Source organism: Skermanella stibiiresistens SB22 (assembly GCF_000576635.1).
In the GTDB taxonomy this organism is placed as follows: Bacteria; Pseudomonadota; Alphaproteobacteria; order Azospirillales; family Azospirillaceae; genus Skermanella; species Skermanella stibiiresistens.
This window is the reverse complement of the sequence record NZ_AVFL01000014.1, coordinates 1-57,671: the sequence shown is the minus strand read 5'-3', so window position 1 is coordinate 57,671 and position 57,671 is coordinate 1. Positions and strand designations below refer to the sequence as shown.

The following is a 57,671-nucleotide window of genomic DNA, read 5'->3' as shown; positions in this document are numbered from 1 at the left end:
TCGGTATTGGCCGAACGGCTTCAGAGATCGTTAACCAAGGATAGCGCAAACTTCCCTGGCGATAAATCTCTGTAAATGCCCTAGTATCGGTGATACCAGCATGTTCGATGTTGAATTCCTCTCCCCGGCCGACCGGGAGTTCGAGGCGCTGCCGGAAAACGCTCGCAACGAAATCCTGGCCGCTGTCCGAAGGCTGGCGGCGGAGGGTCCGACGACGGCCACCGATGCCGGTTTCGCGGTCGCGCGGGCGGCGGGGCAGGTCGCGGTCTGTCAGACCGATACTTATCTCGAAGGTATACAGGTTTTGTTGCTAGTTGACGAAAAGTTGTGGGACGAGGGCGCCAAGGCCGCGCCGGGCACGGAAGAGGCGGCGGTGAACCGCGTCGTGTGGCCCTCCGATCCGGCTTCCGTCCGCGATGCCCGGTTGAATGGCGCCGAAATCTCGGGGCTGGAGCAAACGATCGCGCGCGAACTGTTGGACATGGGCATGGCCGAGGTCGCGGCGCTGGCTGTCGGTTTCGGCGGCTGGGTCGCCATCTGCGACCTGGACGCCAACGGCACCGCCTCGGTGCTCCGGCTGCTGCCGTTGACGGACTACACGGCGCTGGTGGACGACGAGGAATCGGACATGTTCATGGGCCTGCCAACGGCGGTCCTGGATGGGATTTCCCCGACCAAGCATTGACCCGGTTAGGTTCCCGTAAGTGGGGAGACTGCCCCGCCTGCGGAAATAGCATATCAGGTTGACCGGACATTGATGTTACCCACTGCCGGAACAATCCGTAGCCGTGGGTCCAATTCCGATGAACAGGTTGGCAGCGGAGGAGCGTAAGCCGACTCTGGCGGACGATCTTCTGATCGACGCCGAGGATTCCCCCTCGGCCACGCCGGCCGCCGCGCGTTCTCATCCCCTGTTGCTGGGCGCCGCGCTGATGCTGGTGGCCTTGAACCTGCGCCCGATGCTGGCCAGCCTGGGGCCCATCCTGCCGGAGGTGATCCGCGACACCGGCATCTCGGCGGCGGGTGCCAGCATCCTGACGACGGCGCCGGTCCTGTGCCTCGGGCTTTCGGGCTTCCTGGCTCCGCGTCTGGCCCGCCGTTTCGGCACCGAGCGCACGATCGTGCTGTTCCTGCTGATCATGGCGGCGGGAACGGCGGCGCGGGGCGTGTTCGGCTTCCCGGGCTTGCTGGTGGGCTCGATCGTGGCCGGGATCGGCGTCGGCATCATCGGCGTCCTGCTGCCCGGTCTGGTCAAGCGCGACTTTCCCGGACGCGCCAGCCTGATGACCGGCATCTACACCATGGCGCTGTGCGCGGGCGCCTCGATGGCCGCCGGGGTCACCGTCCCGCTCCAGGGCTTGTTCGGCGGCAGTTGGCCCGCGGCCCTGGCGTTCTGGGCCGTGCCGGCCGTCATGGCGGCGCTGGTCTGGCTGCCGCTGTCCGGAAAAGGACGGCGGGAAGGTCCCGTCACCCAGGTGCGGCGGGTGACGGGGCTGTGGCGCGATCCCCTGGCGTGGCAGGTCACGCTCTACATGGGCCTGCAATCGAGCGTCGCCTACATGCTGTTCGGCTGGCTGGCGCCTCTGTTGCGCGATCGCGGCCTGGATCCCGTCATGGCCGGTCTGGTGGTCTCAAGCTCAGTCATCATCCAGATCCCGGCGGCGCTCCTGGCTCCGCTGCTGGCGACGCGCCGAGCCAGCCAAAGCTTCGCGGCGGTCTTCCTGATGGGCTGCACGATCGTGGGCCTGCTGGGAATCTTCCACGCGCCGCTGGAAACCGTCTGGCTTTGGACGGTTCCGCTGGGAATAGGGCAGGGTGGCAACTTCGCCCTGGCGCTGACCCTGATCGTGCTCCGCTCGGCGGACAGCCATGTCGCGGCCTATCTGTCCGGCATGGCGCAAAGCGTCGGCTACACCCTGGCGGCGGCGGGACCGCTGGCGGTCGGGCTGCTGCATGACTGGTCCGGAGACTGGCAAGCGGTCGGCGTGCTATTCATCGCCATCTGCCTCGTGGCGTCCGTCGCCGGTGCCGCCGCCGGACGCGACCGCCATGTCGGGGCGGTGGTGACCGGTCCTTCATCCTCGTCGTAACGCCCTTCCTGAAATCACCGTTTCATGCCCTTTCTCCTGATCCTCGGCTTGGCCGGTTTCGCCAGCGCCTTGTCCCTGCGGGTGACCGATCCGCTGTTGCCTGTCCTGGCGGTGGACCTCGGTATCACCCTGCGGGAAGCGGCTCTGCTCGCCTCAGCCTACACGCTGCCCTACGCGATCATGCAGCTGGTGCTGGGGCCGGTCGGCGACGCGGTCGGCAAGATCAGGCTGATCCGACTATCCCTGGCGGTGCTGACGGTCGGACTGGCGCTGTCAGCCGTAGCGCCCAGCTATGGAACGGTGCTGGCCGCCAGAGCCTTGGCCGGCGCCTTCGCGGGTGGCATCATCCCGGCATCGATGGCCCTGATCGGCGATCGGGTCGCCTACGCGGAGCGCCAGTTCTCGATCAGCCGCTTCCTGATCGCCGTGATCTTCGGCCAGCTCTCCGGCTCCGCCATCTCGGGCGCCTTGGCCGAAGTGACGGGTTGGCGTGTGGTGTTCGGACTGTGCTCCGCCGTGGCGGGCATGGCGTTCATCCTCGCCATGATCTTCCTGAAGGGCGACACGGCGCGCGGCGAGTTGTCGCTCCAGGGTTCCATCGAGAGGTACCGCACCGTCCTGCTCAACCCGACGTCGATCTTCGTCTTCGCGACGGTGGCGGGCGAAGGCATCCTGATCTTCGGCGTCTTTCCCTTCGTCGCCCCCATGCTGGTTCCGCACGGCGCCGTCGGGTCGATGGAGGCCGGCATCGCGATCTCCGCCTTCGCCGTGGGTGGCATCGTCTACAGCGTCGTCGTCAGGCGTCTGGTTGCGAGCCTGGGCCAGTGGGGCATGATGAGGGTCGGCGGACTGGTCGCCGGCCTGTGCTACATCCTGGTCGCGACGCCGCTGCACTGGACGGCGATCTCCGTGCTGTTCCTGGTGGCGGGCTTCGGTTTCTACATGCTGCACAACACCATGCAAACCCAGGCGACCGAGCTGGCGCCAACAGCGCGCGGCTCCGCGCTGGCGCTGTTCGCGTCGGCGTTCTTCATGGGCCAGGGGATCGGACCGATCCTGGGCGGCGCGATCTCGCACTCATATGGTTTCGGCACGCTGTTCCTCGTGGCGGGAGCGTTGACCGTCGGCCTGGGGTTCGGCGCGGCTTGGCTGATCCAGTCGCGATCCAAACCGGTTTGAGCGGTTTGAGGCGGCGGCTTCGTGATATCCGGAGCCGCGGAGACCCGGACGACGGGTTTTGCGTCGTCCTAATCGTTATATCCCGTCTGCTATTTCCATAAGATTGATTATGCATTTTGAGAGTGGGTTGGAAAGGATGTCGGTTTTGATCCATTTGCCGGATCACCCCTGCCCCGCCACCCGTGTCAAAAAGAAAGGCCGGTCCCTTTCGGAACCGGCCCCAAGTGTCCCACACGGATGGGATTGGTTGGCGTCATTCGGCGAGCGTTGTCACCGGACGCGATGTCGGAATGGAGGTCTCGGCGGCGTTGGCTTCCATGACCCGGGCCCGCATGGGCTTCAGGACGAACAGCGCCAGGACCGCCGCGATGGCGTTGACGGCGGAGGCGAGGACGAAGACCATGTCCCAACTGCCGGTCGCGGTCGCGATCACGCTGCTGATCGGAACCAGGAGCGCCGCGGTACCCTTGGCGGTGTAGAGCAGGCCGGCGTTCGAGGCGGCGTATTTGGAGCCGAAGGTGTCGCCGCAGGTCGCGGGGAACAGGCTGAAGATCTCGCCCCATGCGAAGAAGACGAGGCCGGTCAGGAAGACGAAGGCCATCGGGTCGTGGCCCCACTTGGCGAGCGCCAGAATGCCGACCGCCTCCAGGGCGAAGGCGATGAACATCGTGTTCTCGCGGCCGATATGGTCCGAAACCCAGCCGAAGAAGGGGCGCGTCACGCCGTTCAGCACCCGGTCGATCGCCAGGGCGAAGGTCAGCGCCGGCAGGGTCAGGCCCAACAAGGTGATCGGGGTTTGGGCCAGACCGTAGTCCTTGGCGATCGGACCGATCTGCGCGGTCGCCATCAGGCCGCCAGCGGCGACGATGGTGAACATCAGGTACATGATCCAGAAGACCGGAGTTTTGGCCATCTCGACCGGCGTGTAGTCGCGGCGGCTTTGGCCGACCTTGACTTGGCTGACGCTTGGCAGTTCCTCCGCCTTGGGAGCCCGCAGCAGGAAGGCCAGGACGAGGACGGTGCCGCCCTGGATCAGGCCGAACACCATGAAGGTGTGCTCATAGCCCGACGATGCGATCATGTTGGCGATCGGAATGATGGTGATCGCCGAGCCCGCGCCGAAACCGGCGGCGGTGACGCCGGCGGCGAAACCGCGGCGGTCGGGGAACCACTTCAAGGCGTTGCCAACGCAGGTGCCGTACACGGCGCCCGCTCCCATGCCGCCGACGGCGGCGGCGAAATAGAGCATCGCCAGGGATTCGGCGACGGAATTCAGCATCCAGGCGATGCCGCACAACACGCCACCGGCGACGGTCACGATCTTGGGACCGTAACGGTCGACGAACCAACCTTCGATCGGCACCAGCCAGGTTTCGGTCACGATGAAGATCGAGAACGCGACCTGGATGCCCGTTAGTCCCCAACCATGCTTCGCATCCATTGGAGTGACGAAGAGCGTCCAGCCATATTGAAGATTGGCCACCATGGCCATACAGATCACGCCCACGATCAGTTGTAACCAACGACCGCCGGGTGGAGCGCTCGCAGCTGTTCTCTGGTTATTGAGCATTTCGACTCCCTTGTCCTATACCGACATTTGTCTGTCGTCTTGTCTGGGCGTCGAATTCAGGGGTCGCGACGCGCGGGGACCTGAACTCGACTGGTATACGGTATTCAGAACTACAGATACCAAATACCCTCCCAGGCCCAAGCGCAAGGGGTTCACATCTCACCTTGTGAAAAAGCACTCCGCATATTGGAAACAATCCTGGAGTGGATTGAAAAATCACTCCGGCAATCGCGACCGTTTGACCACTTACGGACCCTGGCGGTTTCTGGTAGTTGGTATTTCGTATGCCAGCGCCAAAACAAACGGAGGAAACGATGAAAGCCGGCGATATCATGACCCGCAATGTCATCACGATCGACGCGGACAGCACGGTCGCGGAAGCGGCGAAGCGCATGCTCGATCACCGTATCAGCGGCATGCCCGTGGTCGATCCCCAAGGCCGCGTCATCGGCGTGATCAGCGAGGGAGACTTGCTGCGCCGGGCGGAAACCGGTACCGAGCGGCGCGCCTCGTGGTGGCTCGGCCTGTTCGCCGGAGCCTCCAGCCAAGCGGAGCACTTCACCAAGGCGCATGGCCGGACCGTCCGCGACGTGATGAGCGCCAAGCTGATCAGCGTCGATGAGAACGCGCCCCTCAACGAGGTCGTGCATCTGATGGAAAGCCGTCGGATCAAGCGGGTGCCGGTCCTGCGTGACCATGATGTCGTCGGCATCATCAGCAGGGCGAACCTGATGAGGGTTCTGGCGACGCTGGAACCGGGAGCGGTGACGGGCTCGGTAGATGACAAGACGATCCGCGAGCGGGTGCTCGCGGCCTACGCAGAACAACCCTGGGCTCCCGATTTCGGCGAGAATGTCGTGGTCAAGGACGGTGTGGTCCATCTTTGGGGATCCGTCCGCACCGAGTCACAGCGCAACGCCTTGGTTGTCGGCGCCCGCAACGTCGAGGGCGTCAAGGATGTCGTCGACCACATCGACGTCGTGAGCCCGGTCGCCGAGGGCTTCGTCGGCTGGTGACGCGCGACGCCCGCTGACGGTTGACGAGGGTTTTCCAACCGCCGCCACGGTCGAAACCCATGGCGGCGGTTCGGAGCGGGACACGGCCGCAACGAGGAAGGACGCCGAATGACCGGCTTGAGGGAAGCGGCGACACTGATCCTGCTGCGGGACACTCGCCACGGTTTCGAGACCTTGATGATCGAGCGCCATGGCGCGGCCAGTTTCGCCGCCGGCGCCCTGGTCTTTCCCGGGGGATGCGTCGATGCCGGGGATCGTCAGGCCGGGGATGACGACGTGTCGGCGGCGAGATCGGCGGCGATACGGGAGACCTTCGAGGAATGCGGCATCCTGCTGGTCCGGGAATCCGATGGCGCCCCGCCCTCCTCCCAACGCCAGGATGAACTGATCACCCGGTACCGCCGGGCCATCCTGGACGGGGAAATCGGGTTCGGCCGGATGCTGGAACTGGAGAACCTCACCCCCGCCCCTGACCTGCTGACCCAGTTCGGGCACTGGGTCACGCCGGTCGTCCGGCCCAAGCGCTTCGACACGAGATTCTTCGTCGCCAAGGCTCCACCGGATCAGCGGACCGCGCCCGACGGATCGGAGATCGTGAGCTATCGATGGGTATCACCGGCGTCCATCCTGCGGGCCGCCGACGCGGGCGAGGTGCGGCTGATCTTCGCGACTCGGATGACCCTGGCACGCCTGAGCGACAGCGGGGGCGTGGCCGAAGCCATCGACCAGGCGTCGCGGCGGCCCGTGCCGCGCATCGTCCCGGAATGGGTGGAGACGGCGGAGGGCGCTCGGCTCCGGATACCGGAGGATGCCGGCTATCATCCCACCGTGGCGCCAGCGGTTTCAAGCGATCTGGGCTGATCCGGTCCCACGCCTCAGAAGCGGGTTCCGCCAGTCGAGAAACGAGGTGGTCACCTCGTCGAGCCGATTGCGTTTGGCTCCGGCCGCGTTGATGATGATTTCCATAAAAAAAGAATGGGAGGAATCGTGCACATCAACCGGACAAATCGCCGCAGTCCGCCCGACGGGCAGCCCGGCTCCGGAACACCCGATCCGGCGATGCCCCCGACGAGCACGGTCCGCCGGAAGGTTATCCTGACGACGCTTGGATTCGGGATGCTGAGTGGCGCATGCCATGCCGCCGTCATCCTGATCAGCGACATACCAGGACTGAACCTTTCCGACATGGTCTGGACGAGCTTCTGATCTAACTCCCGGTTTCGTCAAGTAAAGCCCGATCCAACGCGCCGGCCTCGCAGCATAGCGGGGCTGGCTTTCGTGCGTCCGCAAATATACGTCAGGTACGCTTACCCATAATTGGGTTAGTTTCTCTTTCAACTTATTCGGTGATGATTATGATATTTCCGTTCCACATCGTGGAAAACTTACAAAACTGATTGCATCAGTGTTGGTGTTTGGAATTCAATATACCAGACACCAGAGGGCGTCACGTTGCCACAACCCGGAACCCAAGGAGCCGAGGATGTCGTCGCGGGATGAAATCCCTTCGGAAGGACAAAAAACACCGGACCAATGGCTGTCCATCCACACGGAGGAAATGTCCGATGCATACATCGGTTGATCAACAAGGAAAAGGGCTGGCGCCGGACGCCGCCCGGGTTCGCTGGCTACAGTTGGTCGTCGGCGTCATCTGTATGGTCGCGACGGCGAACATCCAATACGCCTGGACACTGTTCGTGCCGGAGATCCAAGCGACCTACGGATGGACACGCGCTTCGATTCAGGCGGCCTTCACGATCTTCGTCGTGGTCCAGACCTGGCTGACGCCGCTGGAAGGCTATTTCATCGACAAATACGGCCCCAAGGTGATGGTCGCCGTCGGCGGCGTGTTGACCGGCCTGGCCTGGGTCGTCAACTCCTATGCCACGACGCTGACGGGCTTCTACATCGGCGCCGCGATCGGCGGCATGGGCGTCGGCTGCGTCTACGCCACCTGCATCAACAACGCCTTGAAGTGGTTCCCGGATCGCCGCGGCTTGGCCGTCGGCCTGACCGCCGGTGGCTACGGCGCGGGTTCGGCGCTGACCATCCTGCCGATCGCCAGCATGATCGCGAGCACCGGTTTCCAGAGCGCCTTCTTCTTCTTCGGCGTGGTCCAGGGCACGATCATCTTCATCGCCGCCTGGTTCCTGAAGTCGCCCCGCGAAGGCGAGGTCAAGTACTCGAACAAGGTCGCCCAGTCCCGCCGCGACTACACGCTCGGCGAGGCGCTGCGCACCCCCGTGTTCTACGTCATGCTGGCCATGTTCGTCCTGACCGTGACCGGCGGCCTGATGGCGGTGGCGCAGCTCGGCTTGATCGCCCATGACCTTGGGGTCAAGGAATTCCCGGTCAACTTGTACTTCTTCACCATGGCCGCCCTGCCCTTCGCCCTGATGCTCGACCGGGTCATGAACGGCTTGTCGCGTCCCATCTTCGGCTGGATCTCCGACCACATCGGTCGTGAGAAGACCATGTTCATCGCCTTCACGATGGAAGGTATCGGCATCGTCGCGCTCGGCTACTTCGGCCACAACCCGTACGCCTTCCTCATCCTGAGCGGCGTCGTGTTCCTGGCCTGGGGCGAAGTCTACAGCTTGTTCAGCGCCACCGCCGGTGACGCCTTCGGCACCAAGCACGTCGGCAAGATCTATGGCGTCCTGTACTGCGCCAAGGGTGTCGCGGCTTTGCTGGTCCCCTTGGGGAACCTGCTGATGGAGGCCACCGGAACGTGGTCCAGCGTCCTCTACACGGTCGCCATCATGGATCTTTGCTCCGCCGCCTGCGCCCTGATCGTGCTGAGGCCCATGCTGGCCCGCCACCACGCCCGGAACGAGCAGGAATACAGGATCGCCAACAACATCGGCCAGACCCCAGCGGTCGGTCCGGCCACCACCTGATCCCCCCTCGACCCCGGGGCATCGTCCCGGGATCGAAAACTCCGCCGCCGCCGAAAGGCGGCGGCGTTTTTCGTTGTGGCGGGGGCCCCTCGCGAAGCGGCGCTCAGACGCCGATGGCGGCCTTGACCCGGTCGCTGGTCAAGGGCAGTTCGCGCAGGCGCGCGCCGGTGGCGTCGGCCACGGCGTTCGCGATCGCGCCGGCCGTCGGTCCCTGCGCCGCCTCGCCGGTTCCCAGAAAGGGCGAACCGGGACGGTCGATGACATGGACGTCGACGCTTTCCGGCACCTGGTCGAACCGCAGGATCGGATACCCGCTCCAGTCCAGGCTGGTGACGCGCGTCCGGTCGAACCTCGCCCGTTCCATCAAGGTCCAACTGGCGGATTGGATGATGCCGCCCTCCGTCTGGTTGCGGATGCCGTCGGGGTTCACCGCCTGCCCGCTGTCGATCGCCGCCACCGCGCGCAGCAACCGGGTGGCGCCGGTTTCCCGCGCGACCATGACCTCGACGGCGACGGCGCAATAGGCGGCGAGGTTCTTGTAGCGGGCGAATCCGAAGCCCCGGCCGTGCCCGGAGGGCAACCTCGCGGCGGACCAACCGAACCGCTCGGCAGCCAGGGTGACGACATCCCGCGCCCGCGGGTCGTCCAGATGCCGCAGGCGGAACTCGACGGGGTCGGTCCCGGCCTCCCGCGCCAGCTCATCCATGAAACTCTCCAGGGAGAAGACGTTCATGTAGGCGCCGAGACCCCGCAGGGCCGACACCCGGAGCGGCATCTCCGGCAGGAAGTGGTGGACTATGCGGGCATTGGGGATGGCGTAGAGCGGAATGGCGTTGCGGTCGCCGCCCCCCGCCGGCTGGGGGATGGGTTTCGGCGGATCCGGTTCGAACGGTTGGGCCAGATGCCAAGCTGGCATCAGCGCGCCGGCGCCACCGGGCCGGGTGGAATGGGCGTTGCTCCAGACCTCGTAGGTCAGGTCGGCGATCCCGCCGTCCCGACCCACCGATCCCGACGCCCGCGACACCATGGCGGGACCGAAGGGCTCCCAGGCGTGCTCGTCCTCCCGCATCCATTGCACGCGCACCGGCCGCCCGGGAAACGCCCGCGCCAGCAAGGCCGCGTCGGCGCCGGCGTCGTCGGCCCCGTTGTGGCCATAGCAGCCGGAGCCCTCGACATGGATGCAGCGGACCCGATCCTCCGGCAGCCCCAGCATCTCGACCAAGGCGGCGCGCAAGGGAAACATGCCCTGGGCATGCGACCAAACCGTCATCCCGCCATCCTCGAACAATCCAACGGCGCAGGACGGACCGATCGAGCCATGGATCTGGTATCCGCGCCGGAACTCGGCCGAGAGTCTCCGGCCACCACCGGCGGCACCCGTCCCAGCCAATCGCCTGTCATGGATCACCGTGTCCTCGGATCGAAGACCGAGCAAGGTGTCGAAGATGTCGTTCTCGTCCGGCAGGCTGGGGCGCTCGTCCCAAACGGCGGCGCTGGCGAGCGCGCGGCTCGCGGTGATCGCCTGCCACTCCCGCTCGGCGACGACGGCGAGATAATCGCCGTCGCGGTGGACGCCGACGACGCCCGGCATCCGCTCGACCTCTCCGGTGTCGACCCCGCGCAGGCGGGCGCTTGGACTTGGCGGGCGAACAACGCGGGCGTGGACCATCCCAGGCAAGCGGAGATCCTGAACATAGGCGGGTCCTCCGGTCACCTTGGCGGGGATGTCGATCCGCCGCACACCCTGGCCGATCACCGTGTAGTCGGCCACCGGCTTGAGGGCCGTGCCCGGCCGCGCCGTCGCCTCCCTCAGCCCCCCATCGGCCACCAGCTCGCCAAAGCCCAGCGAACCGCCGCCCGGTGCCGTGACGGCGGCATTCGCGATGGTCAGCCGTTCGGCGGGCAAGCCCAGCCGCTCGGCCGCCAAACCCAGCAGGATGGCGCGGACTTGCGCCGCCGCGTGGAGGATCGCGGTGCCGCTTTCCTGCATCGACTGGCTGCCGGCGGTGAAACTCTCGTTCGGGGTCCTGCCGGTATCGGCGGTGACCAGGGTGATGTCGGCGGGCGTGACCGACAGCTCCTCCGCCGCCACCTGGATCAGGGCGGTCCGGATTCCCTGCCCCAGTTCCGCCTTGCCGGTGAAGACCGTGATGGCCCCGTCGGCGTCGATCCTGATCCAGGACTCCAGCGCCGGATCGGCGCCCAGCGCCTTCGGCAGCCCGACATCGCCGCCACCTTTGGCTTCCCGCGGTGCCTGGGCCAACAGGCGGCCCGGCATCAGCGTGAAACCGACCAACAGCGCGCCGCCTCCCAGGAAAGCGCGACGCGACAGCTCGGGCGGGGATCCTTTGGAGTGCTTCACTGCCCGCCCTCCCCGCCCGGATTCGCCGCAACGGAGGTCCGCATCGCGTCGGCGGCCCGCCGCACGGCCCGGAGAATTCGGATATGGGTGCCGCACCGGCATAGGTTGGGCTTCAGTGCGGTTCGGATCTCGGCATCGGATGGCGAAGGCGTCCGCTCCAGCAGCGCCTGGGCGCTGATGATGAAGCCGGGGATGCAATAGCCGCACTGGGCCGCCTGTTCATCGATGAAGGCGCGCTGAACCGGGCCGGGATCATCGGCGCCGCCCAAGCCTTCGACGGTGCGGATCCGCCTTCCCTCCAGAGCCACGACCGGGGTGACGCAGGACACCACCGGCAATCCGTCCGCCAGCACCATGCAAGAGCCGCATTGCCCCAGGCCACAGCCGAACTTCGCCGCGTTCAGGTGAAGATCGTCGCGCAGGACGTAGAGCAGCGGCGTCGCGGGATCCGCGTCGATCTGGTGGTCCCGGCCATTGACCGACAGTGTGATCATGGACTCGTCTCCTGTTCCGGCACGCTTATTCAGATGAGTCGCCAGTTCGCGCGCGCCCGACTTCCGCCTCGAGGTCGTCCCAGACCGGTTGCCCGGTGAACCGGGTGCGGAGATACGCGGCCAGATCGGCGACTTGGGCGTTCGTCAGCGCGTTCGCGAATCCCGGCATCAAGGGTGCCGCCTTGGCGTCGGGCGTCTCCACACCATGCAGGATGACCTGGATCGCGTTGCGGGGATCCGGCTGGGCCAGCGAGGTCGCCCGGTCCAGGCCAACCGGTGAGGCGAACTGGAGGGGACCATTGGCGTCGTGGCAGGTGGCGCAGGCTCCCCGATAGATCGTCGCGGCGCGGCCCTCCGGCTGGCGCGGCGCCTCCGCGGCTGGCGTGGGCGGGTCCGCTGGGGCTTCCCTGGCGCCCATCCGGTCGGCGACATAGGTCGCGATGGCCTGGACATCGGTGTCGGGAACGCGGGAGAGGTTCCTCACGACCGGCGCCATCGGTCCGGAGGCGACGGCATGGTCCGCGCTGACTCCTGTCCGGAGATAGGAGTAGAGGCTGTCCTTGGTCCAGGGGACTGGCGCGGTCGACGCTTGGTTCAACGCCGGCGCGTGCCAGCCGTCGGACTCGCCGCCACCGAAGGATTTATCCTTTTCCTCGGCACCGAGCGCATTGCGGGGCGTGTGGCAAGCCCCGCAATGGGACAAACCCTCGACCAGATAAGCGCCCCGGTTCCAATCCTCCGGCTTGGACGGATCGGGACGGAACTCGCCCGTCTCCAGGAATAGCAGTTTCCACCCGGCCAGCAGGGGACGGAAAGTCAGGGGCCATGGCAGCTGATTGGGCGGGGCGTCGGCCGCAACCGGCTCACGCGTCATCAGGAACGCGTAGAGCGCCCTGTTGTCCCGTTCGGTCACCTTGGTGAAGTGATCATAGGGAAAGCCTGGGTACAGATGCGATCCGGCGCGGTCGACACCTTCCGCCATGGCACGCTGAAAAGCCGCCTCCGACCAACTTCCGATCCCGGTTTCGGGGTCGGGAGTGATGTTGGTGCCGAAGATGGTTCCGAACGGAGTCTTCAGCGGATAACCTCCGGCGAACGGTTTGCCATCAGGTGCCGTATGGCACTGCATGCAATTGCCGATCGCCGCAAGCCTCGCCCCTTCGGCCACCTGGACTGGATCGAAGGAGGCGCTGGCGGGAGGGTCGATCGGTTCGATTCCGGAACGCCAAGCGATTGCCGTAAAACCGGCGGCGCCCAAAACGGCCAACGCCACCGCACCGCCGACTATCCGTGGTATCCGCATCCGGGGCCCTCCCCAAGCTTGTATTTCGACCAGACTCCCCCACAGAAGCCAATCTCATGACGGTACAACCAGAGCGGGGATGATGGGTTCCCATCAGCGTCGTCCAATGGATCTGAAAAGGTTCGGTTACGAATAATTAACCAGGATAGCCACAAGCTTGGGACTTCCGGAACCAGTTCGTGCCATGCCTATCACGTCATCGTTTCGCCTTCCCTCCATGCCTCTCCGACGGCACCTCCTGGCCTTGGTGCTGGTGACACTGCTGCCGATGCTGATCCTCGGTGGAACCTTGACCGCTTGGCTCGCGACCGAGCGGCGGGCAAGCGTCGAGCAAGGATTGCGGGAAACCGCTCGAGCCCTGGCGCTGACGGTCGACCGCGAGGTGACCGCGAACTTCGAGGCCCTGCAGGGGTTGGCGGTCACCGAGACCTTGGTCGATGACGATCTGCGGGGCTTTCGCGAGCGCGCGGTGCTGGCCCGGCACCTTCATGCCAACTGGCAGAATGTCGTCCTGCTCGATCCGTCGGGGCATCCGCTGATCCACACCGGAACGCAATTCGGGGAGCCATCGCCCCGGAGCGGCAATCTCGAATTCCTGCGGGAGGTCGCGACGAGCGGCCAGCCGATGATCTCCGATCTCTATACCGGCAGTCTGTCCGGCCAAGCCGGCATCGCCCAGGTGGTCCCGGTGTTCCGAGACGGGCAGGTCCGCTATCTGCTGGCCGCCTTCATCCGCCCCCAGGCGTGGTCGCGCTTGCTCACCCAATTCAGCGACAGGGACGGGTTGGTCGTCGCCGCGATCGACCGGCGGGGAAGCTTCATCGCGCGCAACCGCGATCCGGACACCTTCGTCGGCCGGAGGATGCCGGAATGGCTGGCGGAGGCACGTGACCAGCAGCCCAATGGCATGGCCCAGGGGCTCTCCCTGGAAGGCAGCGAGCTGGTCAGCGCCTATCAGTTCTCGTCGTTGAGTGGCTGGACCTTGTTCGTCGGCGCTCCGACCGCCGACATCAACCGACCCCTCCACAACACGCTATGGCTCGCGGGCTGCCTCGCCGCCTTGCTTATCGTCACGTCGCTGGCGCTGGGACGGGCGCTTTGCCAACGCATCCTCGGACCGATGGAAGCCCTGGCCGAGGCTGGACGCGCCCTGACCGACCTGCGCCCCATTGGAAAGCCCCGGCCGATTCCGATCATCGAAATCGAACGCTTGTGGAACGCCGTCGCCGATGCCAGTTCGACCATCTTCGACGCCTCGCGGGCATCCCAGCACGCGGAGGCGCGATACCGTTCCATCGTCGACAGCGCCGTCGACGCCATCGTGGTGATAGACGAGATCGGGACGGTCCAATCCTTCAATCCGGCCGCCGAGCGCATCTTCGGCCACAGCGCCGACGAGGTCATCGGGTCCAACGTCAAGAAGCTGATGCCCAGCCATCACCGGGACCGCCACGACGGATACCTCTCGAACTACCGGCGGACGGGCGAACGCAAGATCATCGGCATCGGTCGCGAAGTCGAGGGCCTTCGCAAGGACGGTTCCCTGTTCCCCCTGGAACTGTCGATCGCCGAGTGGCGGGCCGGCGAGCGCCGCTTCTTTACCGGGATCATGCGCGACATCACGGAGCGCCGCGCGGCGGAGCGCGAACGCGAGGACATGATCGGCAGGCTGGAGACGAAACGTCTCTACCTCCGGGCGATCATTGACACCATGCCGGTGGGTCTGGTGATGGCGAGCGCTCCGGACGGGCGGGTCGTCCTGGGCAATCCGCAGGTCGAACGCATCCTGGGACATCCCGTGATGGAGACGCCGAACGCCGAGGCCTATTCCGGCTGGGGCGCCTGCCGAAGCGACGACACGCCGCTGCCCGCCGAGGACTATCCCCTCGCCCGCGCGCTCCGCGGCGAGGAGCTGCAGGCCGTGGAGGTCCGTTACCGGCGCGGCGACGGATCCATGACCTGGATCAGCGTCAGCGGCGCCCCGATCCGGGCCGGCGACGGGCGCATCACCGGGGCGCTGGTGGCGTTCAAGGACATCGGGGCGTCCAAGGCGTGGGAGGCGCGACTCGCGGGGGCGAAGGAGGAGGCGGAGCGGGCCAACCTCGCGAAATCCAAATTCCTGGCCGCCGCGAGCCATGACCTGCGCCAACCGATCCAATCCCTGTTCTTCGTCTCCAGCGCCCTTGACCGCCACGTCCAGGACGCCGCCGGGCGCGACCTCCTGGGGCGGCTGGGTCAAGGACTCGATGCCCTGAAGGCCCTGCTCGACAGCCTGCTCGACGTCTCCAAGCTGGATGCCGGCGCCGTCGTTCCCGATATGAGCGACATTCCCGTTGGCCCCCTGATCGACGAGATCGCCTCCTGCTTCGCGCCCGCCGCCGCGGCCAAGGGGTTGAAGCTGTCGCGCGACGGCGCCTGCGATGTCGCGGTGCGGAGCGACCGCACGCTGTTGAGCCGGATCATCCGCAATCTGATGGAGAACGCGATCCGCTACACGGACGCCGGCGAGGTTCGGATCCGATGTCAAGCCGCGGCGGACGGTGTCCGCATCGAGGTCGCGGACACCGGCATCGGCATTCCACCCGATCAACTCGACCGGATCTGGGAGGAGTTCCATCAGATCGGCAATCTGGAACGGGACCGGAGCCAGGGATTGGGACTGGGGTTGGCCATCGTCCAACGTCTTTCCAGACTGCTCGGCCATCCCGTGGAGGTCCGATCCATTCCCGGTGCCGGTTCCATCTTCTCGCTCTCGCTGCCCCTGGCGGAGCGCCGTGTCGAGGCGGGTTCGTGGCAGGCGATCCCAAGCCCCGACGTGACGGCCCGCTTGGCGGGGCACGGCAAGCTCGCGATCGCCATCGATGACGACGCCATCGTGCTGATGGGCATACGCGCGATGCTGGAGGACTGGGGCTACGAGGTGCTCGCGGCCTCCTCCGCCGAGGAGGCCTTGGCCGGTTTGGATCGGCTGGCCCAGGAATGGGCTGGGCGCGTCCCGGACATCATCGTCACGGATTACCGGCTGCGGAACGGTCAAGTCGGCACCGACTGCCTGAGACGCATCCACGACCATCTTGGCCGCGCCGTCCCTGGGATCGTGCTGACCGGCGAAACCGGGCAGGACATCGTGGCGGATATCGTGAGCCGAGGCTATGGAGTCGCCCACAAGCCGATCACCGCCGCCCAGATGCAGGCTGCGATCGATCTCCAGATCACGCTGCGGTCCCGGCGGGACACGGGCGCTTTGACGGAACTGGAAGCTTTGGCGGATCCCTGATTTCGATTTCCCGCAAAGCTTCACAAAGTCGGTCCAAAGCCGGTAGGGTCCTGGGCTAGACCCGAGAACCACGCCAAAGGACTGCCATGCAGGCCCGATCCCATGCCGAGAACCACCTCGTCAACCGCATCGGATGGCTTCGCGCGGCGGTGCTCGGCGCCAACGATGGGATCATCTCGACCGCCAGCCTGATCGTCGGCGTCGCGTCGGCCGCACATTCCTCCAGCGAGATCCTGGTCGCGGGCGTCGCCGGCATGGTTGCTGGCTCGATGTCGATGGCCGCCGGAGAATACGTCTCGGTCAGTTCCCAATCCGACACCGAGCGGGCCGATCTCGCGCGGGAGCGGGCCGAGCTGGCGCAGGACCCCGCCCTGGAGACGGCCGAACTGGCGCGCATCTACGTGGGTCGCGGCCTGGAACCCGCGCTCGCCAGGCAGGTGGCGGTCCAGCTCATGGAGAAGGACGCGCTTGGCGCCCACGCGCGCGACGAGTTGGGCATCTCGGAGGTCACGACGGCACGCCCGATCCAGGCGGCTCTGACCTCCGCCGCGACATTCTCGGTTGGCGCCATCCTTCCCATCCTGACCGCGGTCGTGGCCCCAGTGGCATGGATCGTTCCAGCCGTCTCCGCCGCCTCGCTAATCTTCCTCGCGGTGCTCGGAGCCTTTGGGGCACGGGCGGGCGGCGCCGGCATGCTCAAGCCGACGTTGCGGGTGGCGTTTTGGGGCGCCTTCGCCATGGCGCTGTCGGCCGTGGCCGGCGCGCTGGTGGGGAAAGCCATCTAGACCGATCAGCCATCGGCTCGACTATCCAGCATGGCGCGCACCTTAGCGAGCAGGGCCCTGACCGCGAAGGGCTTGCTGAGAAGCTGGGTGTTCGGTTCCAGAGCCTCGTCGCCGAGCGCCGCGTTATGGGCGTAGCCGGTCAGGAACAGGACCGCGAGTTCCGGCCTGCTCCGGCGCGCGATCTCGGCGAGCTGCCGCCCATTCATGCCTGGAAGCCCGACGTCGGTGGCCAGCAAGTCGAGCTTGGCATCCGTCCCCAGGATTTTGATGGCGGTCTGGGGATCGGGTGCCTCGATCACCCGGTAGCCACGATCCTCCAGGGATTGCACCAGCAGCATCCGGACCAGCCCTTCGTCCTCGACCACCAGGATCGTCTCGCCGTCGTCGGCGCGCCGGGGTTCGGGTATCGCCGCCACGGCCTCCTCGGGAGCGGAGCCGTGATGGCGCGGCAGGTACAGCTTGACCGTGGTACCCTGCCCTTCCTCCGAGTATATCGCGACATGGCCGCCGGACTGACGGGCGAACCCATAGAGCTGGCTGAGCCCCAGCCCGGTACCCTGCCCGATCGGCTTGGTCGTGAAGAATGGCTCGAAGGCGCGCGCAAGCACGTCGGGCGGCATTCCGATTCCGGTGTCGGTCACGCACAGCACGACATATTGTCCCGGCCGCAATCCGATCTCGGCCGCCACATAGGCGTCGTCCAAATGCCCGTTGCCGGTTTCGATGGTCAGCCGGCCCCCATCCGGCATCGCGTCGCGGGCGTTGATGGCGAGGTTCAGCAGGGCGTTCTCGACTTGGTTCGCGTCGGCCCAGGTCCGCCATAAGCCACCCGCCAGCACCGCCTCGACCTGGATCGTCTCGCCGACGGAGCGTTGCACCAGCTCCTGCATTCCGCCGACCAGCGCGTTGAGGTTGAGGCTGCGGGGCGTCAGCGGTTGGCGCCGCGCGAAAGCCAGCAGCCGTCGGGTCAGCGTAGCCGCGCGCTCGCCCGCCTGGATGGCGGAGCGGACATGGCGCACCATGTCGTCCCGCCCGGTCAAGCCATCCTGGAGCATGTCGAGATTACCCAGTATCGCTTGGAGCAGGTTGTTGAAATCGTGGGCGACACCGCCGGTCAACTGACCGACCGCCTCCATCTTCTGTGCTTGCCGCAACGCCTCCTCGACGCGCTGACGTTGCGTCATTTCCGTCTCGAGGTCGCGGCTCTGCTCCTCCACCCGCACCTCGAGCTTGGCCGCTGCCTCCTCTATCTGCCGGAGGTGGGATCGGGTCCGGTATTGCCGTCGGCGCGACCTTTCAGCCGCCCTCGCGGCGCTTTTCAGGATGTCGGCGGGTAGCGGGCGGTCGAGTATGGTGACGTTGCCAAGGCTGCTGAACAACTCCCAGCGTGACCGGTGCCCTTTGCGGCTTCCCTGCGAGGTGAGCAGGATGATCGGCATATCTGACCAAGGCGGTTGCGCCTCCAGGACTTCAAGCAGCCCCACGACGCCGGACGCCAGCGCCTCCTCCGTCAACAGCACCGCGGTGGCATCCTGATCCAGGACGGCGCAGAGTTCCGCCAGATCGGCGCAGACGCGTGACGCCATGCCGGCATCGTCCAGGACGAGCCGGATCACTTCCGCGTCGCGCCCCTCGGGCGCCAGGACGACGATCGAATTGGGCAAGGGAGGATCGTTCAGTCGATCTCTCCCTCGCCGTCGACCAGGGGGTCGAGCGTCCCTCGATAGGTTGGAACCCCTGTCAGCACGCCTTGGAAGTCGAGCAGCCGCGGTCCGACCCGCATGCCATTGGGGAACAGTTGGAACTCCCGAATAGCCAGTTCATGGATTCCGGTGCGCCGCTTGACGACGGAAATCGACTTCCTGACCTCTCCGCCGGCTTCAAAGAAGCGCAGCAACACCACGGCGTCGCTCATGAACGAGAGGTCGACTGGATTCTCCACGTCTCCGATGATGCCCTGCTGGGCCAGGATCAGGATCGTGATCACGCCCTGATTGTTGAGATACGTGAGCAACTCGTGCATCTGGAGGATGAGCGCGTTCTCCTCCGGCATGGTGCTGAGATAGGAGTTGAGGCTGTCGATCACGACGACCCGGGCTTGATTATCCTCCACCTCGCGCCGGACCTGCCAGACGAACTCGCCGGGAGACAGCCTGGACGGATTGGCGCGCCGCCAGGAGAGTTTGCCCGATTCGATCGGTTCGGTGATGTCGATGCCCAGGGCGACACTGCGGCGGGACAAGGTATTGTAGGTTTCGTCGAAGGAGAAATAGGCGGCGTGATCGCCAGCCCGCACCGCCGACATGATGAATTGCAACGCCAAGGAGGATTTGCCGGCGCCGGAGGGGCCGACCAGCATGGTCGTGGTTCCCCGTGTCAAGCCGCCGCCCAGCAGGTCGTCGAGTTCCTTGAGCCCGCTCGACATGGTGGTTGGTTCGAATTCGGCGCCATGCTCCTCGGCGATCAGGCTGGGAAACACCAGGACGTCGCCAGGCGTGATGGCGAAGTCGTGCCAGCCGCTTTGGTAATCGGTGCCCCGCATCTTGGCGATACGCAGGCGCCGGCGGGACGCCCCATACGACCGCTCGATCATCTCCAGCGAGATGACGCCATGCATCAGGCTGTGCAGTTCCTTGCTTCCGACATGGCTGGTCAGGTCGTCGAGCACCAGCGTGGTGCAGTCGCGGCCTTGGAGCGCCTGTTTCAAGGCGAGGATCTGCCGGCGGTAGCGAAGCTGGTCCTGCGCGATCAGACGCAGTTCCGACAGACTGTCGATCACGACACGATCCGGCTGATCCTCGGCGATGCGGTCGGTGATCAGCCGCATCGTCTCGCCCAATTCCACCTCGGACGGATAGAGTACGGTTTGCTGTCGATCCAGTTCCGCCTCGATTGGGATCAGGTCGAACAGGTCGATGCCGTCCAGGGTCCAGCCATGGCTGGCCGCCGCAGCCTGCAGTTCGTCCGTCGATTCCGACAGGGTTATGTAGAGACCCTTCTCTCCCCGCTCCCTACCTTCCAGCAGGAATTGCATGGCGATGGTCGTCTTGCCAGCGCCGGGCGCGCCCTCGAGCAGATGAAGCCTATGACAAGGCAGACCTCCACGCAGGACGAAATCCAGTTCCGGGATGCCTGTCAGCAGCTTCTTCATCGGCACCGGCTCGGGCACGCGTCTCTCCCTCGTCCTAGGATCGGGACATGAGCCCCGAAAAGGGTGAAACGCGCTAGAAGCTCAATCGTTTCAGGTCATTGCCGGAGAATTCGATGGCGCCATCGGTCAGCCGGCGAGCGCTTGGCCGACCCTAACGGCCGCCGCCTCCGTCTCCCGAAGGTTGTCACCGGCATTACTCAACGCCTCCATGTCGGCGGTGACGGCGGAAGACAGATCGTTGATCCACGCCAGCGAGCCGTTCGCCATGCGCGAGGAGACCTCCGAAATCCGAGCTTGGCTTTCCTGGGCGATCTCGATCCGATCGCGCACGATGTCACTTTGGCAAGACAGTAGGGCATCCAACGACCGGCACTCGGCCAAACGCCCGGCGTCGCTCATGTTCCTTCTCGTCACCTCGAGAGTGGTGCTGGACCATTCCTCCAGGATCGCCCGCCAGCCCTCGGCCATGGCGTTGCCGCACTGGATCAGCATGTCGAGGTTGCGCGTCGCTCGAGCGACGGTAAACAGGGATTGGTCCGTCGACGCATCGAAGATCCGCCGCATCCGGTCCGCCGTCAGGTCGGGTGTACCGACCTTCCCGCCGATCCGGGCCGCGCCATGATTCCTGGCAGCTGTCATTCTTCCCTCCCGCAAACAAGATCACCAGCCCGACCCCCACCGTCCAGCTGTGGCGGCAGGCATATCCCACGATGCTCACGGAGTCATTAACCTCGATCAACTCCCGGGCGTTTGGAATGCCGATCGCGTCAGAGAACCGCCAAAGGCCCTTGCGATCAAATCGATGGATCCAGCGCCATGATATGCCCGCAATAAGGGCAAAAAACCTTGACGGATATACCGTATGGGGTAGATAGGTCTCCAATTAGACATAGGCCAAACGGGGAGAGAGCAGCATGTCCGACGCGCAGGCGTCCCCAGCGAAGGAACCAACCCGCCGCGATGTGCTCACCGGACTGGCCGGCGGCGTCGCCCTGGCCCTGGCGCCCGCCAGCGCCTTGGGCGCGATGGCCGGGGCTCCCGGCAAGGCCATCACGCCCTTTCTGGCGATCTCGTCGAAACTGACCGGCATCGAGCTGGATGCCTCATACCTGGACTTGGCGCGAACCGTCTGGGACGCCTTGGTCCCCGTCCATGGGCTGCCCACCCTCGAAACCTTGGTCCAGGTGGTCGCCAACGCGCCGCCCGACCGCCCCCTGAAGGATGTGATGGTCGAGCACGGCCTGCTGCCGGTCGCTCAGGCGCTGACATCCACTTGGTACACGGGGGCGAGCGCCACCGTGGGCGGTCCGGTGCTCTTCTACGACGACGCCCTGATGTGGCGCGCCTGCGCTTTCACCAAGCCTCCGGTCACCTGCGGCGGAGAGTTCGGATACTGGCAGCACGCCTGGGTACCGCCAACCACCGGGCTGGCCGTGAACGTCCCATCCTCGAAGAACCGCGCGTAAGGGGTCAAGCCATGGATCACTCCCCACCCACGGAGCGCGGGCCAGTCGTCGAGACCGTCTCCGCCGATGTCGTCATCGTCGGCGCCGGTGTCGTCGGCGGCCTCGCCGCCTACGCGCTGAGGAAGTTCGGACATTCGGTCATCGTCCTGGACTCCGGCCCCCGGATCGACCGGGTCGAGGCCGTGCAGCGTTTTCGGGCATCGCCGACCAAGGGATCGAACGCCCCCTACGAGAACCCTCCCTACACACCGCAGCCGGACGAGAACAACTACTACAACTACTATGTCCAGGCGGGAGCGAAGACGTTCCAGGGGCTCTATCTCCGGGGCGTCGGCGGAACGTCCTGGCATTGGACAGGTCACGCCGAGCGCCATTACCCCAACGACTTCCGCATGTGGTCGGCCTATGGCGTCGGTGTCGACTGGCCGATCTCCTACGACGACATGTTGCCCTATTACCAGCGGGTCGAACAGGAATGGGGAGTCGCCGGCGACGCGTCGGACTACATCGGCCCCGACCGGCGGGGCGAGACGTTTCCATTGCCAAGGGTGCCGATGACCTATTCCGACACGCGGATCGGTTCGGCGACGGAGGGGATCGACTTCACCTATCAGTGCGCCGGAAGCGAGTTCAAGGCCGGCATGCTGGCCTATGGCCCCTATCCGCACGCGCGCAACTCCGTCCCACACGATGGCCGGCCGCAGTGCTGCGGCAACGCGTCCTGCCGCTTCATCTGTCCGATCGCCGCCAAGTACGACGCCAGCGCCCATGTCACCAAGGCCGAACAGCTCGGCGCCCGCGTCCTGGACAAGCGCGTCGTCCACCGGATCGAGACGGGCGCGGACGGCAGGGTAACCGGCTTGCTCTATAGCCATCCCGATGGCTGGGAAGGCCGCGCGATCGGCACCCGCTACATCCTCGCCGCACACGCGATCGAGACGCCCAAACTCCTGCTGATCTCGACCGGGGAACGCACGCCCAAAGGTGTCGCCAACTCGTCTGGCATGGTCGGCCGAAACCTGATCGCCTTGGCCGACGTCAACACCCTGGGACTGGCCCCGGAAGCGACCTTCCCCTACCGCGGTCCGGTCAGCGCCACCGGCGGACTCAAGTCGCTGCGCGATGGCGGTTTCCGCGCGACCCATGGCGCGATAGCGACCAACTTCGTCAATGGTGGCTGGAACGCGACGCTGGGTCCGGCGCAGCGGGCGGAAAAGCTGATCCAGCAAGGCGTGTTCGGCGCCGAACTGGCGGCCGAGATGGCGAGGCAGACCGCGCGCGAGGTGACTTTGGGCAGCATGGTCGACGTGTTGCCGAACGACGCCAACCGGGTGGTCGCCGATTTCGCCAACCCGGACGCCATGGGCATCCCGCGCCCCAAGGTGACCTTCGGCTGGGACGAGTACACCGATCGCGGCATCGCGGTCGCCCGCCAGATGCACCAGGCGATCTTCCGGAAGATGGGAATTCCCGAGGATACGTGGCAGCAGCCCGAACCCGATGTGGAGACGGCGGTGATCGCCGGCACCACTCGGATGGGCGCCTGCTCCAAGACATCGGTGGTCGACCCCTTCTGCCAGTCGCACGATCACCCGAACCTCCACATCATCGGGACGGGCGTCTATCCGACCACCGGCATCGTATCGCCGTCGATGACGGCGGCGGGCTTGGCGCTCCGCGCCGCCGACCAAATTCACGCCGGCTTCGGCCAGGGTTGAGGCGGGGGACACGTCCATGGACGACAATTTCGATATGATCCGCCGCGTCTCCACGCCGGCGTTCGGCCGGCGCGCCCTGCTGGCCGGCGCCGCCACGCTGGCGCTGGCCGCTTGCCTGCCGGGCAAGGGGGACGATCAATCAGGCGTCGAACCCGGACCCGACGACCTGATCACGCCCAAGGACGAGCGGACCGCCTCGGGTGCCCACCAGCTCGACGTCGCGATCGACGCGGTCTATGGCTACTACGCGCTCGCCGGCCGGCAGGTGGCGTTGCGCGGATATGGCGGCGGACCCCGCCCGAGCACGCTCCGCGTCAAGGCGGGAGACACGCTGGCGCTCGACCTGTCCAACCGGCTGCCGATGGTGGCGACGGCGGCGGGCGCCACCATGCCAGCCATGGGAGGTCACGCGGATCATGGTGGCGCCGCCGTTCCGGGCGTGTCGGGGATCAACGTGCCGCACGGCTTCAACTTGACCAACATGCATGTCCACGGACTGCACGTCTCGCCCCGCTCGCCCGCCGACAACGTGCTGTTGACGGTCGAGCCGGGCCAGACGCAACGATACCGCTACGCGATACCCGCCAACCATCCCTGCGGGCTGAATTTCTACCACGCCCATCAGCATGGCTCGGTGGCGCTGCAAGTGGCCAGCGGCATGGCCGGCGCGCTGATCGTCGAAGGCAAGGTCGACGCCATCGAGCGGATCGCCAAAGCCAAGGATGTGGTGATGCTGTTCCAAAGCCTGCCGGTCGACAAGCGCGGACAGCTGGAGAGCTATGCCACGCTGGATATCGGCAATCAGGTCTACATCAACGGCCAGAAGCGTCCGAACATCCCCATGAAGCGCGGCGAGGTCCAGCGTTGGCGGCTGGTCAACGCCACCCACAACAAATTCCTGACGCTGAGACTACAGGGTCATGGATTAGTCGCGCTGGGCTTCGACGGCAATCCGCTGGAGACGACCGAGCGGTGCGAGGCCATATTCCTGGCACCCGGCAATCGGGCCGAGGTCCTGGTCAAGGCGAGCGGGACCAAAGGCGTCTATTCACTGGAAGGCGGGAGCAACTACGGCGTCGACTACGGCTCCCTCGCCACGGTGTCGGTGGGCGGCGCGAAAGACAACATGAAGCTCCATGAGGGACCGCTCGTCAGCTACGCCAAGGACTTCGACGGCCACCTCCGGCCGATTCAGGATCAAGAGATCGTCAGAGGCCGCCGCGTCGCCTTCGGCCAGATCGGCACGCTGCCCAATTGGACCTGGACCATCGACGGCGAACCCTTCGCGGCAGACGAAAAGGGCTTCACCGCCAAGCTCGGCACGGCGGAGGAATGGGTGCTGACCAACCAGACCAACGATCCGCACCCCTTCCACATCCACATCAATCCGTTCCAGGTGCTGGAGGCCGACGGTCTGCCGGTTCCGGTGACGAAGGGCCGCTGGATGGACACCATCACCGTCCCGCCCACCGGCCGCGTGCGCCTGCGCACCCGCTATCTCGACTTCGACGGGCCCTTCGTCTTCCACTGCCATACCCTGGCGCACGAGGACCAGGGCATGATGCGGCTGCTCACCGTGGAGATCTGACCGGGGGACTCCGGACGGCTCGCGGCGTCAATCCGCCGCGTCCTCCAACCGCATGGCCTCCACCAGGCTATCCGCCTGGAGGCGCCACATGCCGTCGAAGATCCCGCCGCGGCGGCGCAGATCCGTCGGGGCTCCGTCCTCGACGATCCGGCCATCGACCAGCACCACGACGCGGTCGAAGCTGGAGATGGTCGACAAGCGGTGCGCCACCGCCAGGACCGTCCGCCCCTTGACCAGATCGGCCAGCGCCATCTGGATCTCCTGCTCCGACTGGGTGTCGAGCGCGGAGGTCGCCTCGTCCAGGATCAGGATCGGCGCGTCCTTCAGGAAGGCGCGCGCGATACCCAAACGCTGGCGCTGACCACCGGAAAGGCGGATGCCGCGTTCGCCGACTTCCGTGTGGTAGCCCTCGGGCAACTCGCGGATGAAGTCGTCGCAATAGGCGTGCTTGGCCGCCGCGATGACCTCCTCGTCGGTGGCGTCCGGCTTGCCGTAGCGGATGTTCTCCATGATCGTGCGGTGGAACAGCGCGATCTCCTGCGGCACCACGGCGATCTTCGATCTCAGGCTATCCTGCCCGACCTCGGTCACCCGCTGCCCATCGATCAGGATGGCGCCCTCCTGGGCGTCGTCCAGCCGCTGGATCAACCCGATCAGCGTCGACTTGCCCGATCCGGAGGGACCGACCAGACCGACCTTCTGGCCGGGCTCGATCCGCAGGTTGAAGCCGTCGAAGACCTTGCGGCCGTCCGGATAGCTGAAGCTCACGTCGTCGAAGACGATGCCGCCGCCGCGCGCCTCGAGCGGCCGGCTGTCGCCGACATCGTCGATGCCGTGGGGCTGCGCGATCACGGCCAAGCTGTCGGCGATCGTGCCGAAATACTGAGACGTGCTGACCAAGGCCAGCGCCAGATCGCGGGAACCATGGAGGATGCGGAAGGTCAGGGCGCTGATGATCACCACGTCGCCGGGCGTGATGCTTCCCGCCCGCCACAGAGTGATCGCCCAGACCAGCATGGTGCCGGCCATCACCCAGAGGCAGCCGTCGTGGAGCAGGCGCGCCTTCTCCAGGTACATCCAGCTGCGGCGCTCCGAAGCCGCCTCGACGCCCAGCTCGCCGGCCAGCCGGTCGCGCTCCCGCTGCCGGGCGGAGAACGCCTTGACCGTCCAGACGTTGGAGACGACGTCGACCAACTCGCCACCAGCCTTGGACGACTGGCGGGCGAAGTCATGGTGGACATCCTTGCCCCGCACGCCGAACAGGATGATCGCGGCGGCCACGATGACGACGAAGAACGCCAGCGCCACACCCATCCGCCAATCGATCGTCGTCAGCACGATGACGGCGCCGATGATCTCGGTCGAGGGCGGCACGATGCTCCAGGTCAATCCGCGCAGGATCATGCCGGCGGCGTTGGCCGTGGCGGTGATCCTGCCGCCGAGCGCCCCCGCGAAATGCTCGGAGAAATACCGCATCGGGTGGCCGGTCAGGTGCTGGAACAGGTCCAGCCGCATGTCCACGCCGGTCGAGACGATCGTGCGGCACCCCAGCCAGCCGCCGGTGCGCCAGAGGACGTTCTCGATCGCGATCAGTCCCAGGAAGAATATCAGCGGGGTCCAGACGTCGGCAGTCGCCCTGTCGGGCGAGGCCATGGCGTCGACCAGCATCTTCATGCCGTATTGGACAAGGACGGCGCACGCGGCGCCGCCCACGATCACGCCGAAAAGCACGCCGAATTGCCACGGGCGCGCCTTGATGTACCGGATCAGAAAGCTCAACGGCCGGCTCGGGAGCGGGCCGCTGGTTCTTGTTCTGAATGGCATCGATTTCAATCCTCGGAGGGGGACGCCTCGAAAGTCCGGCGCCCCCCTCGGCTTCAGTCACGCTTCGATCATCAGGGGGTCGATAACAACGGGGACGCTCACGCGGCGGCAACGCTCACGCGGCGTCGGTCTTCAGTTCCTCGGCGCTTCCCAGCCGCTCGAACCGCGCCTCCTGACGGGCCAGTTCCTCGGCCAACGGGGCGTGGACCTCGCGGCGGCCCTCGGCGTCCGGGAAGCCCAGCAGGCCGGTCGCGCAATGGCGCTCGTCGGCCCAGCCGGGATAGTCGAGGACGGGGTACAGGCAAATGCCCTCGACGGGGGTGCCGGCCTCCAGCGCCGCCGCGACCTCGTCGCAGACATAGCGGAACCAACTGGCGCGCGGGTCGCCCTCGGCTCCGGTCTCGGCGACCAGCACCGGCTTGCCGTAACGCTTGTGGGTTTCCGCCAGAATCTCGCGGAACGGCCGATAGTTGGGATCAGTCCGCTCGATCATGCCGCCGCCGTGGAACCACTGGTTGTCGGAGTAGTAGTTGACGCCAACGATGTCCAGATAGTCCGGCTTGCCGCCGAGCCCCGGCCAGATGCGGCCGGTCAGCATGTCCCAAGCTTGGTACTGGGCCTGACGATAGCCCTCGGCCCCGGCGCGGTCGGCCTTCGACTTGGGAACCACGTTGATCACGGGGTCGATCTGCACGAAGCGGGCGCGCGGCTCGACCGCACGGATCGCGTCGATCGCCGCGATGGACGCGCGGACCAGCTGCACCTTCAGTTCCGTGCCGCGGCCGCGCGCCATCGGGTTGAAGGCCGCGTTGTCGCCGCCGGCCCAGGACCAGTAGGAGATCTCGTTGATCGGCGCGTAGAACGGCACTTCACCGGTCTCGTCCTTGACGACTTGGGCGACCGCCGCCGCGAAGTTCGCGAAGCGATCGACGAAGTTGGGCTGCCAGATGTCGATGTCGTCCGGCCAGCCGTAGTGGCACAGGTCCCAGATCACCTGGACGCCGGCGGCCCTGGAAGCGTGGAGCATTGGCAGGAAGCTCGACCAGTCGAACTGGCCGGGGGAGGTTTCGATCAGATGCCAGCGCACGCCACTCCGCACCGTCCGCATCCCATGGCGGGTCATGCTGGCGAAGTCCTGTTCGAAATGACGGCCGTGGCCGGTCGCCTCGATCAGGTCGAGACGGCGTCCATCATGGCGCCGGTGGGTCGAGCACTCGAACCCGCCCATGAAAAAGCCGCCGAAGGCTTTCGGTTTATACATTGATGTCTCTCCATAAAGGGATTGGCCGCAAATTGCTTGGCCGTAATCGGCCCCTGACGAGGGGATGGCGGGGAGCCGGCACGTGGCCCCCCGCCGGATCCTCAGTCGTCGCCGGCACCCTGCTGGGCGACCTCGGCGCGAAGCGCGCCGTTGACGGTCATCATCTCGCGGGCCGCCCGGGCGATGGCGCCATCGCGCTCCTCGGCCTCGACGATCCTGTTGTACATGGACAGCGCCTGACCGACCACCTGGTCCATGTTGTAGTAGCGGTAGGTGCCAAGACGCCCGGCGAAGGTCACGTTCGGCGTCGCGTCGGCCAGCGCCTGATACTTGCGGTACAACTCGGCGTTCTCGGGGCGCGGCACCGGATAGTACGGATCGCCGTCATCCGCCGGGAACTCGTAGGTCAGGCTGGTGCGGGGATTGACCTGTCCGGTCAGGTGCTTGTACTCGGTGATCCGGGTATGGGCGACTGATTCGGACGGATAGTTCACCACCGCGACCGGCTGGAAGTTCTCCTGGTCGACCGTCTCGTGGCGGAACTTGAGCGACCGGTAGGGCAGCTTGCCGAAACGGAAGTCGAAGAACTCGTCGATCGGGCCGGAATAGATCAGCTTGTCGTACTGGACCTCGTGGCGGACCTCCTCGAAGTCGGTGTTCAGCATGACCTTGATGTTCGGATGGTCGAGCATGTTCTCGAACATCCGGGTATAGCCATGCAGCGGCATCTGCTGGAAGCTGTCACCGAAATAGCGGTCGTCGGTGTTGGTCCGGGTCGGCACGCGCGAGGTGACCGACTTGTCCAGCTCCGACGGGTCCAGGCCCCACTGCTTGCGGGTATAGCCGCGGAAGAACTTCTCGTACAGCTCGCGGCCGACCGAGTTGACCACGACATCCTCGGAGGTGCGGATCTCGGCGACCGGCTCCGCCTTGGACTTGAGGAACTCCGCCGCGTCCTCCGGCGTCAGCTTCAGACCGTAGAGCTTTTCCAGCGTGGTCAGGTTGATCGGGATCGGCACCAGCTGGTTGTCGACATGGGCCAGCACCTTGTGCTCGTACGGCCGCCACTTGGTGAAGCGCGACAGGTAGGAGGCCACCTGCTGCGAGTTCGTGTGGAAGATGTGCGGGCCGTAGCGGTGGATCAGGATGCCGGCGTCGTCATAGTGGTCATAGGCGTTGCCCGCGATGTGCGGACGGCGATCGATCAGCAGGACCCGCTTGTCGAGTCCGGTGGCCAGGCGTTCCGCGAGCACGCTGCCCGCGAAGCCGGCGCCGACGATCAGATAATCGAAGCCAGAGCGCGTGTTGGCGAACCGGGTCCGCTTCGGCATGGAAACGACTTTACCCTTGGCGGCACCGTTGGGCGTCAAATCGCGCATTCGATCTTCTCCTTCATTTCGTTCCAAGTCTTGTCCCAGGACATGTCCCGCAGCACACCGTCGGCGGTCGCCAGCAGGCGGTCCCGGTCCTTGGCATCATCGAGCGCCGCGTCGATCGCGGCCGTGAATTCGTCGGGCGTCCGGGCGATCCGGACCACGCCCGTGTCGCCATAGGTCCGCACCACGTCGGTGATCGGCGTCGACACCGCGGGGCAGCCGCCGGCCAGATATTCCGGCGTCTTGGTCGGGCTGATGAAGCGGGTCGACTCGTTCAGCGCGAAGGGCAGCAAGGCGACGTCCCAACCGGCCAGATAGCGCGGCAGCTCGTCGTAGACCTTCGGGCCGAGATAGTGGATGTTGGGGTTCTTCGGCAGCGTCTCGGGGTCGATCTTCACGACCGGTCCGACCAAGACGAAGTGCAGGTCCGGCCGGGCCTCGGCGATGGTCCCGATCAGGTCGATATCGAACCGCTCGTCGATCACGCCGTAGAAGCCGAGGCGCGGATGCGGGATGGCGGCTTGGTCGTCGGGGTCGGGCTGCTCCACACGGGCTTGGCCGAAATGCGCCACATCGACGCTGCTCGGGAAGGGATGGGCGTTGGCGTGGAGCGTCCGCTTGGCTTCCCACAGGCTATAGCCGCCGGTGAACACCAGATCGGCTTTGGCCAGCAGCGTCCGCTCGCATTCGATCAGGCGCGGCGGAGCGCCTTTGAACGCCGACAACTCGTCCATGCAGTCATAGACCGTCACGGCACCCTTCAGGTGATCCGTGAAGTCCAGGCTCATCGGGGTGTAGTACCAGAGGACCGGATCGTAGATGCCCTCGGCGGCGAAGAACTCGTCCAGCAAGGTCCGGAGGGTGTCGTTCGTCTGTTCCGGTGTCCGCCGTCCCGGCAGGCGGGGGACGACGACGCGGACGCCGGCTTCCTCGGTGCGAACGTCGAGCCAAGCGGTCTGGCTCTCGGTGTCGATCGGCTCTTCGACGAAGAACACTCGATAGTCGCGCGCAAAACGAGACATCAAATGTTGAGGTCGCTGATAAACGAAGTTCCACCGCAGGTGCGAAAAGCAGACCAAGACTGGCAGATCCTGTTGGACCTGTGGCATCATGGCGGGAGAGAAAGCTGGTGTGTCTTTATACTTTGTCTTACCGATTTCGATCTGGAAGGGACCTGCCCAACTCATAACAACTCCTATCATCTGTTTTCGCCGGGCCGGGCAACGGTTCATTCAGCATCAATTCTCTCCTGCCCGAAGCTGGCCGCCTGCAAGCGAGCCTGTTAACCACTACAATGGAAGTTCTGTTCCAGGATTTGAGTAGCTGTCGAAAAAATGTCTCCGCTCATCAAGCAGAATGGCGCTGTTCACGATTCCTCGTTTTATTCCGTAATAAATTCACGGCGGCGAGGACATGACAGCGGGGCGGTGATTTGACGGAAACATGACAGTTTGGGTATGGTTATGGGAAACAAGCTCGAAATGAACACGTCACCGCCACAATCACTTGTCTCTACTTTTTGGTTATCGTCCCCTTGGTTGGGATTAACACTGTTGTACGCATCGGGATATGACCGGCGAAGTCCAAGTGTTAGGCCCCTGATCTATTGAACATGAGTTCTGATTCCCAAAAAGCTGGATCCATGCGCATCAACACTCCCCAACCGGACACGATCCGGCATGAACCGGCCCAGGGCGAGCCATTATGGCATTCGCTCGCCTGGGCGCTGGGCTTCGTGATCGTGGCCATCGTGCTTCGCTCGCCGGCACTGCTCTACTCCGCCTTGAACTTCGACGAGAGCATGTACCTGCTGATGGGCTCGGAGTTCGCCAAGGGCCACCTGCCCTCCACGACTGTCTGCGACCTCAAGCCATTCGGACTGTTCGCGCTGGCGACACCGTTCACCATGACGACCTACGACCCGGTGATCCTGAGCCGGATCGGATCCAGCGTGACCGTGGGTTTGACCGCCTGGATGCTGAGCCGGATCGCGGCGACGCTGTTCGAAGGCGATAGCCGGGCGATCGGCGTCACCGCCGGCCTCGCCTATGTCATCTTCAGCCTGGCCGACGGCGGCATGGCGTTCCAGGGCGAGATCTTCCACAACGCCTGCGCGGTGTTGGCCCTGCTGCTGGTGCTGCGGTCGGCCCGGATCCGGATGCCGCCGGGGCTCGGGACCATGGCGGTCGCGGGGCTGGTGCTGGGCATCGGCATCCAGATCAAGCAGTCCGTGCTGTTCGACATGCTGGCGTTCCTGGCCGGCTACTTCATCCTGACGACGCCGACCTGGCGCGATCTGCCCGGCCACGCGCGGGCCAGCCTGAAGCCCTTGGCGTTGCTCGGCGTCATGACTCTCGTCCCGACCCTGGTTGTCGTGGCGCTCTATGTCGTCCTGGGCGACTGGGACGCTTGGTTCGCCGCCAATATCCAGGCCCACCGCGTCTTCTACGGCGGCGCTCGCGGCATCGAATGGGATGCCATGCTGCGCGCGATGGCGGAGCAGACACCCCTCTGGATCGCTGCGCTGCTGGCCTGTGTCCTGGCGCGCTGGCTGGTCCGCGACGCGGCGGAGAAGCGGTCGGTGGTGTTCCTGGCGGTTTGGACCGGCGCCGTGATGCTATGCCAGCTGTTCCTGCGGATCGGTTCCGACCATTACCTGCTGCAGTTCCTGCCACCGCTATCGCTGCTCTGCGGCGTGGCGCTCGCCCGCGGCCTGTTGGCCGGGTTGCCCAACCGGCGCGCCAAGGCGGCGCTGCTGACGGTGCTGGGTGGCCTGACGGTGTTCGCGATCGCCAAGGATCCGTTGATGCACAGCATCTATATCGTCAAGGACCGGCTGACTGGCGACCCTTGGGCCGGGGACACCCCACGGCGGGTCGCGGCTGACCTCAAGCCAATGCTGAAGCAGGGGGAGGCGGTCTATGTCGTGGGGTTCCAGCCGGCGATCTACTTCCTGACGGGGGCGGAGATCCCAACCCGCTTCGCCTTCACCGGCATGCCGCACTTCACGGCTCCAGGGCGTGACGGCTGCACCTGGGAGGAACCCGCTGAAGAAATGCGCCGGATCCTCGACAGCCGCCCGCGCTTCATCATCATCGAGGACGGCATCTTCCACCGAGCGCTTCGCCAGGATGTCCGCGACATGCTGGACGCGGAACTCGCCAGTGGATACCGAGAGTTCAAGTTCTACGACCAGCACCCCGTCCACCACCAGTACCCGTTCGAACGGTTCGTGATGAACGGGGGAGCGCCGGTCACGGTCTACGAAATCTTGGGTGACGACGAGCGGATGTCAGTCCACTCGTCGGTCGACCCCAAGCCTCAGTTGCCGATCGAGTGACCGATCGCGGCACCGGCGGCGGCGCCACCGATGGTCGCCGCCGTCTTGCCGCTGCCCTTGCCGAACTGGTTGCCCACCGCGGCGCCGGCACCGGCGCCGATCGTCTCCGCGCAGGCCGACAGGACGAGCGGCAAGGCGACGATCGCCGCGAGCGTCTTCATCTTCATACCCTTGGCCATGGTTCTTTCCTCCAATAAGGTTCTGATGGATGAACAAGGGAGCCCGGAAAACAGTTCATCCAATCGGTGAAACCACCCATAAAGATATCGCTCCCCATGGTAATCCCTCCTTCGTGGCCCCCTTCTTCATAGACATGGACGGCCAAGAGGCCTAGGCGCCACTCTGACGCGACTTGCCCCAAGACTTTGGATCGGCGAGCGGGCTCCTGGAAGGAGATCTGGCGGCCATGTCGATGACTGGAATGGCGGTTCCGCTTTCCGCCGGTGAGCGCGTCAGCTTCCATGACGAACAGGCGCGGCGCCGGCGCGGAACCTGGCGATTGGCCGCGATCTGCCTCGCCATCGCCGCCACCATGGGACTGGTGACAGGCGCCATCGCCGGTCCCTTCGTCATGCTGTCGCTGGGTGGCATCCTCAACCTGATCGCCGCGCTCGGCATCTTCCCCCAGGCGGCCAATGACGCGGCGGTCGGGATCGGCCAATGGGCAGCGGCGAAACTCGACCTCCTGGGCTTGGTGACGGACAACCTGGACAAGCTGGAGACTTGGCACGACCACACCGTGATGGCCGAGCGCTTGGCCGACCTACTCCCGGCCTTCCTGCCCGGGCTGGCGTTGTCGGCCCTGCTATGGATCGGCTTCCAGCGGTTGGCGCGGCGGGATGGCGCCGAGGATCTGGCGGAGGCGCTGCGGGCCCGGCCGCCCCGCCCGGGCGACCTCGAGGAAAAGCAGCTCTCCAACATCGTCGAGGAGGTCGCGATCGCCGCCGGCCTGCCCGCTCCCCGCGTGCTGCTGGTGGACAGCCCCACCGTCAACGCCGCCGCGATCGGCACCTCGCACGATCACGCGACGCTGCTGGTGACGCGCGGCCTGCTCGACACGCTGAGCCGGGACGAGACCGTCGGGATCATCGGTCATTTGGTCGGGTCGGTCGGCAACGGCGATCTCGCGGTGATGCGGTCGCTGGTCGCGGTCTTCCAGGTCAAGGGCTTCTTCCTGACGATCCTCGACCTGCCGTTCCGCTGGTCGGCCTGGAAGGCGCTGGCGTCCTTGGGAACCGTGGTCGTTCATCCCAACCCGGCGCCGGCGAGGGTCGCGGAGGCTCTGCACTCGGTCGAGGCTGGGCTCTCCACCGACGCCACGGAGGAGATCAACCGGAACCTATCCGAAGGGCGGTTCAAGACGTTGAGGCTGATCCTGATGTTTCCGCTGCTGCTGGTGATGCTGATCGCCATCATGCAGAAGCTCATCCTCCAGCTCTGGACACTGTTCTTCCTCGGCTGGCCGCTGGCGGCGCTGTGGCGGACACGCCGGTATCTGGCCGACAGCACCGCCGTCCAGCTGACCCGCAATCCGGAGGCGCTGGAAAGCGCGCTGGGCAAGCTGGGTTCCATCCCCGAGGGCGGGGAGGCGCGCGATTACCTGTTCGTCCATGCCGCCGGTCACGACACCGGCCCCAACGCCAAAGGCTTCTCGACGCGCCGCGGCATCGCGGATTCGATCCAGCCCTCCCTCGCCGCCCGTGTCGGCCGCATGAAGGCCCAGGGCTCCGGGCTGGTCGGCTGGACGAACCGGATCACTCCGGGCCGAGTGCTCGGCTATGGCGTGCTGTCGCTGATATTGGGGCCGCTGGTCGGCATGATCCTGGTGCTGGTCGGCATGCTGACGGCCGGCACCGTCGTCGCCAGTCTCTCGTTCGGCTTGGTCGTCACCGCCGCCCTTCTAACCTAGGAAACAACAAGCATGAGTGGTTGGCTGGTCCTGGTGATCGTCGCGGTCGCCGTCCTCTACCCGATCTACCTCTACAACGGTCTGGTGACGCTGCGGAACCGCGTGCGGAACGCTTGGTCCCAGATCGACGTCCAGTTGAAGCGGCGTTACGACCTGATCCCCAATCTGGTGTCGAGCGTCAAAGGCTACATGGCGCATGAGCGGGGTATTTTCGACACCATCGTCAGCGCCCGCGACCGGGCCGCCGCCGCCGGATCGAACGTGCCGGCGCGGGCCGCCGCCGAGGAGGCGCTGGGCCGCTCGCTCCACTCACTCTTCGCGCTGGCGGAATCAACACCGGAACTGCGGGCCAGCACCAACATGCTGGCCCTCCAGGAGGAGCTGGGCTCGACCGAGAACCGCATCGCCTTCGCGCGCCAGCACTACAACGACGCGGTGCTCGCCTATAACACCGCGTTGGAAACGGTGCCGAGCGTCTTCGTCGCGCGCGCCTTCGCCTTTCGGCCCGACGCGCTGTTCGAGACGAACGAGGCCGTCGAACGCCAGCCGGTGGCGGTCACGTTCTGATTCCCTGGGGAAGCATCAGAGCGCCGCGGTCGGAACCCCGACGCACCAGTCGGTCGAGATCTCGCGGACACGGCCGACGACGCCGTCGACCATGGTTCGCAGGTTGTTGACCACCAGGCGGATGGTGCGATCGACCTCCATGCCGGGGTGTTCCGCCAAAGACGCGTTCCGCATCTGGCTGGTGAGTTGACCGGTCGGCGCGGGGTTGTCATTGGCCTGCCAATGAAAGGCGATGTCCATCAGTAGGAGATCGGGAATCTCCTGCGTCAGGAACTCCTGCAACCTGTACCGCGCCATCTCGCCCTCTTCCACAAATCACTGATCATCGACGGATGGCACAATGCCCAATAAAACGGTTCCGAAGTGAGGGCATTTTTGTGAAACGGCGCGCAAGTGGGCGACTGATGTAAGATTGCATCAATCGATAGGCGGTGTGACCATACGGTGCCACGCCGTCAGCCGCCGTGGAAGCCCTTCAGCCGGCTCTCCCCCTTGCCGATCGCATCCTGGAAATGGGCACCCTTGGCCGTCGCGATCACGCGGTCGATGAAATCGCTGTAGAGCTTGTCCAAGTCCACCGGATTAGCCTTGGCGTGCACGGCTTTTTGGGCGTCGGGCTCGGACTTGTCGAACCACGTGTTGTCATCGTCACGGACGGCATAGAGGAATAGCGCGTCCTGATCATGGGCGTCCTCGGCGATGCTGTGCTGGGCCTTGATCAGTTTGAAGGCACCATCGCCGTCGGGCGCAGACAGGATCCGGACGCCGTGCATCACCGATTCACGGGCGCGGGCGTTGACCCCCGCGTCATGGATGAAGTTGTCGCGGGAATAGCAGGATTCGATCGAATCACGCTGGTTGATATTGACGCTTCGCATAAGTCTGGTACTCCAATCCGTTGATTCACAATCTTTCCGGAACACCGCCGAGCCACCTCATCTCGCCGGCCCAGCCGATCAGGGTCGCCGTCTCGTCCGACAAGACGGGCAGGATGGTCGGAACGGCGCCCAGCATCACCTCCCCGGCCGATCCGTCGACGGTCAACACGTCGCCGCATCGGATCGTCATACCTCCCAAGGTGGCACTGACACCAGAAGGATCGACGACGAGACCGGAAACCGCGACGACGCAGGTCCGGCCCAAGCCGCGGGCGACCACCGCCGCGTGACTGGTCATGCCGCCACGCGCCGTGATCACGCCGGTGGCGGCGTGGATGCCAGCGATATCCTCCGGGTCGGTCTCCGACCGGCACAGGATGACACGCTCTCCGCGCGCCACCAGGTCCAGCGCCTCGGTCGCGTCGAAGGCGACGCGGCCGGAGACGGCGCCGGGTACGGCGGCCAGCCCACGCCCCAGCACACGCCTGGGCGCCGCCGGATCGAGAATCGGATGAAGAAGCTGCTCCAAGGTACTGGGATCGATGCGGGAAACGGCCTCCGCCGGTGTGATGATCCCCGCTTCGGCCAAGTGGACCGCGATCCTGACCGCCGCGTCGACGGTGCGCTTGCCGGACCGGGTCTGGAGCAGGTACAGCCGACCCTGCTGCACGGTGAACTCGATGTCCTGCATGTCGCGGCAATGCGCCTCCAGCCGGCGCGCGGCGGCCGCCAGATCGTCATGGACCCGCGGCATCGTCTCGGCGAGCCACGCGAGCGGCCGCGGCGTCCGGATGCCGGAAACCAGATCCTCGCCCTGGGCATCGGGCAGAAACTCGCCGAACAGCGCGTCGTCACCCGTCGATGGATCGCGGCTGAAGGCCACTCCGGTCCCGCTTCCAGCTTCGCCACAACCTCCGCGATTGCCGAATACCATGGCCTGAACAGTCACCGCCGTCCCGCCCTCATCGGGGATACCGTTGAGGCGGCGGAACAGGACCGCCCGCCTGGTGCCCCAGGAGCGGAAGACGGCGCCGATCGCCTCCCATAGCTGCTCATGGGCGTCCTGCGGAAAAGGGCGCTTCAGCTCCCGCTGGATCATCGCGAGGTACGCTTGGACCAGCGCCCGGCAATCGTCGGCGTCAAGCTCGCTGTCGAGCCGGCGCTTGTGGCGGATGGTTTCGAGAATGTCCTCGAAGTCGCCGTGGTCGAGGCCCATCACCACGGCCCCATACATCTGTATGAACCTGCGGTAGGTGTCGAAGGCGAAGCGCGCGTCGCCGGTGCGGGCGGCCAAGCCCTCGACCGTCTCGTCGTTGAGACCCAGGTTCAGGACGGTGTCCATCATGCCCGGCATCGAAACGGCGGCACCCGACCTGACAGAAACCAGCAAGGGATCGACGGCTTGACCGAAGCGCTGGCCGGTCAGCGCCTCGAGCCGCCGCAGGTTTTCGGAAACCCGTTCCCGCAAAGCCTCCGGATAGGCGCCGGTGTCGCGCAACGAGCCGCATACCGCCGTGGCGATCGTGAAGCCGGGAGGAACGGGCAACCCCAACCGGCTCATCTCGGCGAGACCGGCGCCTTTGCTTCCCAACACATCGACGGGCGAACCACCAACCACGTCATCGGCTCCACCATCGCCGAACGCGAACACTTGGCCGGCCATCGAATCCATCAGCACTTCCGGCACCAAGACCTCCGGCATGATCAACTGGGCTCCATCACTGGGGCTCCGGCTCCAGATGGACGATGCGCAGCGTGTTGGTCGAACCCGACCGCCCGAACGGCACGCCGGCGGTGATCGCCAGTTCGTCACCCATGCCGGCGATGCCATGCGCCAGCGCGATCCGGATCGCCTCCGGGACCATCTCGCCGAACGAGCTGATTCCCTTGCTCACATGGACGGTGTGGACGCCGTAGGACAGCGACAGCCGGCGCGAGGTCTCCTCGTGGATCGATATGGCCAGGATCGGCATCGGTGGCCGCTCCCGCGCCGCGCGGAGCGTCGTGCTGCCAGACTCTGTATAGGTGACGATCGCCTTCGCGTCGACCGCCCGCGCGGCTTGATTGGCCGAATGGGTGATCGCGTCCGCCGTCGTCTTGCCCAGCCCGGGATGATGCGTATCCATGATGCTACGGTACATCGGATCGCGCTCGACCCGCGCCACGATCTTGTCCATGATCGCCACCGCCTCGACCGGATAGGCCCCGGCGGCGGTCTCGGCCGACAGCATGACCGCGTCGGTGCCGTCATAGACGGCGGTCGCCACGTCCGACACCTCGGCCCGCGTCGGCGTCGGCGAGACGATCATGGATTCCAGCATCTGGGTGGCGACGATGACGGGCTTTCCGGCGTCGCGCGCCCGCTGGATCATGTTCTTCTGGAGGCTTGGGACGTCCTCGGCCGGCATCTCGACCCCAAGGTCGCCGCGCGCCACCATCAGCGCGTCCGCCAGTTCGATCAACTCGTCCAGGTGCTGGATCGCCGCCGGCTTCTCGATCTTGAGCATGATGGCGGCCCGGTCGCCGATCAGGCCGCGCGCCTCGACCACGTCCTCCGGCCGCTGCACGAAGGACAGGGCGATCCACTCGACCCCCTGGCCGAGCGCGTATTCCATGTCGGCGCGATCCTTCGCGGTCAGGGGGGACAACGGCAGCGTCACGTCCGGGACGTTGAAGCCCTTGTTGTTGGACAGCCGGGTGCCGGCGACGATCTCCCCCAGCAGGAAGTCGGCGCCCCGCTCGATCACCCTGACGCGGACCTTGCCGTCGTCGAGCAGCAGCGTGCTGCCGACGCCCATGGCGGAGATCACCTCAGGATGAGGCAGACAGACCCGTTCCTCGTTGCCCGGCGCCGGATCGAGATCGAACCGGATGACCCGGCCGGTCCGCAGCGTCACCGCGCCGTCGGCGAAGGTGCCGATGCGCAGCTTCGGCCCCTGGAGATCGGCGATCACGCCGATCGGCCGGTCGAACTCGACCTCCAGGGCGCGGATCCGGGCCAGCACCTCGCCATGGTTCGCCTGGGTGCCATGGCTGAAGTTGAGCCGGAAGACATCCACCCCGGCCAGCATGAGGCGGCGGAGCTGGTCGGGGGCCGAACTGGCCGGGCCGACGGTCGCGACGATCTTGGTCTGTCGGTGCCGTCGGAAGATCGGGCTGTCTGTCATGTCCTCATCGCCGGGTGTGGTCAGTCGCCGCCGGAGATGGCGTCGGCGTTCTGGCCGATTTCGAAACCAGTCATGGTTTCCAGGATGCGGACGAGACCGGAATGGTCCCACCGCGCGCCGCCTTGGGCGACACAGGCGTTGAAGAGTTGCTGGGTGCTGGCGGTGTTGGGCAGCGCCAGATTGAGGGAACGGGCGCCCTGGAGCGCCAGGTTGAGGTCCTTCTGGTGCAGCTCGATCCGGAACCCCGGTTCGAAGTTGCGCTTGATCATCCGCTCGCCATGGAGTTCGAGGATCTTGGAGCTGGCGAAGCCGCCCATCAGGGCTTGCCGGACCTTGGCCGGATCGGCGCCGGCCTTGGCGGCGAACAGCAGGGCCTCGGCGACCGCCTCGATCGTCAATGCCACGATGATCTGGTTGGCGACCTTGGTCGTCTGGCCGTCGCCATTGCCGCCGACCAGCGTGATGTTCTTGCCCATCAGCTCGAACAGTGGCTTGACCTTTGCGAAGGCCTCTTCCGGGCCGCCGACCATGATGGTGAGCGACGCCGCCTTGGCGCCGACCTCGCCGCCGGACACCGGCGCGTCCAGGTAGTCGCAGCCCAGCTTGTTGATCTCGGAGGCGAATCGCTTCGTCTCGATCGGCGCGATCGAACTCATGTCGACCACGATCTTGCCGCTGGACAAACCTTTGGCGACGCCGTTGGGGCCGAACAGGGCCGCTTCCACATGGGGCGTGTCGGGCACCATGGTGATGATGACATCGGCCTTGCCCGCGACCTCCGCCGCCGATTGGCAGGCGACACCGCCCTTGGCGGTCAGATCCTCGGCGACAGGATTGATATCGTACAGGAACAGCCGATGGCCGGCGTCGAGCAGATGGGCAGCCATGGGCCGCCCCATGATGCCGAGACCGATGAAGCCCACATCCATGGTATTTCCTCCAAATTTGATTATGCGCGCCGTTCAGGCGTTCGTAAACCAGCCAAGACCATCCTCGGTCCGGCCGCGCGGCTTGTACTCGCAGCCGATCCAGCCGTCGTAGCCGATGCGGTCGAACACGCCGAACAGGAAGGGATAGTTGATCTCGCCGGTGCCGGGCTCGTTGCGGCCGGGATTGTCGGCGAGTTGGATATGCCCGATCCGGGACAGGTTTTTCTCGACCGTGCGGGCGAGGTCACCTTCCATGATCTGCATGTGATAGACGTCGTACTGCACGAAGATGTTGTCCGAGCCGGTCTGGTCGATCAGATCGAGCGCCTGGGCGGTGCCGGTCAGATAGAACCCGGGGATGTCGATCGTGTTGATCGGCTCGATCAGCAGGCGGATGCCCTCGGCCTTGAGGGCGTCGCCGGCGTATTTGATGTTGGCGACGAAGGTGTCGCGTTGTTTGGTCGCATCCACACCGGCCGGCGCGATACCGGCGAGGCAATTGACCTTCGGGCAGTTCAACGCCTTGGCGTATTCGATCGCCTTGCCAACGCCGTCCTGGAACTCGCCGACCCGGTCCGGCAGGCAGGCGATGCCGCGCTCCCCGGCGCCCCAATCCCCGGCGGGCAGGTTGTGCAGCACCTGCGTCAGGTCATGGGTCTGGAGCTTCTCCACCAGTTGTTCGGGCTTGTACGGATAGGGAAACAGGTACTCGACGCCCCGGAAGCCGGCCTGGGCGGCCTTTTCGAATCGATCGAGGAAATCATGCTCGGTGAACAGCATCGTCAGGTTCGCCGCGAATTTCGGCATGACGCGCACTCCTATGGTTGGCCCTGGGGTCGCCCCCAGGGTTGGCCTTCGTGATGGGTGGCTCGGAACGTGTCGTCGCCGTCTCAGACGAGGACGCGGCGCGGTTCGTGTTCCGGCAGATCCAGGACATCCTCGAATTCGGTGATGTTGTCGATCTCCGTGCCCATGGCGATGTTGGTCACCCGCTCCAGGATGATCTCGACCACGACCGGGACCTGGAACTCCTCCATCAGTCGGTCGGCCTGGGCGAAGGCGGACTGGATCTCGGCGGGGTCGGTGACCCGGATCGCCTTGCAGCCGAAGCCTTGGGCGACAGCGATGTGGTCGACGCCATAGCCGTTCAGTTCCGGCGCGTTGACATTCTCGAACGACAGCTGGACCTGGAAATCCATCTGGAAGCCGCGCTGGGCTTGCCGGATCAGCCCGAGATAGGAGTTGTTCACGACGACGTGGATGTAGGGCAGCTTGAACTGCGCGCCGACCGCCAGTTCCTCGATCAGGAATTGGAAATCGTAGTCGCCGGACAATGCCACGACACGCCGCTTCGGATCGGCGGCGCGCACGCCTAAGGCCGCCGGCAGGGTCCAGCCGAGGGGACCGGCCTGACCGCAGTTGATCCAGTGGCGCGGCTTGTAGACGTGCAGGAACTGGGCGCCCGCGATCTGGGACAGGCCGATCGTGCTGATGTAGCAAGTGTCCTGGCCGAACGCCTGGTTCATCTCTTCATAGACGCGCTGCGGCTTGATCGGCACGTTGTCGTAGTCGGTGCGGCGGTGCATGGTCCGCTTCCGCATCTGGCACTCGGCCACCCAAGCCGAACGGTCCTTCAGCTTGCCGGCCGCCTTCATCTCGCGCGCCACCTCGACGAACAGGTCCAGCGCGGCGCCGGCGTCCGACACGATGCCGAAGTCGGGCATGAACACCCGCCCGATTTGGGTCGGCTCGATGTCGACGTGGACGAACTTGCGGTCCTTGGTGTAGGTCGCGACCGACCCGGTGTGGCGGTTGGCCCAGCGGTTGCCGATCCCGATCACGAAATCGGACTTCAGCATCGTCGCGTTGCCATAGCGGTGCGACGTCTGCAAGCCGACCATGCCCGCCATCAGCGGATGGTCGTCGGGAATGGTGCCCCAGCCCATCAGCGTCGGGATGACCGGCACGCCGGTGATCTCGGCGAACTCGACCAATTGGGCGGAGGCGTCGGCGTTGATGATGCCGCCGCCGGCGACGATCAGCGGCCGCTCCGCCGCGTCGAGCATCGCCAGCGCCTTCTCGATCTGCTGGCGGGTCGCGGCCGGCTTGTAGGGTTTCAGGGGTTCATAGGTATCAATATCGAACTCGATCTCGGCCATCTGGACGTCGACCGGCAGATCGATCAGCACCGGACCGGGACGGCCCGAGCGCATCAGGTGGAACGCCTGCTGGAAGACGTAGGGCACCTGGGCCGGCTCCAGCACGGTGGTCGCCCACTTGGTCACCGGCTTGGCGATGCTGGCGATATCGACCGCCTGGAAGTCCTCCTTGTGCAGGCGGGCGCGTGGCGCCTGACCGGTGATGCACAGGATCGGGATGCTGTCCGCCTGGGCGGAGTACAAGCCGGTGATCATGTCGGTGCCGGCCGGGCCCGAGGTGCCGACGCAGATCCCGATATTGCCGGCTTCGGCCCGGGTGTAGCCTTCGGCCATGTGCGAGGCGCCCTCGACATGGCGCGCCAGGATGTGACCGATCCTGCCATTGCGCTGGAGCGCCGAGTAGAAGGGGTTGATCGCGGCACCGGGGACGCCGAAACAGATCGTGACGCCTTCCTTCTCCAGGACATGGACCGCCGCTTCGATCGCCGTCATCTTGGGCATTTTTCCGACCCTCCCTATGATCAGGCTTTATCGATCGATTGTTTTCGATCGCTTCTGTATCTTGTATGCCAGATGCTAATCATCAAAACGGGAAGGCTTCAACAGCTTTGGAGTGGTTTTTCGCCATGCGGAATTTTGCTGCGGCGCGGTCGTTCCCAAGGTTGGGGTCCGAAAACGAAAGGGCCGGCTCCAATCAAGGAGCCGGCCCATCCGCGCCGTCATCGGTGTCGGAGTTTTTCGACGCCGCTCAGCCGAAGAAGTGCTTGTAGGCCGCCTCGCGCGGGACTTCCCACTCCATCTCGAAGCCGACCACCTGCTTCGCCCAAGCCTTCTGGGACTCCACAACCTTGGCGAAGAACGGGTCGGCCGACAGCTTGGCCACCACCTTGTCCCACGCCGCCAACTGCGCCTGGAGAACGGCGTCCGGCGTCTTGTAAACCTTGACGCCACGATCCTTGATCGCCTGCAGGTCCTTGGGGTAACGCGACATGGCCTTCCAGACCATGTCGGCCGAGGCGGCGTCGGCGGCGATCTTCAGGACCTGCTGGAGTTCCTTGCCCAGGCTGTCGTACTTGGCCTTGTTGTAGATGACCTCGAAGCACTCGCTGGCCTGATGGTAGCTCCGCACCATGTAGACCTTGCTGACATCGGGGAAGCCCAGGACGCGGTCGGAAGTCGGGTTGTTGAACTCCGCGCCATCCAGCAGGCCGCGGTCCATCGCCGGCACGATGTCGGCGGCGCCCATGATCGTCACGGCGGCCCCAAGTTCCTGGTTCATGTCGGCGGCGAGGCCGTTGGTCCGGTACTTGAGGTTCTTCATGTCGTCGGCCGACGTGATCTCCTTCTTGAACCAGCCGAGCGGCTGGGTCGGCATCGGCGCCATCAGGAAGCCGACCAGGTTCAGCTTGAGCACGTCCTGGACCAGCTCGTCATAGAGGGCCTGACCGCCGCCGTAGCGGACCCATCCCAGCATCTGGTTGGCGGTCCAGCCGAACGACGGCGGCGTCGCGAACAGCGAGAACGCCTTGCTCTTGCCGTACCAGTAGCCGGCGACGCCGTGCCCGCCGTCGAGCGCGCCGGCGATGATCGCGTCCTGGAGCTGCAGCGCGCCGACCACGGCGCCGGCGGGGAGCAGGTCGAGCTTCAGGCGCCCGCCCGACAGGCCATTGACGGTGTTGACATAGTCCTGAGCGAATTCGTGGAAGATGTCGCGCGACGGCCACGTGCTCTGGAAGCGCATGGTGATGGTCTGCGCGCGGGCGATGTTGGGCATGGAGATGCCGGCCGCGGCGGTGCCGGCGACCGCCGCGGCGGCTCCGGTCAGGAAGCCGCGCCGATTGCCGGCGGCCGGCCCGGTGTCGGTCGCCCCGGTCTCCGTCGTGGTTCCCGTCTCGGTGACCGTCTTCTCGATTTCGTTGGTCATGGACATTTCCTCCCTTGGGGTTGGTCGATCCCGGGCTTGCCCACCCGGTGATTTTCAGTTGAGAAGCGTTAGTTGTAGATCGCTTCCGGCAGCCACAGCGCCACTTCCGGAAAGACGTAGAGCATCACGAGGCAGACGACGACGATGCCGAGGAACGGCATGACACCGGCGAAGATCTGCTCGATCGTGACTCCCTTCGGCGCCACGCCCTTCAGGTAGAAGGGAGCCATGGCGATCGGCGGTGACAGGAACGATGTCTGCAGGTTGAGCGCCACCAGGATACCGAAGAACAGTGGATCGATCCCGAAATTATCCAGCAGCGGCAGGAAGATCGGCACGAAGATCACGATGATCTCGGTCCACTCCAGCGGCCAGCCGAGCACGAAGATGATCGCTTGGGCCAGCAGCATGAAGGTGACGGGATTGAGGTCGAGGCTCATGACGAAGTCCTCGATCACCTGCTGTCCGCCCAGATAGCCGAACACCGAGGAGAAGATGAAGGAACCGACGAACAGCCAGCACACCATGGCGGTGGTCCGCCCGGTCAGGAAGACGGATTCCTTCAGTTTCTCCAACGTGAGCGCCCGATAGCCGGCGGCCAGGACCAAGGCGCCAAGGGCTCCCATGGCGGCCGCCTCCGACGGTGTCGCGAGGCCGAACAAGATGGCGCCCAGCACCGCGAAGATCAGGGCGGTCAACGGCAGGAATGAGCGCGCCAACTCGTTGAGCGCCCGCCCCCAGGTGACGCCCGCCATCATCTCCGGTGTCGGCGGCGGGGCCATCTGGGGTCGGAAGAAGCCGATCGCCATGACGTATAGGATGTAGAACCCGGTCAGCATCAACCCAGGCAGGAACGCCGCCGCGTAGAGCTTGACGACCGACACGCCAGCGGTGGCGCCGTACAGGATCAGCATGACCGACGGCGGGATCAGGATGCCCAGGCAGCCGCCAGCGCAGACGACGCCCGCCGCGAGCCGCGTATCGTAACGGGCGCGCAGCATGGCGGGAAAGGCCAGCAAGCCCATCAGGGTGACGGTCGCGCCGACGATTCCGGTCGCCGTGGCGAACAGGGCGCAGGTCGCCAGCGTCGCGACCGCCAGCGAACCCGGCATGGCGCCGAACGTCATCTGGATCGACCGGAACAACCTGTCGAGGATGTTGGCGCGTTCGACCAGATACCCCATGAAGACGAACAAGGGGATGGAGATCAGCACGTCGTTGGACATGACGGCGTATGTCCGCTGGACGAACAGGCTGAAGATGGCGTCGCCCATGCCGAGATAACCAAAGCCCAGGCCTAGGGCCATCAGCGTGAAGGCGATGGGAAACCCCAGCGATATCACCCCGATGAACAGGACGAGCATCGTGATGCCGAGTTGCGGATCGGTCATGGGGTCACGCCCATTTCACGCTTCTGGGCGGCTTCGGCCAAGATCTGTTGCTCCAGTTCCTCGACATCCTGCAGGCGCTGCGGCCAAAATCCATTGCGGATGCACATGACGCACCGCACGCTTTCCGCCAGTCCCTGGAACAGCAGCAGGAAACCGACCAGGGGGATCAGCATCTTGAACGGCCACATCGGCGGTCCGTCGGGGCTGAACGACGAATGCTCGTTGAACATGTAGGAGATCTTGAAGAAGCCCCATCCCGAATACATCAGCGCCAACACCGCCGCGAAGAAGAACAGGATGTAAAGGGTGAGATCCATCATCGCCTGTACCCGTGGCGACCATTTCCGATAAAGGAAGTCACCCCTGACATGACCGTTTCGGGCCAGCGCATAGGGGCCCGCCATCATGAACAGTGTGCCATAGAGCATGTAGGTGACGTCATAAGCCCAAGTCGTCGGCGCTTTGAAAACGTAACGACTCACAACCTCGTAAGTGATGACGAACGTCATGACAACGATTGACCAGGAAAAGATTTTACCCACCCAGGTATTTATCTGGTCAATCGCTATGAGTACTTTCTGCATTGAAGACACCTCCCCAGTCTTTTCACTTTTTGGATGCCGAGAGAACGAGCCCCCATCAAGCTGGCCGAAGAGCCAGCCCCTGAAGAGGTTTTTTGGATTTTGGGGGTTCCGCCGGGCGACTGTTGCAACTGAAAGTGATTTGAGAAAAGTAATGAGACCCTGCCTGACGGCGAAGAATTTTTATTTCACGGATATGACACCAAAGTTTATTGCTGCATCGCACAAAAAACTTCATTTTCTTCATGGCATCACTCTGTCTTCCCGAGCACCAATTCTTCAATAACATGGATTTTGTTTCACGAACAATAAAATCTTCGGTGATGCTCGAGGGCCGCCGACCACCTTGGAGGACGTGTCCCACGGTCGGCGCGACCACGGTCGAACACCCCGAAACCAAACTTCGCGGTCCCCGACGCCTGTGAATTTTGTATACCAGATACGGCATTTTTTGCATTGTCATAGGACAGCGGCTCTGCCATATTTATCGCAACGCAGCATTAACTCGAAACACAAGGAAACCTCCAGATGCTTGGCTCCATGACTTTGGAAATCATCGTGCTCGCGGTGGCCGCCGCCGGTCTCGCGGCGGTGATCCTTGAAATCATCGTCAAAGACCCCAAGGCGCTGTTTGAAATCACCACCGACGTCGCCGCCATGGCGCAGCCGGTTCGGCGAAGCGCGGCATACTCTCCGGTCAGCAACACCAATCTTCGGAAAGCCGCCTGACTCGTCCAAACTTGCCAATAGGAGAATTTGGACCGTGATTATCCCAACTTTCATTGAGGAACTATTTCCACAGGGTTAGACCCAGTCCCTCAAGCCCTTGGCTTTAGCGGTATCCGCCAACATCTCCCAAGACTTATTGCGTTGCGATATTGCGCGAAAGCCTCCTTTCGCGCAAAATTCCTGTTGCTTTGTATGGTCCATGCCACATACCATATACCAGCGCTAAGACTACCCGACCGGTCGAAAACCAACGACAACAATGTTGCCGGCCCGCTCACGGTGTTGAGCGGAAACTGGGACCGCCGCCATAGGGAGGAGTCTGACATGACTGCGCTGGAGAGCCTCAAGAGCTCGGCCAAGGCCGCCGCGATCACTTGCCTTTCCTTTACCGCCATCGCCACCACGACACTGACCTCTTCCGCCGCACTGGCGTGGGAGCCGACGAAATCCGTCGAGTTCATCGTTCCCGCCGGTACGGGCGGTGGCGCCGATCAGATGGCGCGGATGATCCAAGGCATCATTCAGAAGAACAATCTGATGAAGCAGCCGGTCGTCGTCATCAACAAGTCGGGCGGCGCCGGCGCCGAGGGTTTCCTGGACGTCTCGGGATCGAACAGGAACCCGCATAAAATCATCATCACCCTGTCCAACCTGTTCACCACGCCGATGGCGACCGGCGTGCCGTTCTCCTGGAAGGACATGACGCCGGTGGCGATGCTGGCGCTCGACAACTTCATCCTGTGGGTCAATTCCGAAAGCGCCTACAAGTCGCCCAAGGAGTTCGTTGACGCCGCCAAGACCGGCGGCGCCAACAGCTTCAAGATGGGCGGCACCGGGTCCAAGCAGGAGGACCAGATCGTCACGGCCGCCATCGAGCAGACGACCGGCACCACCTTCACCTACATTCCCTACAAGGGGGGTGGCGATGTCGCGGCGCAGTTGGTGGGCAATCACATCACGGCCAGCGTCAACAACCCGATCGAGGCGGTCGCCCAATGGCGCGCCGGAGCGCTGCGCCCGCTCTGCGTGTTCGACAGCCAGCGCATCCAGCTGAAGGAGCCGATCGCGGAGGGCAAGTCGTGGAACGACGTGCCGACTTGCAAGGAGAGTGGGCTGGATGTCGAATACACCATGCTGCGCGGCATCTTCATGTCGCCCGGCGTGACGGCCGACCAGACCAAGTTCTATGTCGAGCTGTTCCAGAAAGTCCGCGAGACGGATGACTGGAAGGACTTCATGGCGAAGGGCGCCTTCAACACGACCTTCAAGGCCGGGGACGAGTACAAGACCTGGCTGGCCCAGGCCGAGACCACCCACCGCTCTCTGATGGAGAAGGCCGGCTTCCTGGCGAAGTGAGTCCGGTCCCGCGGCGGTCCCCGGCGGCGACCGCCGGGGACCCCTCCTTCGAGCAGGAAGCAGGTGAGGTGCCCCATGATCTCAAAGAAGAGTTCCCATAGGAAAAGCGACGAGGACGCCGTCGCGACGCATCACACCATGGAAATCGCCGTGGCGCTGATGTTCGCGGCGGTTGCGGTCGTCGTGATGGTCGACAGCAACCGGGTCGGTAATGGCTGGGCCAGCGACGGACCGGAAGCCGGATATTTCCCGTTCTATGTCGGCGTGATCATGTTCATCTCGAGCGGCGTGATCCTTCTGACCAACATCCTGAGCAAGACGCCCAACACCTCGACCTTCGTGGAGCGCGGGCAGTTCACGCTGGTGCTCAAGGTCCTGATCCCGACGATCGTGTTCGTCGGGCTGATCTGGGTGCTGGGGATCTATCTGGCGGCGGCGATCTTCATCGCCTTCTTCATGGCCTGGCTGGGCAAATACCCGATCAAGACCATCCTGCCGATCGCCATCCTGATCCCACTGGCCTTGTTCATGATGTTCGAGATCTGGTTCCTGGTGCCGCTGCCCAAGGGACCGATCGAAACGATGCTCGGCTACTGATCCACTGATCCAGCGTCGCCCGTCACGCGGGCGCGCGTCGAGACCCAACGTTTTTAGCATCACGGCTGGACCGGAAGACCGCGCCACCCAACGGGCGTCGGTCACGGGGGAGGGGTGCCTTGGAATCTCTTGTCAATCTCATGCATGGCTTCGGCGTTCTCGCCGACCCCATGAACATCGTCTACATGTTCGTCGGCATCACGCTGGGCGTGCTGATCGGCGTGCTCCCCGGATTGGGCGGCGCCAACGGTGTCGCGATCCTGCTGCCGCTGACCTTCAGCATGTCGCCGACCTCGGCGATCATCATGCTGTCCTGCATCTACTGGGGAGCTTTGTTCGGCGGGGCCATCACCTCCGTCCTGTTCAACATTCCCGGCGAGCCCTGGTCGGTCGCGACGACCTTCGACGGCCATCCCATGGCGCAGCAGGGCCGCGCCGGAGAGGCGCTGACGGCGGCGTTCACCTCGTCGTTCCTCGGCGCCTTCGTCGCGGTGGTGCTGATCACCTTCCTCGCCCCCCTGATCGCGAAATTCGCGTTGAAGTTCGGTCCAGCGGAGTTCTTCGCGGTCCAGCTCCTGACATTCTGTAGTTTCGTGGGCATGGGCAAGGAATCGCCGTTCAAGGTCCTGACCGCGATGATGCTGGGCTTCGCCCTGGCCGCCGTCGGGCTCGACACCGTCACCGGCCAATTGCGCATGACCTTCGGCTCGGTCGAACTGCTGCGCGGCTTCGACTTCCTGATCGCGGTCATCGGCCTGTTCGGCATCGGCGAGATCCTGCTGACCATGGAGGAGGGCCTCGCCTTCAAGGGCAAGAGCGCCAAGATCAACTCCAAGGTCGTGTTGGAAACCTGGAAGCAGCTGCCAAGGTACTGGGCCACGGCGGTGCGCGGCGCGATCGTCGGCTGCTGGATGGGCATCACGCCAGGCGGCGCCACGCCGGCCTCGTTCATGAGCTATGGTCTGGCCAAGCGCTTCTCCAAGAACGGCGCCAAATTCGGAACGGGCGAGATGGAGGGCGTGGTGGCCCCCGAGACCGCCGCCCACGCCGCCGGGACGAGCGCCCTGTTGCCGATGCTGACCCTAGGCATCCCCGGCTCGCCGACCGCCGCCGTCCTGCTGGGCGGATTGCTGATCTGGGGGCTCCAGCCCGGCCCGCTGCTGTTCGTCGAGCAGAAGGAGTTCGTCTGGGGCCTGATCGCCAGCATGTACCTGGGCAACGTCGTGGGCCTGATCGTCGTGCTGACGACGGTGCCGCTGTTCGCCTCGATCCTGCGCATCCCCTTCAGCATCATCGCGCCGATCATCATCGTGATCTGCGCCGTCGGCGCCTACACCGTCCACAACGCCTTCATGGACATCGCCGTCATGCTGGTGTTCGGCGTGCTGGGCTACATCTTCAAGAAGCTGTCCTATCCGCTGGCCCCGCTGGTGCTGGCCCTGGTCCTTGGGGACATGGCGGAAAGCTCGTTCCGGCAGGCGATGCTGCTGTCCCAGGGCGATCTGAGCATCTTCTGGTCCAACCCTCTGGTCGGCACGATCGTGACGCTGGCCCTGACGATGCTGTTCTGGCCGGTGATCTCCCTGGCGATCACCCGGCTGCGGCCCCGGCAGGCGACCAAGCCGGCGGTTTCCCTGAAATGAGGAGGGCATGCCATGGTCACCCTTCTTCCGCTGGCCGGACCAGGGATCGAGGAAGTCAGCTTCAAGATGCAGGCCTACCGGGCGCTCAAGGGCTCCATCCTGGCGATGGACGTCTATGGCCAGCGCGGCGAGATCCGGATCGATGACCGGGAGGTCGCTCAGACGCTCGGCATCAGCAGGACACCGGTACGCGAGGCGCTGATCCTGCTGGAGCACGAGGGTTTCGTCAGGGCGGTACCCCGGCGGGGCATCGTGGTGGTGCGGAAGACCCGGCGGGAGGTCGTCGACATGGTTGTCGTCTGGGCGGCCTTGGAGAGCATGGCGGCGCGGCTGGCCCTGGCGCGGGCCTCCGACGAGGAGCTGGACGCCCTCCTGCGGCGCTCCGGCGATCCCGCGCCGGACGCCTATCCGGATATCGCCATGGAGCTCGGCCTGGGGCTCATCGCGCTTTCGGGCTGCGCGCTGATCGGGTCGCTGACCGGCAACATGGCCCCCCACATGCGCAGCATCCGCAGGCTGGAACTGCTGTCCGAGGAACAGGCGGCCAAGGCGGCCGCCTGCCAGCGCCGCGTCCTGGCGGCGCTGCCGCCGCGCGACCCCGACGCCGCCGGGACCGCGATCCTGGACCACAACCTGGATCTCGCCCAACACATCCAGAAGAGCCGCGATTTTCTCGGCCACGATTTTCTCGATTGACCGGCCCACCCCGGCCTGCCGGGGAGCCCATAGGAGGAAACAAGAGCCATGCGAGCGAAAGACATCATGACCACGCCGGTCATCACCGTGGCGCCGGACACTCCGGTTTCGATGGTGGCGGAACTGCTGCTGGAGAAGCGGATCAGCGGCGTGCCCGTCGTCGGCCCCGACGGCCGCCTTCTCGGCATCGTCAGCGAGGGTGACCTGCTGCGCCGGGTCGAGACCGGAACCGAGCGGGCCAAGCCGAGCTGGCTGGAGATGCTGATCGGCCAAGGCAGCGACGTCGGCGATTTCATCAAGTCGCATGGGCTACACGCCGGCGATGTCATGACCCGGGAAGTGGTGGACGTGGCGCCCGACGCCAGCCTGCGCGACATCGCGGAACGGATGGAGCGGAACGGCATCAAACGCGTCCCCGTGGTCGAGGGCGGCAAGCTGGTCGGGATCGTCAGCCGGGCCAACCTGCTGAAGGGTCTGGTCAGCGACCGGCCCGGTTTCACCAGCGCGACCGACGAGGAGATCCGAAGCGGGCTGGCCGACCTGCTCAAGCGCGAGGCCTGGGTCGATCATCGCCGGATCAATGTCGTCGTCGCCGACGGCGTCGTCCAACTGTGGGGCTCGGTCGAGAACGACGAGCAGCGGCGGGCGCTGATCATCGCGGCGGAGAGCCACGCGGGGGTCCGCTCGGTCGAGGACCACCTGTCGGCCAACTGGTTCGCCAACGAGGCGGGCTGAAGCCCACTCGGGCTCAATCTGGCGCTTGCGGAGCCTCTGGTATTTGGTATACGGTATTTTTACAAGAAGGTGCCACACAACAATAACCGGAGGAAAGTGCCCGCCATGGAAGGACAGGAATTCACCATCACCTTCGCCCAGAACGACGCCGACATTGGCGCCAGTTTCGCGGTGATGCGGGAGTTGAGGACCCAGTACGAGGATCCCGCGGCATATCGCGACCAGATCCGCCGCCAGATGGACGACGGCTATAATCTGGCATTGCTTTGGTTCAACGGCGAAGTGGCGGGTTGCGCCGGCTTCCGCGTCCATGAGACCTTGTCGCGTGGCAAGTACATGTATGTGGAGGATCTGGTGACGTCGGCCAAGCAGCGCTCGCACGGCTTCGGCGACAAGCTGTTCGACTGGCTCCAGGGTCAGGCCCGGGAGCGCGGCTGCGCGCAGATGGAGATCATCTCCGGCGTCCAGCGGGGCGACGCGCACCGCTTCTATCACCGCAAGCGCATGACCATCAAAGCCTTCCAGCTCGTCCTCCCGATCAAGGCGGACTAAACTGGCACCATGCTCTCCATAGCGCTCCTGGTTGTCGCGGCGTTCGCCGCCGGGGTGGTCAACGCCATCGCCGGCGGCGGCGCCTTCATCACGTTCCCCGCCTTGATCTTCGCCGGCGTGCCGCCGGTTTTGGCCAACGCGTCGAGCACGGTGGCGCTGTTCCCTGGTCAGGCGACCAGCGCGCTGGCCTATCGCCGCGACATCCTGGGGATCACACAGTTCAGCCTGCCCGCCTTCATCGGGTTGAGCCTGGTGGGTGGGCTGGTCGGGGCCCTGTTGCTGCTGTACACGCCCAACGCCGTCTTCGCCGATCTGGTGCCCTGGCTGATGCTGTTCGCGACGGTGGTCTTCGCGCTCGGCAACTTCGCGCCCAAGACGGTGTCGGCGCGGATGAAGCTGTCGGGCGCCGCCGTGCTGGTGGTGCAGTTCATCATCTCGATCTATGGCGGCTATTTCGGCGGCGGCATCGGGTTCCTGATGCTGGCGGCCCTTACCCTGTTCGGCATGAGCGACATCCACGCCATGAATGGGCTGAAGATCCTGCTGGCGACCCTGATGAACGGAGCGGCCGTCGCCGCCTTCATCGTGGCCGGCGCCGTCCATTGGCCGGTGACGCTGCCCATGGCGCTGGCTTCCGTCGCGGGCGGCTACGCGGGTGCCAGGGGCGCCAGGCTGATCGACCAGAAATTGCTGAAGCTCGCCGTCGTCGTGATCGCCAGCGCCATGACGGTCTACTTCTTCTGGCGGCAGGGCTGATCTCCGCCGCCCGCCCGGATGATAACGACCATGATTGATTGAAGTCGAGACATGCGTTTATGCTCCCAGGCGAGGGGAGCATGAAAACATGACAAGAAGTCCGGCATCGACGGAATCCAGCACTCCATTTGAACGGGATTTGGCGGTCGCCCCAGAGGTCGGGCTCAATCTCGACAATCTCAATGGACGCATAGCGTTTCACTTGAGGCTGGCGGTGGAAGCGTCGCAACAGGCCTTCAACCAGAAGCTCGATGGCATCGAGACCAACGTGCCGTACAAGACCGGTCACCTGACGGTGCTGACCCTGATCGCCAACAATCCGGGCGTCACGCAGACCGCGATCAGTTCGGCGGCTGGGCGTGACAAATCCACCCTGACCCCCATGCTGAACGAGTTCGTCCGGCGCGGGCTGGTGCGGCGGGAGCCGATCTCGACCGACCGCCGCAGCTACGCGCTCTCGCTCACTCGCGACGGCGAGGCGGCGCTGGCGGCGTTCGGCCCCGTGTCGCGTGATCACGAGGCGCGGCTGAACGAGATCATCGGTCCCGAGAACAAGGCGGAGTTCATCCGCATCCTGTGCCGGATCAAGGAGGCGCTGGGCTAGGTTCGACTCCACCGTAGGTCGGCTCGAGCGAAGCGGCAGCCGACAAACAGGCGTGCTGGAAGTGGTGTCGGCCGCCGCTCCGCTCGAGCCGAACTACGCAATACACAGCTTTAAGCAATGGGAGAAACCTTAACCCAGCGCGGCCAGCACGGGTTCGATCCGCTCCAGCGCCCAATCGATCTCGTCGCGGGTTATGACCAGCGGCGGTGCCAAGCGGATTGTGTGGCCGTGGGTGTCCTTGGCCAGGATGCCGCGCGCCCTCAGGGCCTCGCAGGCGCGCCTTGCACCGCCAGCCTCCGGGTGAAGCTCGACCGCCAGCATCAGCCCGCGCCCGCGGACCTCGCGCACGGCGCCACCCCCCATCCCTTCCAGGTGATGCTTGAAATAGGCGCCCTGCCCGGCCGAGTTCCCGATCATGTCCTCCTCCGTCAGCGCCTTCAGCGCGGCCCGCGCCACGGCGCAGGCGAGGGGATTGCCGCCGAACGTGCTGCCATGCTGGCCCGGCTTCAGCACGCCCAGCACCTCGGTGTTGGAGAGCACGGCGGAAACGGGATAGAAGCCGCCCGACAGCGCCTTGCCGATCAGGGTGACATCCGCCTCGATACCCTCGTGCTCCTCCGCCAGCAGGCGGCCGGTGCGGCCGAGACCGGTCTGGATCTCGTCCAGGATCAGGGTCACGCCATTGGCGGTGCACAGCTCGCGGACCCGGCGGAAATAGCCGGCGGGCGGAATGATCACGCCGGCCTCGCCCTGGATCGGCTCGACCAGGAATCCGACCGTGTTTGGGGTGATCGCGGCCTCCAGCGCGTCGGCGTCGCCGAACGGGATGACGCGGAAGCCCGCCGGGAAGGGGCCGAAGCCACCGCGGGCGTCCGGATCGGTCGAGAACCCGACGATGCCGATCGTTCGGCCATGGAAGTTGTCCGAGCAGACGATGATCTCGGCTTGGCCCTCGGGCACGCCCTTGACCTCGTAGCCCCATTTGCGGACCGCCTTGATCGCCGACTCGACAGCCTCGGCGCCGCTGTTCATCGGCAGGATCTTGTGCGAGCGGGTCAACGCCGCCAGTTCCTCGTAGAACAGGGCCAACTGGTCGTTGCGGAACGCCCGCGAGGTCAAGGTCAGCTTGCCGGCCTGCTCGACCATGGCCGCGAGGATCCTGGGATGGCAATGGCCCTGGTTGACCGCCGAATAGGCCGAGAGGCAGTCGAGATAGCGGTCGCCATCGATGTCCCAGACCCAGACGCGCTCGCCGCGGGTCAGCACGACATCGAGCGGTTTGTAGTTGTGGGCGCCGAGCGAGTGTTCGAGCTCGATCAGGTCGGCGCTTCTGGTCCTGGACATTCCGGGCGAGGTGGCGGTGTTCATGGCGGTGGCTCCTGTCAGGCGACGCGGATTTGGCGCGCCGGGCGGTCGATGATGGTGCGGCCGAACAGGCTGGCGGTCAGTTCGGTCAGCAGACGCGCGCTCTTGCCGCGCTCGTCGAGGAAAGGGTTGAGTTCGACGATGTCGAGCGAGCCGACCAGCCCGCTCTCTTGCAGCATCTCCATGATCAGATGCGCCTCGCGGTATGTGGCACCACCGGGCACGGTGGTGCCGACACCGGGCGCCAGACTCGGGTCGAGGAAGTCGACATCCAGGCTGACATGCAGATGGGCGCCGGCGGCGGCCACCTGGTCGATGAAGCGCTGGAGCAGCGTGGAGACGCCGTGGTCGTCGATGTCGCGCATGTCCGACACCTGGATGCCACATCCCCGCACGGCCTCGCGCTCCCAGGTGTCGATCGACCGCAGGCCGAAGAGGTGGACGTTATCGGCCTTCACCGGGATGAAGGGCCGGTCGCCCAGCAGGGGCCGGAGGCTCGGATCGCCGCAGGCGAAGGCGACCGACATGCCATGCATGTTGCCGGATGGTGTCGTGGCCGGCGTGTTGAAGTCGGCGTGCGCGTCCAGCCAGAGCACGAACAGATCGCGGCCGATCTCGTGGCAGTGGCGGGCGATGCCGCTGACCGTACCCATCGACAGGCTGTGGTCGCCGCCCAGGAATATCGGAAAACCGCCCTCCCGCGCCATGCCATGGGCGTGGTCATGGATCATCCGGGTCCAGGCGGCGATCTGTCCAAGGTTGCGGCAGACATTGGCGTCGTCCGCCGCCATGGCGACATCGACCGGCGCCGGGTGCGGCAGGTCGCCGCGATCGACCACGTCATGGCCCATGGCGCCGAGCAGCGCCGGCAGCCCCGCCGTCCGGAGCGCCGCCGGTCCCATGATCGAACCGGCTTCGGCGGCGCCCAGTTCCAACGGAATGCCGAGCAGCGATACCGGGCCGCCGCGCCTCGAACCCATCGTTTCCATCCGCCGCATGGCACACATCCGCTCCACTCCTTGAAAGTCGAGTGAGGATGCCGCTGGCGGCGGTCAACGGATAGTCATTGATGTGCTATCATTCGCCGGCTTCCTTATCACTTCGTCAACGGATCATGGCGGAACGTCAACACACCCTCTCCCTCGACGCCACGGACCAGCGCTTGATCGAATTGCTGCGCGACAACGCGCGGCTGCCGACCGCGACGCTGGCCCGGCATCTCGACGTCTCGCGCGGAACGGTTCAGAACCGCATCGACCGGCTGATCCGCGACAAGGTGCTGCTGGGCTTCACCGTCCGGTTGCGCGGCGACGCCCAATCCGGCATGGTCCGCGCCATCACCTCGCTGGAGGTCCGGTCGAGCGACCACAAGACGGTGGTCGGCGCCCTCAAGCGCATCCCCGAGGTCACCCGCGTCCACTCGACCAACGGCCGTTGGGATCTGGTGGCGGAGATCAACACCGCCGATCTGGTGACCTTGGACCGGGTCCTGGGCGAGATCCGGTCCAACCGCGCCATCTCCCATTCCGAGACCAGCATCCTGCTGGCCGAGGTGGCGTGACCAGCGTCAGCGCCGCCGCGTCACCCTGTCCACCAGATAGATGATCGAGCGGTACGGCACGCCCGAATGCTCCGACAGCCCGATCTCGCAGGTCCGGTTGGAGGAATAGCCGCCCTCGCAACCCGACGGCACAGACGCCGGCAGATGGCGCAACGCGTGTTCGTTCAGTTCCGGCGTGTCGAAGCCCTTGTCGCCGGCGAAACCGCAGCAGCCGACGCCCTCCGGGACGATCACCGTCTCGGCGCAGGCGGCCGCCAGGGCCGTGATCTTGCCACCCAGCCCCAATCGCTGGGCCGAGCAGTTGACGTGGACCAGGATCGGCGCCGTCTCCTTGGCGGCGACGTCGAGCCGGGGCATCACCTGATCGTGCAGGAATTCGATGCTGTCGAGCACGGTCAGCCGTCCGCCAAAGAACGCCCCCAAGTTCCGGCGCAGCCGCAGCGTGCAGGCGGAGGCGTCCATCACGATGGCGTGCTTGCCCTCCTCGCTCGCCGCCCACAGCGCGTCGGCCATCGCGGCGGTCATCGCGTCGGCCTGCGCGGCGTGTCCCTTGCTCTCGAACGCTTGGCCGCAGCACAGCCCGCCGAGGTTTTCCGGATAGAACACGTTGAAGCCGGCCTTGCCGAGCAGCGCCGCGAAGCGGTCCGGCACGGCGTCGGATTCGGGCGCTCCCGGCGAGGCGCCGAAGGTCCGGGTGGCGCAGCTCGGGATGTAGACGACCGGAATCCCCAGCACGTCGCCGGCTCCCGAGGGTCTCGCCGCGGCAGCCGGCAGGGCGGCGCCGATCCGGGGCAGGCGCTCGCCTGTGAGCTGGCGGAGCTTGCCCGCCAAGGCCACCGTCGCGGCGCCGCCCAGCACGCGACGCGATAGCG

Annotated in this window: 49 protein-coding genes; 24 read left to right on the top strand and 25 right to left on the bottom strand. The window is 65.3% G+C overall.

Features of this window, described 5'->3' with window-relative positions:
• Positions 1–100: 100 nt before the first annotated feature.
• From N825_RS18885 to N825_RS18875, 3 genes are all read left to right on the top strand, one after another.
• Entirely contained in the window at positions 101–685 is a 585-nt protein-coding gene (locus tag N825_RS18885; protein ID WP_037455442.1) for a hypothetical protein, read from the top strand.
• A 118-nt stretch (positions 686–803) separates the two neighbouring features.
• A complete protein-coding gene (locus N825_RS18880; RefSeq protein WP_037455440.1) occupies positions 804–2,090 on the top strand; it encodes a CynX/NimT family MFS transporter in 1,287 nt (428 codons plus the stop codon).
• A 24-nt stretch (positions 2,091–2,114) separates the two neighbouring features.
• On the top strand, positions 2,115–3,269 hold the full coding sequence (locus N825_RS18875) for an MFS transporter (protein WP_037455438.1): 1,155 nt from the start codon (positions 2,115–2,117) through the stop codon (positions 3,267–3,269).
• A 253-nt stretch (positions 3,270–3,522) separates the two neighbouring features.
• Here the strand turns inward: N825_RS18875 and oxlT (N825_RS18870) are convergent, their stop codons facing one another.
• A complete protein-coding gene (gene oxlT, locus N825_RS18870) occupies positions 3,523–4,839 on the bottom strand; it encodes an oxalate/formate MFS antiporter (protein ID WP_037455436.1) in 1,317 nt (438 codons plus the stop codon).
• A 314-nt stretch (positions 4,840–5,153) separates the two neighbouring features.
• Here oxlT (N825_RS18870) and N825_RS18865 point away from each other — a divergent pair, with 314 nt between their 5' ends.
• The 3 genes from N825_RS18865 to oxlT (N825_RS18850) all read left to right on the top strand — a co-directional run bounded on the left by N825_RS18865 (position 5,154) and on the right by oxlT (N825_RS18850) (position 8,755).
• Positions 5,154–5,855 (top strand): CBS domain-containing protein, encoded by a 702-nt coding sequence (locus tag N825_RS18865; RefSeq protein ID WP_037455433.1) that lies wholly within the window; start codon positions 5,154–5,156, stop codon positions 5,853–5,855.
• 108 nt (positions 5,856–5,963) lie between these two features.
• Positions 5,964–6,716 carry an NUDIX hydrolase gene (locus N825_RS18860; RefSeq protein ID WP_051512574.1) on the top strand — a complete coding sequence of 251 codons (753 nt, stop codon included), beginning with the start codon at positions 5,964–5,966 and terminating at the stop codon, positions 6,714–6,716.
• Between the two features lie 704 nt (positions 6,717–7,420).
• Positions 7,421–8,755 carry an oxalate/formate MFS antiporter gene (gene oxlT / locus N825_RS18850; RefSeq protein ID WP_037455428.1) on the top strand — a complete coding sequence of 445 codons (1,335 nt, stop codon included), beginning with the start codon at positions 7,421–7,423 and terminating at the stop codon, positions 8,753–8,755.
• A 103-nt stretch (positions 8,756–8,858) separates the two neighbouring features.
• On the opposite strand, the gene N825_RS18845 is transcribed toward oxlT (N825_RS18850), so the two are convergent.
• From N825_RS18845 to N825_RS18835, 3 genes are read right to left on the bottom strand one after another with little or no spacing between them, the layout of a single operon-like run.
• Positions 8,859–11,117, bottom strand: coding sequence for a xanthine dehydrogenase family protein molybdopterin-binding subunit (locus N825_RS18845; RefSeq protein WP_037455426.1), 2,259 nt, complete (start codon positions 11,115–11,117; stop codon positions 8,859–8,861).
• Complete coding sequence (locus N825_RS18840; protein ID WP_037455423.1) at positions 11,114–11,611, bottom strand: (2Fe-2S)-binding protein; 498 nt, start codon at positions 11,609–11,611, stop codon at positions 11,114–11,116. The genes N825_RS18845 and N825_RS18840 overlap by 4 nt, the downstream gene beginning before the upstream one ends.
• A gap of 25 nt (positions 11,612–11,636) precedes the next feature.
• Positions 11,637–12,914, bottom strand: a complete 1,278-nt coding sequence (locus tag N825_RS18835; RefSeq protein WP_037455420.1) for a c-type cytochrome — start codon at positions 12,912–12,914, stop codon at positions 11,637–11,639.
• A 184-nt stretch (positions 12,915–13,098) separates the two neighbouring features.
• Here N825_RS18835 and N825_RS37960 point away from each other — a divergent pair, with 184 nt between their 5' ends.
• Positions 13,099–16,191 (top strand): PAS domain S-box protein, encoded by a 3,093-nt coding sequence (locus N825_RS37960; protein WP_084164868.1) that lies wholly within the window; start codon positions 13,099–13,101, stop codon positions 16,189–16,191.
• 86 nt (positions 16,192–16,277) lie between these two features.
• Positions 16,278–16,976, top strand: coding sequence for a VIT1/CCC1 transporter family protein (locus tag N825_RS18825; RefSeq protein WP_037455417.1), 699 nt, complete (start codon positions 16,278–16,280; stop codon positions 16,974–16,976).
• 5 nt (positions 16,977–16,981) lie between these two features.
• Here N825_RS18825 and N825_RS18820 read toward each other — a convergent pair whose 3' ends face one another.
• The 3 genes from N825_RS18820 to N825_RS18810 form a co-directional block, all read right to left on the bottom strand.
• Positions 16,982–18,640, bottom strand: coding sequence for a response regulator (locus N825_RS18820; protein WP_198038550.1), 1,659 nt, complete (start codon positions 18,638–18,640; stop codon positions 16,982–16,984).
• A gap of 11 nt (positions 18,641–18,651) precedes the next feature.
• Positions 18,652–20,145, bottom strand: a complete 1,494-nt coding sequence (locus N825_RS18815; protein WP_037455411.1) for an ATPase domain-containing protein — start codon at positions 20,143–20,145, stop codon at positions 18,652–18,654.
• Between the two features lie 108 nt (positions 20,146–20,253).
• Positions 20,254–20,766 (bottom strand): phasin family protein, encoded by a 513-nt coding sequence (locus tag N825_RS18810; RefSeq protein ID WP_037455408.1) that lies wholly within the window; start codon positions 20,764–20,766, stop codon positions 20,254–20,256.
• 275 nt (positions 20,767–21,041) lie between these two features.
• On the opposite strand from N825_RS18810, the gene N825_RS18805 reads away from it, so the two are divergent.
• From N825_RS18805 to N825_RS18795, 3 genes are read left to right on the top strand one after another with little or no spacing between them, the layout of a single operon-like run.
• Positions 21,042–21,593 (top strand): sugar dehydrogenase complex small subunit, encoded by a 552-nt coding sequence (locus N825_RS18805; RefSeq protein WP_037455406.1) that lies wholly within the window; start codon positions 21,042–21,044, stop codon positions 21,591–21,593.
• 11 nt (positions 21,594–21,604) lie between these two features.
• The gene (locus tag N825_RS18800) at positions 21,605–23,311 is read left to right on the top strand and encodes a GMC oxidoreductase (RefSeq protein ID WP_037455404.1); all 1,707 of its coding nucleotides are present in this window, start codon (positions 21,605–21,607) and stop codon (positions 23,309–23,311) included.
• Positions 23,312–23,327: 16 nt separating this feature from the next.
• A complete protein-coding gene (locus N825_RS18795; protein ID WP_051512573.1) occupies positions 23,328–24,899 on the top strand; it encodes a multicopper oxidase family protein in 1,572 nt (523 codons plus the stop codon).
• Between the two features lie 27 nt (positions 24,900–24,926).
• Here N825_RS18795 and N825_RS18790 read toward each other — a convergent pair whose 3' ends face one another.
• From N825_RS18790 to N825_RS18775, 4 genes are all read right to left on the bottom strand, one after another.
• Complete coding sequence (locus N825_RS18790; RefSeq protein ID WP_245613167.1) at positions 24,927–26,678, bottom strand: ABC transporter ATP-binding protein; 1,752 nt, start codon at positions 26,676–26,678, stop codon at positions 24,927–24,929.
• 160 nt (positions 26,679–26,838) lie between these two features.
• The gene (locus N825_RS18785) at positions 26,839–27,984 is read right to left on the bottom strand and encodes a glycoside hydrolase family 1 protein (protein WP_037455401.1); all 1,146 of its coding nucleotides are present in this window, start codon (positions 27,982–27,984) and stop codon (positions 26,839–26,841) included.
• Positions 27,985–28,085: 101 nt separating this feature from the next.
• Positions 28,086–29,363: a UDP-galactopyranose mutase gene (gene glf / locus N825_RS18780; RefSeq protein ID WP_245613166.1), complete on the bottom strand. Its 1,278-nt coding sequence runs from the start codon at positions 29,361–29,363 to the stop codon at positions 28,086–28,088.
• The gene (locus N825_RS18775; protein ID WP_245613165.1) at positions 29,351–30,355 is read right to left on the bottom strand and encodes a glycosyltransferase; all 1,005 of its coding nucleotides are present in this window, start codon (positions 30,353–30,355) and stop codon (positions 29,351–29,353) included. The genes glf and N825_RS18775 overlap by 13 nt, the downstream gene beginning before the upstream one ends.
• A 647-nt stretch (positions 30,356–31,002) precedes the next feature.
• Here N825_RS18775 and N825_RS18770 point away from each other — a divergent pair.
• On the top strand, positions 31,003–32,700 hold the full coding sequence (locus tag N825_RS18770) for a hypothetical protein (RefSeq protein ID WP_037455396.1): 1,698 nt from the start codon (positions 31,003–31,005) through the stop codon (positions 32,698–32,700).
• Here N825_RS18770 and N825_RS18765 read toward each other — a convergent pair.
• Positions 32,682–32,879 (bottom strand): glycine zipper 2TM domain-containing protein, encoded by a 198-nt coding sequence (locus N825_RS18765; RefSeq protein ID WP_051512572.1) that lies wholly within the window; start codon positions 32,877–32,879, stop codon positions 32,682–32,684. The two genes, N825_RS18770 and N825_RS18765, sit on opposite strands and share 19 nt — an antisense overlap.
• A 227-nt stretch (positions 32,880–33,106) precedes the next feature.
• Between N825_RS18765 and N825_RS18760 the strand changes: the two genes are divergently transcribed.
• Both N825_RS18760 and N825_RS18755 read left to right on the top strand, forming a co-directional pair.
• A complete protein-coding gene (locus N825_RS18760; protein WP_037455394.1) occupies positions 33,107–34,609 on the top strand; it encodes a M48 family metalloprotease in 1,503 nt (500 codons plus the stop codon).
• 12 nt (positions 34,610–34,621) lie between these two features.
• The gene (locus tag N825_RS18755) at positions 34,622–35,176 is read left to right on the top strand and encodes a LemA family protein (RefSeq protein WP_037455391.1); all 555 of its coding nucleotides are present in this window, start codon (positions 34,622–34,624) and stop codon (positions 35,174–35,176) included.
• A 15-nt stretch (positions 35,177–35,191) separates the two neighbouring features.
• On the opposite strand, the gene N825_RS18750 is transcribed toward N825_RS18755, so the two are convergent.
• From N825_RS18750 to N825_RS18705, 10 genes are all read right to left on the bottom strand, one after another.
• Positions 35,192–35,473: a hypothetical protein gene (locus tag N825_RS18750; RefSeq protein ID WP_037455389.1), complete on the bottom strand. Its 282-nt coding sequence runs from the start codon at positions 35,471–35,473 to the stop codon at positions 35,192–35,194.
• Between the two features lie 158 nt (positions 35,474–35,631).
• Positions 35,632–36,054, bottom strand: a complete 423-nt coding sequence (locus tag N825_RS18745) for a hypothetical protein (RefSeq protein ID WP_037455387.1) — start codon at positions 36,052–36,054, stop codon at positions 35,632–35,634.
• Positions 36,055–36,079: 25 nt separating this feature from the next.
• A complete protein-coding gene (locus N825_RS18740) occupies positions 36,080–37,756 on the bottom strand; it encodes a pyruvate, phosphate dikinase (protein WP_198038548.1) in 1,677 nt (558 codons plus the stop codon).
• Positions 37,757–37,772: 16 nt separating this feature from the next.
• A complete protein-coding gene (pyk, locus tag N825_RS18735; RefSeq protein ID WP_051512570.1) occupies positions 37,773–39,221 on the bottom strand; it encodes a pyruvate kinase in 1,449 nt (482 codons plus the stop codon).
• A 20-nt stretch (positions 39,222–39,241) separates the two neighbouring features.
• On the bottom strand, positions 39,242–40,150 hold the full coding sequence (glxR, locus tag N825_RS18730; protein ID WP_037455384.1) for a 2-hydroxy-3-oxopropionate reductase: 909 nt from the start codon (positions 40,148–40,150) through the stop codon (positions 39,242–39,244).
• 33 nt (positions 40,151–40,183) lie between these two features.
• The gene (gene hyi / locus N825_RS18725; RefSeq protein ID WP_037455381.1) at positions 40,184–40,957 is read right to left on the bottom strand and encodes a hydroxypyruvate isomerase; all 774 of its coding nucleotides are present in this window, start codon (positions 40,955–40,957) and stop codon (positions 40,184–40,186) included.
• Positions 40,958–41,040: 83 nt separating this feature from the next.
• On the bottom strand, positions 41,041–42,810 hold the full coding sequence (gene gcl / locus N825_RS18720; RefSeq protein WP_037455378.1) for a glyoxylate carboligase: 1,770 nt from the start codon (positions 42,808–42,810) through the stop codon (positions 41,041–41,043).
• Between the two features lie 247 nt (positions 42,811–43,057).
• Positions 43,058–44,233, bottom strand: a complete 1,176-nt coding sequence (locus tag N825_RS18715) for a TRAP transporter substrate-binding protein (protein ID WP_037455644.1) — start codon at positions 44,231–44,233, stop codon at positions 43,058–43,060.
• Between the two features lie 68 nt (positions 44,234–44,301).
• On the bottom strand, positions 44,302–45,624 hold the full coding sequence (locus tag N825_RS18710) for a TRAP transporter large permease (RefSeq protein ID WP_037455375.1): 1,323 nt from the start codon (positions 45,622–45,624) through the stop codon (positions 44,302–44,304).
• Complete coding sequence (locus N825_RS18705) at positions 45,621–46,208, bottom strand: TRAP transporter small permease subunit (protein ID WP_037455373.1); 588 nt, start codon at positions 46,206–46,208, stop codon at positions 45,621–45,623. The genes N825_RS18710 and N825_RS18705 overlap by 4 nt, the downstream gene beginning before the upstream one ends.
• Positions 46,209–46,733: 525 nt before the next feature.
• Here N825_RS18705 and N825_RS18700 point away from each other — a divergent pair.
• From N825_RS18700 to N825_RS18660, 9 genes are all read left to right on the top strand, one after another.
• The gene (locus N825_RS18700) at positions 46,734–46,934 is read left to right on the top strand and encodes a hypothetical protein (RefSeq protein WP_037455371.1); all 201 of its coding nucleotides are present in this window, start codon (positions 46,734–46,736) and stop codon (positions 46,932–46,934) included.
• A 324-nt stretch (positions 46,935–47,258) separates the two neighbouring features.
• Positions 47,259–48,290 (top strand): Bug family tripartite tricarboxylate transporter substrate binding protein, encoded by a 1,032-nt coding sequence (locus N825_RS18695; RefSeq protein WP_037455368.1) that lies wholly within the window; start codon positions 47,259–47,261, stop codon positions 48,288–48,290.
• Between the two features lie 75 nt (positions 48,291–48,365).
• Positions 48,366–48,887 carry a tripartite tricarboxylate transporter TctB family protein gene (locus tag N825_RS18690; protein WP_037455365.1) on the top strand — a complete coding sequence of 174 codons (522 nt, stop codon included), beginning with the start codon at positions 48,366–48,368 and terminating at the stop codon, positions 48,885–48,887.
• Between the two features lie 119 nt (positions 48,888–49,006).
• Complete coding sequence (locus tag N825_RS18685) at positions 49,007–50,530, top strand: tripartite tricarboxylate transporter permease (RefSeq protein ID WP_037455362.1); 1,524 nt, start codon at positions 49,007–49,009, stop codon at positions 50,528–50,530.
• A 12-nt stretch (positions 50,531–50,542) separates the two neighbouring features.
• A complete protein-coding gene (locus N825_RS18680; protein ID WP_051512569.1) occupies positions 50,543–51,226 on the top strand; it encodes a GntR family transcriptional regulator in 684 nt (227 codons plus the stop codon).
• A gap of 48 nt (positions 51,227–51,274) precedes the next feature.
• Positions 51,275–51,961, top strand: a complete 687-nt coding sequence (locus tag N825_RS18675; RefSeq protein ID WP_037455359.1) for a CBS domain-containing protein — start codon at positions 51,275–51,277, stop codon at positions 51,959–51,961.
• Between the two features lie 105 nt (positions 51,962–52,066).
• Positions 52,067–52,513: a GNAT family N-acetyltransferase gene (locus tag N825_RS18670; RefSeq protein WP_037455637.1), complete on the top strand. Its 447-nt coding sequence runs from the start codon at positions 52,067–52,069 to the stop codon at positions 52,511–52,513.
• A gap of 9 nt (positions 52,514–52,522) precedes the next feature.
• Positions 52,523–53,269: a sulfite exporter TauE/SafE family protein gene (locus tag N825_RS18665; protein WP_037455356.1), complete on the top strand. Its 747-nt coding sequence runs from the start codon at positions 52,523–52,525 to the stop codon at positions 53,267–53,269.
• A gap of 88 nt (positions 53,270–53,357) precedes the next feature.
• The gene (locus tag N825_RS18660) at positions 53,358–53,873 is read left to right on the top strand and encodes a MarR family winged helix-turn-helix transcriptional regulator (RefSeq protein WP_084164866.1); all 516 of its coding nucleotides are present in this window, start codon (positions 53,358–53,360) and stop codon (positions 53,871–53,873) included.
• A gap of 129 nt (positions 53,874–54,002) precedes the next feature.
• Here the strand turns inward: N825_RS18660 and rocD are convergent, their stop codons facing one another.
• Positions 54,003–55,241 carry an ornithine--oxo-acid transaminase gene (gene rocD, locus N825_RS18655; RefSeq protein WP_281174370.1) on the bottom strand — a complete coding sequence of 413 codons (1,239 nt, stop codon included), beginning with the start codon at positions 55,239–55,241 and terminating at the stop codon, positions 54,003–54,005.
• Positions 55,242–55,255: 14 nt separating this feature from the next.
• Positions 55,256–56,236, bottom strand: a complete 981-nt coding sequence (rocF, locus tag N825_RS18650) for an arginase (RefSeq protein ID WP_084164865.1) — start codon at positions 56,234–56,236, stop codon at positions 55,256–55,258.
• Positions 56,237–56,352: 116 nt separating this feature from the next.
• Here rocF and N825_RS18645 point away from each other — a divergent pair, with 116 nt between their 5' ends.
• Positions 56,353–56,799, top strand: coding sequence for an Lrp/AsnC family transcriptional regulator (locus tag N825_RS18645; protein WP_037455353.1), 447 nt, complete (start codon positions 56,353–56,355; stop codon positions 56,797–56,799).
• Between the two features lie 6 nt (positions 56,800–56,805).
• Here the strand turns inward: N825_RS18645 and N825_RS18640 are convergent.
• On the bottom strand, positions 56,806–57,671 hold an 866-nt coding region (locus N825_RS18640; protein ID WP_037455351.1), incomplete at its 5' end, for a heterodisulfide reductase-related iron-sulfur binding cluster.

Bases quoted from the DNA above. Each gene is read 5' to 3' on its own strand.
- N825_RS18760 (WP_037455394.1), top strand. From the start codon at position 33,107: ATGTCGATGACTGGAATGGCGGTTCCGCTTTCCGCCGGTGAGCGCGTC.
- N825_RS18880 (WP_037455440.1), top strand. From the start codon at position 804: ATGAACAGGTTGGCAGCGGAGGAGCGTAAGCCGACTCTGGCGGACGAT.
- glf (WP_245613166.1), bottom strand. From the start codon at position 29,363: ATGCGCGATTTGACGCCCAACGGTGCCGCCAAGGGTAAAGTCGTTTCC.
- N825_RS18710 (WP_037455375.1), bottom strand. From the start codon at position 45,624: ATGACCGATCCGCAACTCGGCATCACGATGCTCGTCCTGTTCATCGGG.
- N825_RS18765 (WP_051512572.1), bottom strand. From the start codon at position 32,879: ATGGCCAAGGGTATGAAGATGAAGACGCTCGCGGCGATCGTCGCCTTG.
- N825_RS18645 (WP_037455353.1), top strand. From the start codon at position 56,353: ATGGCGGAACGTCAACACACCCTCTCCCTCGACGCCACGGACCAGCGC.
- N825_RS18805 (WP_037455406.1), top strand. From the start codon at position 21,042: ATGTCCGACGCGCAGGCGTCCCCAGCGAAGGAACCAACCCGCCGCGAT.
- hyi (WP_037455381.1), bottom strand. From the start codon at position 40,957: ATGCCGAAATTCGCGGCGAACCTGACGATGCTGTTCACCGAGCATGAT.
- N825_RS18825 (WP_037455417.1), top strand. From the start codon at position 16,278: ATGCAGGCCCGATCCCATGCCGAGAACCACCTCGTCAACCGCATCGGA.
- N825_RS18795 (WP_051512573.1), top strand. From the start codon at position 23,328: ATGGACGACAATTTCGATATGATCCGCCGCGTCTCCACGCCGGCGTTC.
- oxlT (WP_037455428.1), top strand. From the start codon at position 7,421: ATGCATACATCGGTTGATCAACAAGGAAAAGGGCTGGCGCCGGACGCC.
- N825_RS18700 (WP_037455371.1), top strand. From the start codon at position 46,734: ATGCTTGGCTCCATGACTTTGGAAATCATCGTGCTCGCGGTGGCCGCC.
- N825_RS18665 (WP_037455356.1), top strand. From the start codon at position 52,523: ATGCTCTCCATAGCGCTCCTGGTTGTCGCGGCGTTCGCCGCCGGGGTG.
- N825_RS18705 (WP_037455373.1), bottom strand. From the start codon at position 46,208: ATGCAGAAAGTACTCATAGCGATTGACCAGATAAATACCTGGGTGGGT.
- N825_RS18675 (WP_037455359.1), top strand. From the start codon at position 51,275: ATGCGAGCGAAAGACATCATGACCACGCCGGTCATCACCGTGGCGCCG.
- N825_RS37960 (WP_084164868.1), top strand. From the start codon at position 13,099: ATGCCTATCACGTCATCGTTTCGCCTTCCCTCCATGCCTCTCCGACGG.
- N825_RS18885 (WP_037455442.1), top strand. From the start codon at position 101: ATGTTCGATGTTGAATTCCTCTCCCCGGCCGACCGGGAGTTCGAGGCG.
- gcl (WP_037455378.1), bottom strand. From the start codon at position 42,810: ATGCCCAAGATGACGGCGATCGAAGCGGCGGTCCATGTCCTGGAGAAG.
- N825_RS18750 (WP_037455389.1), bottom strand. From the start codon at position 35,473: ATGGCGCGGTACAGGTTGCAGGAGTTCCTGACGCAGGAGATTCCCGAT.
- N825_RS18670 (WP_037455637.1), top strand. From the start codon at position 52,067: ATGGAAGGACAGGAATTCACCATCACCTTCGCCCAGAACGACGCCGAC.
- N825_RS18770 (WP_037455396.1), top strand. From the start codon at position 31,003: ATGCGCATCAACACTCCCCAACCGGACACGATCCGGCATGAACCGGCC.
- N825_RS18660 (WP_084164866.1), top strand. From the start codon at position 53,358: ATGACAAGAAGTCCGGCATCGACGGAATCCAGCACTCCATTTGAACGG.
- N825_RS18835 (WP_037455420.1), bottom strand. From the start codon at position 12,914: ATGCGGATACCACGGATAGTCGGCGGTGCGGTGGCGTTGGCCGTTTTG.
- N825_RS18740 (WP_198038548.1), bottom strand. From the start codon at position 37,756: ATGCCGGAGGTCTTGGTGCCGGAAGTGCTGATGGATTCGATGGCCGGC.
- oxlT (WP_037455436.1), bottom strand. From the start codon at position 4,839: ATGCTCAATAACCAGAGAACAGCTGCGAGCGCTCCACCCGGCGGTCGT.
- glxR (WP_037455384.1), bottom strand. From the start codon at position 40,150: ATGGATGTGGGCTTCATCGGTCTCGGCATCATGGGGCGGCCCATGGCT.
- N825_RS18680 (WP_051512569.1), top strand. From the start codon at position 50,543: ATGGTCACCCTTCTTCCGCTGGCCGGACCAGGGATCGAGGAAGTCAGC.
- N825_RS18755 (WP_037455391.1), top strand. From the start codon at position 34,622: ATGAGTGGTTGGCTGGTCCTGGTGATCGTCGCGGTCGCCGTCCTCTAC.
- N825_RS18865 (WP_037455433.1), top strand. From the start codon at position 5,154: ATGAAAGCCGGCGATATCATGACCCGCAATGTCATCACGATCGACGCG.
- rocD (WP_281174370.1), bottom strand. From the start codon at position 55,241: ATGAACACCGCCACCTCGCCCGGAATGTCCAGGACCAGAAGCGCCGAC.
- N825_RS18840 (WP_037455423.1), bottom strand. From the start codon at position 11,611: ATGATCACACTGTCGGTCAATGGCCGGGACCACCAGATCGACGCGGAT.
- N825_RS18690 (WP_037455365.1), top strand. From the start codon at position 48,366: ATGATCTCAAAGAAGAGTTCCCATAGGAAAAGCGACGAGGACGCCGTC.
- N825_RS18810 (WP_037455408.1), bottom strand. From the start codon at position 20,766: ATGACAGCTGCCAGGAATCATGGCGCGGCCCGGATCGGCGGGAAGGTC.
- N825_RS18860 (WP_051512574.1), top strand. From the start codon at position 5,964: ATGACCGGCTTGAGGGAAGCGGCGACACTGATCCTGCTGCGGGACACT.
- pyk (WP_051512570.1), bottom strand. From the start codon at position 39,221: ATGACAGACAGCCCGATCTTCCGACGGCACCGACAGACCAAGATCGTC.
- N825_RS18875 (WP_037455438.1), top strand. From the start codon at position 2,115: ATGCCCTTTCTCCTGATCCTCGGCTTGGCCGGTTTCGCCAGCGCCTTG.
- N825_RS18695 (WP_037455368.1), top strand. From the start codon at position 47,259: ATGACTGCGCTGGAGAGCCTCAAGAGCTCGGCCAAGGCCGCCGCGATC.
- N825_RS18800 (WP_037455404.1), top strand. From the start codon at position 21,605: ATGGATCACTCCCCACCCACGGAGCGCGGGCCAGTCGTCGAGACCGTC.
- rocF (WP_084164865.1), bottom strand. From the start codon at position 56,236: ATGCGGCGGATGGAAACGATGGGTTCGAGGCGCGGCGGCCCGGTATCG.
- N825_RS18715 (WP_037455644.1), bottom strand. From the start codon at position 44,233: ATGACCAACGAAATCGAGAAGACGGTCACCGAGACGGGAACCACGACG.
- N825_RS18745 (WP_037455387.1), bottom strand. From the start codon at position 36,054: ATGCGAAGCGTCAATATCAACCAGCGTGATTCGATCGAATCCTGCTAT.
- N825_RS18785 (WP_037455401.1), bottom strand. From the start codon at position 27,984: ATGTATAAACCGAAAGCCTTCGGCGGCTTTTTCATGGGCGGGTTCGAG.